Origin of the sequence: Aeromonas sp. MR19, from assembly GCF_963899305.1 — a bacterium.
GTDB classification, from domain to species: Bacteria; Pseudomonadota; Gammaproteobacteria; order Enterobacterales; family Aeromonadaceae; genus Aeromonas; species Aeromonas bestiarum.
In genome coordinates this window covers 571,139-627,718 of sequence record NZ_CAWQWZ010000011.1, presented here as the reverse complement: position 1 = coordinate 627,718, position 56,580 = coordinate 571,139, and the positions used below count along the sequence as shown (strand labels likewise).

The window sequence follows — 56,580 nt, the reverse complement described above, 5'->3', positions numbered from 1 at the left end:
GGTGGAGTCCTGGGTACGGGCCGCCAGCAGGCGTACCTCGTCGGCCACCACCGCAAAGCCACGGCCGGTTTCACCGGCGCGGGCGGCCTCGATGGCGGCATTCAGCGCCAGCAGATTGGTCTGCTCCGAGATGCTCTGAATGACCTCGATCACCTTGCCGATCTGCTCGGACTGGGACTTGAGCCGTGCCACCACGGCGGCGGCGCTCTCCAGACTGCCCGCCATGCGGCTGTTGGCCTGAATGCTCTCGGCAAACAGCGCCAAGCCCTGCTCGACCCTGTCGTTGGCATCCCGCGCCAGTTCGTCGGCCAGGGCCGCGTTGTGGTTGACGTTGTCGGCCGTGCTGGCCAGCTCGGTCACGGCGGAGGCCACCTGTTCGGTTTCGCTGCGCTGCTGCTGGGCATTGGCCTCGGACTGGGTCATGACGGCGGCCAGCTCGGTGGCGGCGGAGGCCACGTTGCCGCTGATGCCGGTCAGGGTATGCAGTGTGCTGCCCAGCTGGGTCAGGGTCTGGTTGATATCCCTGGCCAGCTGGCTCAGCTCGTTGTCGCCCTCGGCGGCGGCCCGAACGTTGAAACGGCCCTGGGCGACGGCGCGCATCACCTCCTGCAGCTGGCCTATGGGGCGCACTATCCGGCCGGACAACCACCAGCCGCCGAGCAGGGCCGCGATCAGGGTAGCGCTCATCAACAGCAGGGTACGCAGCAGGGTGGCGTGGTAGTGCGCCTCCTCCTCGGCGATTTCGGCCTGGATCAGCTGGTTGACGTGGGCCGACATGGTATCTATCTGCTTGATCAGCTGTTCACCCAGCTCGCGAAAGCGCAGCCGGGACTGCTCGTAGGCGGCGGGATCGCCAGCCCCCTGATATTTCTGGGCCAGCAGCGGCAGCATGTTGTTGCGGGTGTGGCCGAGATAGGCTTGCAGGGCGGCGGCCACCTGGCTGTTGTCCTGCTCGGCGCCGGCGATCGCCAGTCGGGCCAGTATGGCCCCTATCTCCTGCTCGGCCGCCGTCAGAACGCTCGGCAACTGGGCGAAGCGCTGCTGATCGTAGAGGCCATAGATGGCGTTGGTACGCATCCGGTAGGTGGCGTGGATCAGGGTGGCTATGTCGTCCTTGTGGCGGGTCACGCTGGCTGTGGTCTGGTTCATGTCCGCAATGGCGCCGTCTATCTCCTGCTTGCTGATCCCGGCCATGAGGATCATCAACAGGCTGGCGAGCAGAAGCGGTATGAGAACTTGAAAACGGATAGACAGGTTATTCAATGACATGAAAGGTCCTAACCCAAAAGAGGAGTGAGGCGGCATCTTACACAGACGCGACAAAGGTTGTCACAGGGTTTTTATGGCTGAAATCGTGCTGAACGAAAAGGTTTTTCTTGTGTGAAAAGAGTGTGATAGGCAAGATCACAAGCTTGTTACCATGGAGGTGTCGCGTGTCCGACTGGATTGATCCCGCTATTCTGGCGCTGTTTATTCCCACGTTTTTCTTTGTCTCCGTCACCCCCGGCATGTGCATGACCCTGGCGATGACCCTCGGCATGAGCCTGGGGGTGCGCCGCACCCTGCACATGATGTGGGGGGAGCTCATCGGGGTGGGGCTGGTCTCAGTGCTGTCGGTGATCGGGGTGGCGGCCATCATGCTCAACTATCCGGCGCTCTTCTCCGCCTTCAAATACGTGGGCGGCGCCTACCTCATCTGGCTCGGCATCCAGATGTGGCAGGCCAAAGGCAAGATGGCCATACCGGCGGATCTCTCGGCCGGGCAGGAGACGCGCCCCCTGGGGCTGGCCATGCAGGGTTTCGTTACCGCCATCGCCAACCCCAAGGGCTGGGCCTTCATGGTCTCCCTGCTGCCCCCCTTCATCAACGCGGCCAAGCCGATGGCCCCCCAGATCAGCGCCCTGGTGGCGCTGATCCTGGTCATAGAGTTCTCCTGCCTGCTGCTCTACGCCAGCGGTGGCCGTACCCTGCGCCACTTCCTTGCCAAGAGCGGCAACGTCACCCTGATGAACCGGATCGCCGGCTCCCTGATGTTTGGTGTCGGTGTCTGGCTGGCACTGGGTTGATATGAGGCCCCTCTTGTAGAGACTGCGGCGCAGACATCACCCGAGACGGAAATGAAGCAGCCCCGGCAGTGTCGGGGCTGTGTCATTTGGTGGGCAAGGGCCCTGTCAGGTGGGGAGCGGGTACATTTGCTTACATTTTTTTTGTTTTCAATCGGCGACTATTTCATCAGTCTCGAATGGCATTAGATGCATGTGCTTTACATGTGATGATGATTCGGGCAATCCAAGTTTTATATTTTTGGTCAAGGATGGTAATGGATGATGAAGTTAATAGGCGCCGCGTTACTCACTTTTTCGGGGGTGGCAGCGGCCGACAATGGAAAAAACCTGGATTTTTACAATATAGAGGAACAGCAACTCGTTGACATGTTTGCTCAGCATCAGGGCGGCCCCCCAGGCCAGTCAATAAAGGATTTCTCCCGCCTGTTTCTGGAGAATCCCTATGTTGCCAATCGACTGGTGGGGTCGAGTGATACACAAGAGAAGCTGGTGGTGGATTTTGGTGAGCTGGATTGCTTCACCTATCTGGATTACGTTGAGTCACTGCGGCACTCAACGAGTGTGCATAATTTCATTGAGAACGTCATGTACACTCGTTACGTAAATGGTGAAGTCAACTATCTGACTAGAAAGCACTTTTTCTCTGATTGGGTACATGGTGGCAATAAGGTCAGCGACGTGACCCATCTGGTGGGAAATTATGTCGTGACGGCCCCAAAAATACTGAATCAGAAAGAGGATGGTGGCCACTATATTCCCGGGCTGGGAGTGAAGAACCGCGACATCAGCTATATTCCGGGTGATCGCGTGGATGAAGATACCTTGAGTCTGCTGGAGGATGGCGATTATATCGGCATCTATACCAATATTGCCGGTCTGGATGTGACCCATACCGGCATTTTCATTCGCGGTGAGAATGGCCCCGTCCTGCGCAATGCCTCGTCTGTCTCGACGAATATGAAGGTGGTGGATTCGCCCTTCCTTGAATATGTGAAGAGCAAGCCGGGCATCCTGGTTTACCGGGCCACGGATGACAATGGCCAGTCGTGATAGGGCCGGGCATGAGGGCGGCGTTTTAACCTGTTGGAAATGACGGGTGTAAACATACGGGCTTGGTGAGCCGGCTCTCTTCCTGCTGTGACAACAACATAAAACCCCCGGCCAGTGCCGGGGGTTTTTATGTTGTGGGGGCGGGCGATTGAAGCGAGCCACAGTATTCTGCTGCACCCTGCACCCTGCACCCTGCACCCTGCACCCTGCACCCTGCACCCTGTTCCCCCCTGCCGCCCTTGTCCGCTGCTCGGACTTGTGGTGCCCGTCTCGCCGTGGTGCCGGGCCCGGGGAGTTATGTGGCTTTGAAGCGCCTGACCCAGGGGTTGGCGCTGATGCCGTGCAGTATGACGCTGAGGATGATGGTGCAGAGCACAGTGGCTATGATGGGCTTTTGTCCCAACAGGGCGGGCTCGTGCTGCAGCACCATGACGGCGAACACTATGCTGGCCAGCCCCCTTGGTCCGAACCAGCCGATAAAGAGCTTGAGCTCGGGCTTGAGGCCCGTGCCCAGCAGGCTCAGCCAGACCGGCAGCATGCGCAGCAGGGTGAGGCTGGCGGCAGCATAGAGCCAGTATTGCCAGTGCAGCAGCTCCGGCAGCATGGGCATCAGGGTGGCGCCGAACACCATCCAGATCACCACTGAGAGCAGATCTCCATACCCCTCGCAGCTGTCCATGTAGGCGTGCTTGTGCTCCCCCAGCCGGCGGCCGATCAAGAGGCCGCCCACGAAGGCGGCGATGAAGCCGCTGCCCCCCAGGGTCTGGGCCAGCGCGAAACAGAGCAGAGCCAGCCCCGGCATGGTGAGCTGACGCCAGAGTGGCAACTGCCAGCCATTGAGGTAGGAGGTCTTGATCAGACGAATGGTGAGGCCGGCGAGCACCAGGGCCACCAGCAGGCCTATGCCTATCTCTTCCAGCAGCAAGGTGACCGCCAGCATGCCGGTGCCGGCGTGTTGTTCTGTGGGGGCTATGAGGGCGAGCAGCAGCAAGAGCACGGGCACGCAGATGCCGTCGTTGAGGCCGCTCTCCTGGTTGAGCCCTTCCCGTATGGGGGCGGGCACCGCCGGGTTGCTGACCACCGCCTTGCCGAGCGCCGCATCTGTGGGGGCGAGTATGGTGGAGAGGATGGCCATCTCCAGCAGCGGCAAGTCGGGGTAGAGCCAGAGGCCGAACAGGGTGCCGCCGATCAGGGTCAGCGGCAGGCCGATGAGCAGCAGCCGCATGGGCAGGGCGCGGTGGGCCGCCAGCACCTGCCAGTTGGTGTTGGCCGCATCGCTGAACAGCACTATGACCAGGGTCAGCTCCGCCAGCAGCTTGATGCCGTCGCTGTTGATGGAGAGGGAGAGCAGACCCAGTCCGCCGGATCCCAGCAGCCAGCCCATCAGCAGAAACAGCAGCGGGCCGTTGACCAGCTTTGATTCGAATCGGCCCGCGATCAGGCTGTAGATCAGCAGGAAGGCGGCGAGCACCGCCAGGTTCTGGTAAATCAGGGATGCGTCCATGCAACCTCCTCAAGGCCCCGGGGGGCGCGTCAATCAGTCAGGCAATCTGGATCGAACACATATTCACCGGCCAGCCAGCGCATGATTTCGTGCACGCAGGCCTGATCCTGGAACGGCAGGTAACGGGTCTTGAGGTGGATGATCTGCTCCGGGGTGAGCTGGGCCAGCCCTATGTCCTGAAACAGCGGCAGGTCGGCCTGGATCATGGCGGAGATCTGCGGGCCGCAGGTGGCGTTGAGGGAGGCGTGCAGCGCCTTGTCCGGATCGTACTGCTTGCCGAGCTTGTAGCTCATGGGCAGGGTGGCCAGCGGCAACACGGAGAGCGCCGCCTGCTTCATGGGGTTGACCGCGTGGCCTGCCACCAGCTCCGCCAGCTCGGCGGGGCGGTTCTCGAAGGCGCGCAGGTGCAGGAAGCTGCTGGCCTTGCTGCCATCGTTGACCGGGTAGTTGTCCCACAGGAAGGGCTTGCGGTGCAGCCAGTCGGCCACTTGCCTGAGGTGCGGGGCCGGGTACTCGCCGGAGCAGACTTTGGGGCCGGTCCAGAAGATGTCGATGCGCCGATCCAGCCCCTGGCCCAGATCGGTCAGATAGTGGGGCGGCATGGCGCCGAACACCTTCTCCAGCACGGGATCCGTCGAGTAGTAGCTGGGACAGAACAGCAAGCGGCTGGCGCGGGAGTGGGCCGCTATGTCATGGGCCATGGTGAGCTGCCAGTGGGCGAGATCCGGGGTATCCCCCTTCATGTCGTCAAACAGCACCGCCAGTATATCGGGCTGGAGCGCCTCGTCGATGAGCCGCACCTTCTCCAGCAGAGCCGGACGCTTGCGGGCATAGTCGTGATGGGCGCCCATGGGGCTCAGGCCTATGCCGAAGGCGAGGCCGTTTTCACGGCACTGACGGGCCAGCTGGCGCAGGGCCTCGAGCTGGGCCGCAGGCCAGGGCTGGGTCCAGTGCTTGCGCAGATAGCCGTCTTCTTTCGGGGCATAGATGTAGAAGCCATAACCGTGGCGGGGCAGCCACTGGGCGTAGCGGGCGCGGGCTTCCCAGCTCCAGCCCTTGCCGAAGAATCCCTCTATCAATCCCAGCTGGGGCGAAGGGGGTTGCAGGCCAGACAACAGGGTTTGGTAAGGCATAGATAACTCCCTTCTCGCTGAGGACGGGTCGGACGAGCTGCGTCAGACCGGGTCTTCTTCCTGAAAGCGCACCCCTATCTTGCGGGGTTCACCCTCTTCCATTTCGGCCACGGTCCAGATCAGGCCCTGCCATTCAAAATGGTCGCCGACCACCAGATTATCGCCCAACTGGTTGGCAATAAAATGGCCAAGTGTCTGATCCGCCATCTCGCTCACATCCAGCCCGTAGAGCGGGGCCAGATCCACCAGATTGGCGGCGGCTTCCAGCAGGAAGTCGCCGAAGAAGCGGGGGCCCAGATCCTGTTCAGGAGCCTGGCTGAACAGCTGGCCGAGGGCGGGCAGATCCCGTTCGTGGCCGATGACGCAGAGGATGTCATCGGACTGCAGGCAGGTACTGCCCGAGGGGTGCAGCAGCTCCTGATCCCGGAACAGGGCGCAGATGCGGGTCCCCCTGGGCATGCGCAGATCCCGCAGGGGCGAGCCTATGCACCACTTCTCGGCGCTGAGGCGATAGACGAAGGTCTCCCACTGGCTGTCGAGATCTATCTCTAGCCCGGAACGGTTGATGGGCGACGGCGGTGCCGGCACTTCCACCCGCGCCAGCTTTGAGGCCAGCGGCAGCGAGCTGCCCTGCAATATGAGGGAGACCAGCACCACGAAGAAGGCCACATTGAAGTAGAGCTGGGCGTTGGGCAGCCCCGCCATCATGGGGAAGACCGCCAGTATGATGGGTACTGCGCCGCGCAGGCCGACCCAGGAGATGAACCAGCGCTCGCGGGGGGCGAAGTTCTTGAACGGCAGCAGGCCAATCCAGACCGAGACGGGGCGGGCGAACAGTATCATCCACATGGCCAGCGCCAGCGCCGGCAGGGCGATGGGCAGCAGGTTGCTCGGGGTGGCCAGCAGTCCCAGCACCAGGAACATGCCGATCTGGCTGAGCCAGGTCAGGCCATCCAGCACCGACAAGGTGGTGCTGCGGCTGCGCAGGGAGAGGTTGCCCAGCAGGAGGCCGGTGAGATAGATGGCGAGAATGCCGCTGCCCCCTACGGCTGTCGTGAGGGCGAAGATCAGCAGGCCGCCGCTGACGGTGAGCAGCGGATAGAGGCCGGGGGCCAGCCTGGCGCTGTTGATGAGGCGCCACAGCAGCCAGCCGCCGCCAAGACCTATGCCGGCGCCCAGGCCAAACTGCTTGCCGAGCTGCAACAGCAGGAAGCCCCAGTCCAGCCCTTGCTGCTGGGTGGCGAGGATCTCAATCAGGGTCACGGTGAGAAACACCGCCATGGGGTCGTTGCTGCCCGACTCTATCTCCAGGGTGGCGCTGACCCGCTCGTTCAGGCTGCGCCCGCCGAGCAGGGAGAAGACGGCCGCGGCGTCGGTGGAGCCGACGATGGCGCCGATCAGCATGCCCTGCATCAGGCTGAGATCGAACAGCCAGGCGGCGATGAGGCCGGTCAGGCCCGTGGTGATGGCCACCCCCACGGTCGCCAGCGAGAGCGCCGGCCAGAGCGCCACCCGAAACGAGGAGACCCGGGTGCGCATGCCGCCATCGAGCAATATGATGGCAAGCGCCAGGTTGCCCACCAGATAGGCGACCGAGTAGTCAGCGAAGTGAATGCCGCCCGGGCCATCTTCCCCGGCCAGCATGCCGACTGCGAGGAAGATCACCAGAATGGGGATGCCGAGACGAGAGGAGAGCGCGCTCAACAGGACACTGGCTCCCACCAACAAGGCCGCGATTAAAAAGAAACTGTTGATGGTGACGGCATCCAATGGCGAACTCCTTCTGTCAAAATGCAAATCAGGCACATTATATGCAGTTTGTTGGGCGCCGTGTGGCTTAATTGTGCATTAATTTGCAGTTTTTTACATTTTCGGTGCGCGGGTGGCGAGAGCATTTACGCCGAAAACAGCGGGGGGCAAGTGAAGAAAAGGGCCGCTTAATGTGAATCGGTTCACACAATCGACACGGCCTGAGGGCGGCCTGCCGGCCATGTACCCCACAAGCAGCAGGGGCGCCACAATGGCGCCCCTGGCGGGCTGGGAGGGCGGTCAGTCGTCCTCGTCGTCTTTGACTTCCCGGATCTTGTCCTTGTAGTTGGGCAGCTGTTTCTCAAGCTGTTTCATGTCCTTGATGGCATTGAGAAACAGGCCGAGCAGGAACAACAGCGGCAGGCCTATCCATAACCACAGACTCATGAGCTTTTCCTTTCATCGAGACAAAGGGTGACATCATAACTGACCAGGAGTTCGTCGAGCCGGGTCAGCATGGTCAATTTTCCTGCAATATGCCCCGTCTTCATGAGTGATTCCTCGCGTCGGGACAGGGGGTGACGTCATAACTGACCAGGAGCTCGTCGAGCCGGATCAACATGGTCAATTTTCCTTCAATATGTCCCGTCTTCATGAGTGATTCCTCGTGTCGGGACAGAGGGTGACGTCATAACTGACCAGGAGCTCGTCGAGCCGGATCAGCATGGTCAATTTTCCTGCAATATGCCCCGTCTTCATGAGTGATTCCTCGCGTCGGGACAGAGGGTGACATAACGGGCCAAGATCTCGTCAAGCTGGGCCAGTATGGTCGACTTGCCTTCAATATCCGCCTGTTGCAGGCAAAGCGCCAGCGCATCCGGATCCAGCCGCTGTTCGCGGGACTCCAGCGCGAAGCTGATATGCCAGGGTTCGTAGGCGACGCCGCTCTCGGCCCCCGCCGGTTTGGCATAAGGCAGGAAGAAGCCGAAGTCGTTCATGTGATCCTCAAGCCAGTTGCCCAGATCGGCAAACCAGCCGCCCTCCTCATACTCCCAGGGTTCCAGCGCCAGCTTGGTGCCTGCAGGCAGGCAGTCGGGATCATAGATGTCCAGATCCGTGCCCCAGTGATGACGACTGGTGCCGGGCAGGGCGCTCCAGCGCAGGATGGCGTGCAGCCGTTCTGTGTCGCTCAGTTGCAGGGCATCCAGCGGCTGGTTGTTGGCATCCAGCAGGGGCCGCTCGCCACGCCACTTGCCATTCCAGATGGCGAGCTGACGGTCGAACCCGCGCCAGCTGGAGGCCGCCTGCAGATTGTGCCCCTCATGGGCGGCGGCCACCTGCATGTCGTTGAAGGCCGCGGCTGTGGCCGCGGTCAGACGATGGGGCCCGCGCCCCACCAGGATGAGGTGGTGCTCGTCTCGCCCCAGCAATTGATCCTGTGTCATGCCCATCCCGAATCCTGTGTGTTGTTGAGCGAAATACCCGCAAGCCTGCGCTGGATAGGCGTCATGCCAGCAACCGATCCAGTATGCCCTGGTACATGTCCGCCAGCAGATCCAGATCGTCCGCCTTCACGCACTCGTTCACCTTGTGGATGGTGGCGTTGACCGGGCCCAGCTCGATCACCTCGGCGCCGGTGGGGGCGATAAAGCGCCCGTCGGAGGTGCCGCCGGTGGTGAGCAGGGCCGGTTGCTGGCCATTGACCTGTTCGATGGCCGCGACGGCGGCATCGAGCAGATCGCCGGTGTCGGTCAGGAAGGGCTGGCCGGAGAGGGTCCAGTCGAGCTGGTAATCCAGCCCATGTCTGTCCAGCAGCGCCTCGACCCGCTCGCGAATATCCATGTCGGTCAGCTGGGTGCTGAAACGGAAGTTGAACTGAACCTGCAGCTCGCCGGGAATGACGTTGGAGGCGCCAGTGCCCCCCTGAATGTTGGCAATCTGGAAGCTGGTGGGCGGGAAGTAGGCGTTGCCCTGATCCCATACCGTCGCCGCCAGCTCGGTCAGCGCCGGCGCCGCCTTGTGGATGGGGTTGTCCGCCAGATGGGGATAGGCGACGTGGCCTTGTACCCCGCGCACCAGCAGATCGCCGGTGATGGAGCCGCGTCGGCCGTTCTTCACCACGTCTCCCACCACGGCGGTGGAGGAGGGCTCGCCGACGATGCACCAGCGGATCTTCTCGTGGCGCGCCTCCAGGGTATCTATCACCCGGGTGGTGCCGTTGATGAAGGGTCCCTCTTCATCCGAGGTGATGAGAAAGGCGATGGACCCCTTGTGATCCGGATTGGCCGCGACGAAACGCTCGGTGGCCACCACCATGGATGCCAGCGACCCCTTCATGTCGGCGGCGCCGCGACCGTAGAGCACGCCATCCTGTATGGTCGGCTCGAACGGCGGCGTGTGCCACTTCTCCAGCGGCCCGGCGGGCACCACGTCGGTGTGGCCGGCGAAGCAGAACAGGGGGCCTTCGCTGCCACGGCGGGCCCAGAGGTTGGTGGTGTCTTCAAACACCATGGGTTCGATGACGAAACCCAGGCGTGCGAGGCGCTCCGCCATCAGGGTCTGGCACCCTTCATCGAGCGGGGTGACTGAGGGGCGGCGGATCAGATCCTTGGCCAGTGCGATGACATCCGACATCGGCGTTCCTTAACAGAAAAGTTTAACGAGAGAAGAGGGATTGGTAGTGATCGGCTTTAAAACCCAGGGTCAGCTCACCGTCCCGCTCGAGCAAGGGGCGCTTGATCATGGCCGGGTGTTCCAGCAGCAGGGCGCGGGCCTTCGCGGTGTCGAGCCCCTGTTTGGCCTCATCCGGCAGGGCGCGGAAGGTGGTGCCACGGCTGTTGAGCAAGGCTTCCCAGCCAAGCTTTGCCAGCCAGCTGTCCAGCGCGGCGGGATCCAGCCCATCGGCGCGATGGTCGTGAAAACGGTAGTCGATGCCGGCCTCATCCAGCCACTTGCGGGCTTTCTTGATGGTGTCGCAGTTTTTGATGCCATAGAGGGTGGTGGCCATGGGGAGTCCTTGTCTGCGGGCGCGGGCCCTTGGAGCTGAAACGTGAAATCGGCAACTTGAGATCTGAACGCGACATCAAGCAAAGGCCCGATTCTGGCATTGTGACTATCCCATGGCAACGGCGGAGCCGCACCTTGGGTGATTTTCCAAAGGCGAACGGGCAACAGGAAGGGGCGGGGGAGAAAAGAGCCCGGCGCCTGGGGCGCCGGCGGGATCAAAGCTCGCGCTGGGATTGGCACCAGAGGTGCAGCTCGGACTCGAACCAGTTGAGCATGGCGTGGTTGTCATCGCGGCGATGGCGGATCAGGCTGACTTCAAAGGTCGGCAGGGCGAAGCGGGTTTCGTACTCCACCAGATCCAGCAGCGGCATCAGCGGTCGCAACACCCTGGCGGGGGAGGTCAGCAGCAGGGGGGCGTAGGGCAGGATGAAGGGCGCAGCCAGAAAGCTTTGCACTATCAAGGGGGTATGCCGGGTCATGCCGTGGGCGGCCAGCAAGTCATCGACTATGCCCCCTTCGCTGCCACGGGGGGCGACCAGCAGGTGCTGGGCCTTGGCGAAGGATTCGATGCAGAGCACCTGGCCCTGGAACGGGTGGCTGCGGTGGGCGGTGCAGATCAGCTTGTCTTCAAACAGCGGGATGCGACGAAAACGGCCGGGCACCTCGTCCTGCTTGCTGATCACCATGCTGATCACCCCCTCGTCGAGCTGACGCTCGTAGTCCGCATTGAGGGGCACCATGTGGATGCGCAGGTTGGGCGCCTGCTGCTGCAGGCGCGCCAGCAGGCTCGGCATCATCACGTACTCCACATAGGTGTGGGCACCGATGCGCAGCACGCCCTCGAACTTGCCCGGATCGAGCTGCTCCGGCTGGCTGAAGGTCTGCTCTATGTCGTGCAGTATCTCCCGCAGCGGCAGCAGCAGCGCCTGTGCCCTGGCGGTGGGTTCCATGCCCTGGGGCGTGCGGATCAGCAAGGGATCGTCATAGAGCAGCCGCAGGCGAGCCAGGGCTCGACTGACGGCCGGCTGGCTCATGGCGAGCCGCTCGGCGGCCTTGGTGGTGTTGCGTTCCTCCAGCAGCGCCTTGAGCACCACCAGCAGGTTGAGGTCTACGCCTCGTAAATTCATTCTGTGCATAATGGAATACTAATAAATCATTTCCTTAAGCAGGGCCTTCACTTTAGTCTCATTCCCCGTCGATGGTCAGCATGAAGCTTGGATAAATCAGCGATTTATACAAACCCATGTTGTCCTGTTACCTCTTTCGCGTGGTGCCGGGGGTGGCAAGATTCGACAGCCTGAACTCTTTACTCTGGTCATCCAGAGCGTTGCTTGCTTAGTACCCGCCTTCGAGGCGGGTTTTTTTTGCCTGCGGTTCAGGTGAGCGGGCCCGAAGAAGTACAAAACGCGCCACCGGGCGCGTTGTTGTGATGAGGCTGTGACTCAGGGCGCTACCGGCCACTGGTAGTCAAACACCCTGGCACGTTCCCAGGGGGCGTCCGGCAGGCTGGAGGAGAGGCCGGTATATTTGCCCACGTCGTCCACCACTATGGTGGAGAGGATCGGCAGCTGGTGCTCGGTGCAGTACATGCGGATGCGTTGCAGCAGGGTGCGCAGCTCATCCTGGCTATTTTCCAGCCCGGCCTGCCTGGCCAGTTTGGAGTAACGAATGGTGGTGCGTTCCTTTGCAGACTCGACGAGGATGTCCCATAGCTGGTAGTCGCTGGTGGTCATACCCGCGGTTGCTTGGTTTGTCATAACTCTCTCCGGCGCGAAATGGTCGCTGTATCGATGCGCATCTTGGCCAGTTCACTGGCCCCTGACGTTGATCCAAAGCAAAAAAGCCTGAGGTTATCCGCCAGAACGGATGGCAAAGGGATTCTAAAGGTTTGCCTTTAGTTTAAACGACCGTTTTTTGTTAAGTAGGTAGCACTTTATTCCATCAAAGGGAGGCGAAGCCACCTTTATTGACAGGGATCAAGGGGAAAGCGAGGCCAGACCACTAGATTCCGCTCCTCGATAATTTTATCAGGAGCGAATATTGGAACTCTTATTTGTCTTGCTCGTACTGATCGCCGTGGTCTACGGCATCATCAAGGATTACAACCCGCAGGCGGTGCTGGCGCTGGCGGGCATGGCCATTTTTGCGGTGGCCTACTGGTTGGGGCTGCACCCCATTCTCCCCGCGGACAAGAGCACCGGTTTCGCCCTGTTCGACCTGTTCGAGGTGTTCAAGGGGATCTTCTCCTACCGCGCGGCCGGGCTCGGCCTCACCATAATGGCGGTGGCGGGCTTTGCCACCTACATGTCCCATATCGGTGCCTCCCAGGCGCTGGTGCGGGTGGCGGTCAAACCGGTGGCGGGCATCCAGTCCAGCTACCTGATGCTTTCAATCTGCTATCTGGTGGCGGTCTTTGTCTCCCTGTTCGTCACTTCCGCCACCGGCCTTGGCCTGCTGTTGATGGTCACCATGTATCCTGTGATGCGCAACCTCGGCATCAGCCCGGCCTCCGCCTGTGGCGTCATCGCCACCTCCCAGGCGTTTGAAATTGGCCCGACCCAGACCAACGCCATCTTCTCCGCCGGTCAATCTGGCATGGATCCGACCAGCTACTTCGTTGACTACCAGATCTGGCTGGTGGCCCCCATGCTGCTGGTGACCATGGTGCTGCACTTCTTCTGGCAGCGTCACTGCGATCGCCAGGATGGATGGGATCCGGCCCTGCATCGCGGCGAGCACGCCGAGCTGGACGAGCAGGGCACTGAGGCCGTGCAGGCGCCGATCTGGTATGCCCTGCTGCCCATCATTCCCTTCGTGCTGATGATGACCTTCTCCAAGTTGCTGGTGACCACCATCAGCGTCAGCGTGGAGGTGGCCATGCTGCTGTCGGTCTTTATCGGCATGCTGTGCGAACTGCTGCGCAGCCGCTCGCTGCGCACCGCCATGGCCGGACTGTCGAGCTTCCTCGATGGCATGGGCAAGGTGTTCGGCCCGGTGGTGGCGCTCATCGTCTGCGCCGAGCTGTTCGCCGAATCCCTCAAGGCCATAGGTGCCATCGACACCCTGCTGCACTCGGCCAGCAATGCCGGCATCGGCAGCGCGCTGATGACGCTGGTGATGGTGGCGCTGATCATGGTGGCGGCTGTCATCATGGGTTCGGGTAACGCGGCTTTCCTCAGCTTCTCGACCCTGGCGCCGGCGGTGGCGGCCAAGTTCGGGGTGCCTGCGGTGACCATGCTGCTGCCGATGCAGCTCGCCTCCAGCATCGGCCGCACCATATCCCCCATAGCGGCCGTGCTGATCGCCTGCGCGGGGATCGCCAGGGTGTCGCCCTTCGTGGTGGTCAAGCGCACCAGCGTGCCCATGGCGGGCGCCCTGGTGACGGCGCTGGCGCTCAACTATCTGCTGTTTATGTGATGGTCTGCTGTGTATGTAATGACGGGGCGGGCAGCGCGGCTGCCCGCCCTCATCCTGTTGCTGACAGGCCTTGGCCGCGAGTGGCAAGGCTTGCATGGAGAAGATGATGACAGATGTAAAGAGCCCGTTTTCCCTCGATAGCTATCTGGCCGATCTGGCCCCGCTCATCAATCTCGATTGCGGCACCCGCACCCCGGCCGGGGTGGCTCGGGTGGCCGACATCATGACCGAAAAGTATCAGGCGATCGGCTGGCAGGTGACCCGCCACCAGTTCGCTCCTGAGTGCGGCCCCTGCCTCGAGGCAACCAATGCGCCGGGCGCCGATCACTACGACGTGATGCTGTGCGGCCACATGGATACCGTCTTCCCCGAGGGGACGGCGGCCAAGCGTCCGCTCTCCATCGAAGGCAATCAGGCCTTTGGCCCCGGCGTGTCGGACATGAAGAGCGGCCTGCTCTCTATCTGGTATGCCCTGAAAGAGATGGATCCGGCGCAACTGGCCAAACTCAAGGTGCTGGTCTGCTGCAACTGCGATGAGGAGGTGGGCTCCCCCTGGTCCAAAGATTGGCTGGTGGAGAAGGCCAAGCAGAGCGGTTGCGTGCTGGTGGCCGAGGCGGCTCGCCCCAACGGGGATCTCATCAGCGCCCGCAAGGGCAATGCCAAGTACCGCATCCTCTTCCACGGCAAGGCCTCCCACGCCGGTTCGGCCCTGAGCGAGGGGATCTCGGCCATCACAGAGCTGGCGCACTGGGTGCTGGCCATCAACGATCAGGTCAATCTTGAGACGGGCACCACAATGAACGTCGGGGTGGTGCAGGGCGGCACTGGCGTCAACGTGGTGCCGGACTTTGCCGAGGCGATCGTGGACTTGCGCTTCTGGCGCAATGAAGAGGCGGCGGCTGTGCATGAGCGGCTCGGCTTCATGGCCAACAATCCCTTCCTCGCCGGCTGCCGGGTCGAGGTGGATCGCCAGGCCTTCAAGCCGGCGATGCGCCCGAGTGGCGATACCGAAGCGCTGATGGCGCTGGTGGAAGCGGCAGGCCTGGAAGAGGGGATCCCCTTCAACTGGCTGGAGGCAGGTGGCGGCTCGGATGCCAACTTCACCGCCGCCGCGGGCGTGCCGTCGCTGGACGGCTTCGGCCCCATGGGTGGCGGCTTCCACTCGGAGAGCGAATTCCTGCTGCTCGACAGCATAGAGCCGCGCATCCGCCTGTTGCAGCGGGTGCTGACCAGGCTGGCACGCTGACATATCGAATAAAAGCAGTGCAAACGGGAGGCTCAGGCCTCCCGTTTTTTATGGAAATTGGATGGTCTGGCGCAGCCCTAACTGATTAGATGGCTCGCGCCCTCTTCTGCCAGATAGGCCAGATGATCCTGCCGTGTTACCCGCCAGCCATCGAGGCGCAACGGAGCGGCAAAGCCGGGGCCGTCGGTCACCATGGTGTGGTACTCCCCCTGCTCGCCGCAGGCATCGAACCCCTGGCGCTCGGCCAGTTGCTGCAGATCGGCGAGGGTGGCTGCATTGAGCGAGCGCCCGGCCCACTCGGGAGCCAGCACCCGGGTATCGACGCAGGAGAGGTGAGCGACTATGCCGCGCGCCAGCATATCCGCCAGCAAGGTTTGGCGAGATTGCTGCCAGAGCGGGGTGTGGACGGCGAGCCCGAGCGGCTGGCTGCGCTCGCGGATCCAGTTTGGTGCGCCGCCCACGCTGTCGATATCGCCGGTCACTACCCCATCGAGCGCCCACTCCTGCTGCAAGCGGCTCAGCGCGGTTTCGTAGCTCTGCTCGAACGGCGCTTCTATGGTGACCAGCAGATGGGACAGCCCGAGGGCCGCCGCCTGACGGCGCACCAGCGGCAAGGGGTGAGCCAGAAATCGGGGCTCTAGCGGTGCAAAGGTGGCCAGTGCCACCACCTGATGGCCCGCATCGCGGGCATGGCAGAGGGCCAGCATGGCATCTTTGCCACCGCTCCAGAGCAGGATGACGCGAGACATGGGGAAGATTCCTATGGTGAACGAGGGAGCATGCTACCCAGTGGCGGGGGCGCAGGTAAAGCCGCAGCAGGAAATCGTGGCAGGAATTGACCGGGGAGAAAAGAGCAGGCCCCCATGCGGGGGCCTGCCTGGCAAGAGCGTGATAAACGCCGCCGTGATTAGAGCAGAATGGTGGTCAGCACATACCCCAGGGCGCAGGAGCTGCTGACCCCGATCAGCCCCGGAATGATGAAGCTGTGGTTGATGATGAACTTGCCGATGCGGGTGGTGCCGGAGCGGTCGAAACCGATACAGGCCAGATCGCTCGGGTAGGTCGGCAGCACGAAGTAGCCGTAGCTGGCCGGCAGGAAGGCGATCAGCAGCTTGGGCTCCACCCCCAGTGCCAGCCCCATGGGGGCGATGGCGGTCAGGGCGGCGGCCTGGCTGTTCACCAGCTTGGAGATGAGGAAGAGCACCAGGGCGTAGGTCCAGGGCTGGGCCTGTACCACGTGGGCCAGGGTTTCTTTCAGCAGCGGCATGTGGGCCTGGAAGAAGGTCTCGCTCATCCAGGCAACCCCGAACACGGAGAAGATGGCGACCATGCCGGCCTTGAACACGGGGCCGTTGGAGATGTCACCCGGCTTGACCTTGCAGCGCATCAGAATGATGGCGCCGGCGATCAGCATCATCATCTGGATCACCAGGTTCATGGAGAGCGGGCCCGTCTTGTCCTTGATGGTGAACACGGGACGCAGCCCTTCGTTGGCACCGAGCAAGACCACGGCGGCGATGGCGGCGAAGAAGATCCAGGTCGACCAGTAGGCCTCTTTCGGGAACTTGGTGTTGAGCAGGGTTTCACCACCGCCATAGACGAAGGTGCGCTGTTCCGGATCCTTGATCTTGGCCTGGAACTCCTCGTCCTGGTCCAGATCCTTGCCGCGGCGCAGGCTCCACAGGGCCGCCATGATCACGCCGGTCAGGGAGGAGGGGATGGCGATCATCAGGATGTCGAGCAGGCCGTAAGCCTGACCTATGCCATGACCGGCTGCCAGGATGGAGACCATGGAGACCACGGCCACCGAGACCGGGGAGGCACAGATCGCCATCTGGGAGGCAACGGATGCCACCGCCATCGGCCGCTCGGGACGTATGTTCTTCTGCAGCGCTATGTCGGCGATGATGGGGAACATGGTGTAGACCACGTGGCCGGTACCGCACAGGAAGGTGAGGGTCCAGGTAGTGAGCGGCGCCAGTATGGTGATGTATTGCGGGTGACGACGCAGCAGGCGCTCGGCAATCTGCATCATCAGGTTGAGGCCACCGGCCGTTTGCAGGGTGGCGGCGCAGCCGATCACGGCGAGTATGGTCAGCATCACCTGTACCGGCGGTTCACCCGGGGTCAGGCCGAACACGAAGGTCAGCAGGAATAGACCTATGCCGCTGATGAGACCCAGTCCCATGCCCCCAAACCGGGTACCCAGCAGCAAGCAGCCGAGCACCACAAAAAATTCCATCAAGATCATTCCATTACCTCGCGTGATTTAATCCATGTCAGTGTTGTGTTGGGTTCATGGACCAGGATTGTCTGTTTTTTATTTAGCCCTAAAGGGTTAGTGGGTATTGTGCCCTCCTAAAAGGGGTAAAAATTTGAGGTACTTCAATAACTCATCGCTTTTTGATTTAACTGCATAAAAACCACGTATTAATATCATTGTTATTTGTTGTGCCAATAAACGGCACCGTACGGGGCTCTATGTGCTGCAGGGGGTGAGGGGAGTGGCAAGTGGGCTGTGGGGGAGTGGAGTGGGTGATTAATTGTGGTGGTCTGCAGGGTGGAATGGCGTTGCCTGGATAACAAAAAGCCGACCCTGGGGTCGGCTTTGTCGGCAAGTGGTAGTAATCAGAACTCGGCGGTACGCGGGGTGCGCGGGAAGGGGATGACGTCGCGGACGTTGCCCATACCGGTCACGTAGACCACCAGACGCTCGAAACCGAGGCCGAAACCGGCGTGCGGGACTGTGCCGAAGCGGCGCAGATCGCGATACCACCAGTAATCTTCCTTGTTCAGACCCATCTCGGCCATGCGCTGATCGAGTACCTCGAGGCGCTCTTCACGCTGGGCACCGCCGATGATCTCGCCGATCCCGGGAGCCAGTACGTCCATGGCGGCAACGGTTTTGCCGTCATCGTTGAGACGCATGTAGAAGGCCTTGATGTCTTTCGGGTAGTTCTTCACCACCACAGGAGACTTGAAGTGCTCCTCGGCCAGATAGCGCTCGTGCTCGGAGGACAAGTCGATGCCCCAGGAGACAGGGAACTCGAAGGTCTTGCCACAGTTTTTCAGCACTTCGATGGCATCTGTGTAGTCGATCTGGGCGAAGTCGGAGGAGACGAAGCGTTCCAGACGACCGATGGCATCCTTGTCGACGTGCTGGGCAAAGAACTCCAGATCGTCGCGGCGCTCACTCAGCACGGCGTTGAAGACGTATTTGAGCATGGCTTCGGCCAGGGCGGCGTTATCGTCCAGGTTGGCGAAGGCAATTTCCGGCTCAACCATCCAGAACTCGGCCAGATGGCGGCTGGTGTTGGAGTTTTCGGCGCGGAAGGTGGGCCCGAAGGTGTAGACCTTGGAGAGGGCACAGGCGTAGGTTTCGACGTTGAGCTGACCGGACACGGTCAGGAAGGTCTCCTTGCCGAAGAAGTCCTTGTCGTAATCGACCTTGCCGGCATCGGTGCGCGGCAGGTTTTCCAGATCCAGGGTGGAGACGCGGAACATCTCGCCGGCACCTTCGGTGTCAGAGGCGGTGATGAGCGGAGCCGCAATCCACAGATAACCCTCTTCATGGAAGAAGCGGTGGATGGCCTGGGCCAGGCAGTTGCGCACCCGGGTCACTGCGCCGACTATGTTGGTGCGCGGACGCAGGTGGGCCTGTTCACGCAGGTACTCTATGCTGTGGCGCTTGGCGGCCATGGGGTAGGTGTCCGGATCTTCGACCCAGCCTACGACCTTGACGTCGGTGGCTTGCAGTTCGAAAGCCTGACCGTTGCCCTGGGAGGCGGCAACCACACCGGTGACTTCCACGGAGCAAGCTGTGGTCAGACGCAGCACTTCATTCTCATAATTGGCCAGGGTATTGGGGACGACGGCCTGCACCGGATGGAAACAGGAGCCATCGGATACGGCCAAAAATGAGATCCCCGCCTTGGAATCACGGCGAGTCCGGATCCACCCTTTGACTGTCTGGGTGGTGCCAACCGCATATTTACCGGTCAGCACATCTACTACGGATGCGTGCGTCATCGAAATATTGTCTCCAGCTTGTTCTTGCAGCGCTATGGGTCTTGCCCGGGCATTGATAGGCCCATCATGGCAGACTAAGCCGTCAATCTTACCCGTGCGGGTTTGATAAACAAGCAAAAATGTCGGACTCTGGAGGGGTTTTGTGGCCGGATCACCTCATGACCGGGCCACTTGGGTGAGGGATGGGCATGAAAGAGCGGCGACATGGACCTGACAGGTTGACCCGGGTGCTGCAGGGCTTGGTGATCCTCTGCTGGGGCGGCTTCATCGCCTTGCTCTCCCTCTATCACTTCGCGCGGCCACAGACTGCCTACGGTTTTCTGATCTATGGCGGGGTCAAGGTGCGCCAGAGCTGGGATCCCGTGCTGACTCCCTGGCTGGTGCACGGGCTCTGGGGTTGCTCTGTGCTGACCCTGGTGGTCTTGCTGTTCGAGCGGCAACGTTGCCGTCGTCGGGAGGATGTCGGCCTGGTGCATCTGGCCATCTTGTTGCTGATCCTCATCGCCAGCCTGCTGTTCTACTACAGGGGCTAATCTTGCTTTTTCTCGTCCCTCTCCGGGCGAGGTGCGGGGCGCTTGCCCAGCTGGCGCTCCACGCTGTCGAGCATCTGGTTGTAGGCCAGCGCGACCCGACCTATCTCGTCCCCTTCATCCCCTTCCAGTCGATGACCGAAGTCGTGCAGATCGGTGGCCTCTTCCATGGAGCGGGTCAGCTGGTTGAGGGGGCGCACTATCCAGGTGCGGATGACCCAGAGAGTCAGCAGCAGGCCCAGCCCGAAGATGACGGTGAGGCTCAGCGCCGAGGTGAGTATGTTCTGCTCGACCCGGGTGAACAGGGTATCGAGGGAGTAGTCAAAGCGCACCGCCCCCAACACGGTATTCTCCGCCACCTGATGGCAGCTGGTGCAGTCGGTGCCGCGAAAATCCTTCTTGGCCAGCAGCGGCCGGGTCACCACCAGCTTGCTGTGCATACCGTCGTGCACCACCTCCAGGCTGCCTTTGCCCGCCAGTGCCAGCTCATCGAACCTGTCTTTGGGCTGCTCGCTCTCGTGGCCGACCCCGTACTGCTTGCTCACCGATTCGCCGCGCACTATGCGGGCATCTTCCACGTGGGCGTGATCGAGAAACTTGCTGCGCAGGGTGTCGCGGGCATCCATCTTGCCGGTCAGCATCAGCATGTTGAGGCCATCGAAATAGGCCTCGGTCTGCTCGCGACTCTGCTCCTTGATCAGGGTCAGGATGAGGTCGCGCTCGCGCACCGCCTGATAGGCTGCGGAGAAGACCAGCACCATGGAGAAGATGAACAGCAGGAAGAAGTTGATTTTGGCAGCAATGGAGAGGCGCATGGGAAAGGTACGTCTGTTGGGTAAAACCCGCGCAGTCTACTCGCCCCGGCGGTCCGGGTCTGGTGCCTCGCTCACATTCTGATGAAAAAGAGTCAAAAGGCCCTGCATTCTCATGCAGGGCCTGTTCATTCAGGCTCAGAATTCGCCGCTGGCGATGGCTTCATTGATGGCGCCGGTCAATACCCTCAGCTCCTCGGGGGTGATGACGAAGGGCGGCATCAGGTAGACAAGCTTGCCAAACGGCCGGATCCAGGCCCCCAGTTCGACGAACTTGCGCTGGATGCGCGCCACGTCCACCCGCTCCTTCATCTCCACCACACCGATGGCGCCGAGCACCCGCACATCGGCCACTGCCGGGTTGAGGGTCAGTTCCACCAGCTCGGTACGCAGCTGGTGCTCTATGGCCTGCACCCGTTCCTGCCACGGGGAGGCGAGCAGCAGATCGATGGAGGCGTTGGCCACCGCGCAGGCCAATGGGTTGCCCATAAAGGTGGGACCGTGCATAAAGACGCCGGCCTTGCCGTCGCAGATGGTGCGGGCAACCTGCTCGGTAGTCAGGGTCGCCGAGAGCGTCAGATAGCCGCCGGTGAGCGCCTTGCCCAGACACATGATGTCGGGACTGATCCCCGCCCAGTCACAGGCAAACAGCTGGCCGGTGCGACCAAAGCCGGTGGCGATCTCGTCGGCGATGAGCAGCAGGCCGAACTCGTCGCACAGGGCGCGTACCCACTGCAGGTAGCGGGGATGGTAGAAGCGCATGCCGCCGGCCCCCTGCACTATGGGCTCGAGCACGATGGCGGCAATCTCTTCGTGATGATCGGCTACCAGCGTCGCCAGCTCCACCACGCTCTGCTCGTCCCACTCGGCGTGGAAGCGGCAGCTCGGTGCCGGGGCGAAATGGTGTTCCGGCAGGAAGCCTTTATAGAGCTCGTGCATGCCGCCATCCGGGTCGCAGACGCTCATGGCGCCGAAGGTGTCGCCGTGATAACCGCCGCGCAGGGTGAGGAACTTGGCTCTGGGGGTGCCCCTGGCGTGCCAGTACTGCTGGGCCATCTTGAGCGCCACCTCCACCGCCACCGAGCCGGAATCGGCAAGGAAGACTCTGTCCAGGCCGGCCGGGGTGATCTCCACCAGCTTGCGACACAGCTCGACGGCCGGGGCATGGGTCAGGCCGCCGAACATCACGTGGGACATCTTGCCGAGCTGGGCGGTGGCGGCCGCGTCCAGTTCCGGCACCTGATAGCCGTGGACGCAGGCCCACCAGGAGCTCATGCCATCCACCAGTTCGCGGCCATCGCTGAGGGTGATTTTTACCCCTTTGGCGCTGGCCACTTCATAGCAGGGCAGGGGATGGGTAAGGGAGGTATAGGGGTGCCAGACGTGGTGCAGGTCGAATTCTTGATTGGTCATTATGTGTTCTGTTGTCAATTGGTTTGATCTGGTCGGTGTTGACAGTCTACGCGCGCTCTCTACACTAGCCAACAATTTCAGCCACTTGGCTCTGCCCATTGAGAAGGTGCAGGCACAGCGGCGGTTTCTGTGGTCGCTCATCCGGGATGGCCGGCGCAGGATCCCACTTATAACAATCGGAAGCCATGTATGAATGCTCTCACCCTGGGCGGCCACGCCCTTCGCCACGACTGGACCCTGTCCGAGGTTCAGGCCCTGTTTGCCCTGCCATTCAACGATCTGCTGTTCCAGGCCCAGACGGTACACCGCGCCCATTTCGATCCCAACGAGGTGCAGGTGAGCACCCTGCTCTCCATCAAGACAGGCGCCTGCCCGGAGGATTGCAAGTATTGCCCCCAGAGCGCCCGCTATCACACCGGGCTCGAGACAGAGCGGCTGATGGAGGTGGAGAAGGTACTGGAACGGGCCCGCGAGGCCAGGGCCAACGGTTCGTCCCGCTTCTGCATGGGGGCCGCCTGGCGCAACCCCAAGGAGCGGGACATGCCCTATATCCTGCGGATGATCGAGGAGGTGCGCGGGCTGGGCATGGAGACCTGCATGACCCTAGGGATGCTCACCGCCGATCAGGCGGCGCGGCTGGGGGCAGCAGGCCTTGACTACTACAACCACAACCTCGACACCTCGCCGGAGTTCTACGGCGAGATCATCTCCACCCGCACCTATCAGGACAGACTGGATACCCTGGAGCATGTGCGCGGCGCCGGCATGAAGGTCTGCTCCGGCGGCATCGTCGGCATGGGCGAGCAGGCCAAGGATAGGGCGGGCCTCTTGATGGCGCTGGCCAACCTGCCGCGCCACCCGGAGAGTGTGCCCATCAACATGCTGGTCAAGGTGAAGGGGACGCCGCTGGAGAACGAAGAGAACCTCGACTCGTTCGAATTTATCCGCACCATAGCCGTGGCGCGCATCATGATGCCCGCCTCCCACGTGCGCCTCTCCGCCGGGCGGGAGAAGATGAACGAGCAGATGCAGGCCATGTGCTTTATGGCGGGGGCAAATTCGATTTTTTATGGTTGCAAGCTGCTGACCACCCCCAATCCGGACGAGAACAGCGACATGCAGCTGTTCAAGCGGCTCGGCATTCGCCCCGCCCAGCGTGCCCAGAAGCCGGATCAGGTACAAGAAGAGGAGCTGCTGGCCGAGGTGAGCCGCCAGAGCGAGCCGGATGAGATGTTTTACGATGCCACCCGTCCCCGTGCAGGCGTAGCGCGTCCATGAAGAGCCCTGTGGTAACGGGTCCCTTTGGGTTGGGTGAGGCGCTGGCCGGGCGCGAGCAGGCCACCTTGCTGCGCCGCCGCACCGCCACAGATGGCCGCACGGGAGCCAGGCTGGTGGTCGATGGGCGCGACTACCTCAACTTCTCCGCCAACGACTATCTGGGGCTGGCGGATCACCCCGCCATCAAGTCCGCCTTCAAGGAGGGGATTGACCGCTATGGAACGGGCTCCGGCGCCTCGCCGCTGGTGACCGGTTACAGCCGCGCCCACCAACAGTTGGAAGAGACGCTTGCCGACTGGTTGGGGGTGGAGGCTGTGCTGCTGTTCAACTGCGGTTTCTCCGCCAATCAGGCTGTGCTCAAAGCCCTGCTCGGCAAGGATCATCTGCTGTGGCAGGACAAACTCAACCACGCCTCCCTGCAGGAGATGGGCAGCCAGCTGCCCTGCAAGATGAAGCGTTTCGGCCACAACGATATGGCCGCTCTCGGGCGTCAACTCGAACCAAATCGGGGCTTGATCGTCTCGGAAGGGGTGTTCAGCATGGACGGGGATCAGTCCCCTTGGGCTGAACTTGCGGCATTGGCCGCCCGGAGCGGCAACTGGCTGATGATCGACGATGCCCACGGCCTCGGCGTACTGGGGCCACAAGGGCGCGGCACCCTGGCGGCGCAGGGCGTTGACCCGGCTTGCGTCCACATCCAGATGGGCACCTTTGGCAAGGCGCTCGGGGTGGCCGGGGCCTTCGTCGGCGGCAGCCGCGAGCTGGTGGACTATCTGGTCAACTTCGCCCGTCACTACGTCTACAGCACCCATATGCCCGCCGCCCAGGCTTGCGCCGTGAGCAAAAGCATCGAACTGGTGCGCGGCGCCGACGACGCCCGAGTCCGCTTGCAGCAGCTGATAGCCCGCTTTCGGCAGGGTGCCGCCGCCCTTGGCTGGCAGCTTGGGGCGAGCGACACCCCCATACAGCCGCTGCTGGTGGGAGAGAGCGCGGCTGCCTTGCAACTGGCCGAACGACTGCGCGCAGTCGGGCTCTGGGTCACCGCCATTCGCCCGCCCACTGTGCCGGCGGGCACGGCGCGGCTGCGCATCACCCTGAGCGCGGCCCACAGTGAACAGGATGTGGATCGCCTGCTCTATGCCCTCGGCCCTTGCACCCCGTCGGCCAGCGGGGATCAGGATGCCGCAGACCCGAGAGGTGCTCGCCATGCATGAGCGTTTCCAGTCGGTCGACAAGGCCCAGCTCGCCCGCCGCTTCGGGGCGGCCGCCCGCCACTACGACGCCCACGCCCGCTTCCAGCAGGAGGTGGGGCTGGCGCTGCTCGAGCGGATGCCGGACAGGCAGGTTGGTCTTGCGCTGACGGTGAGCGGGCTGGATCTGGGCTGCGGCACAGGTTTCTTCCTGCCGCACCTGGCGGGCCGTTGTCACCGGCTGCACGGGCTGGATCTCGCCCCCGGCATGCTGGCGCAGGCTGCCCTGCGCGGCAGCGGCGCTCAACTGGTGTGCGGCGATGCGGAGCAGTTGCCCTTTGCCGATCAGAGTCTGGACTGGGTCTTCTCCAGCCTGGCCTTGCAGTGGTGTGAGCGGCCGGCGCAGGCCTTTGCCGAACTGCATCGGGTGCTCAAACCCGGCGGCCGGCTGTTGTTCTCGACCCTGCTCTCGGATTCGCTCTGGCAATTGCGTGAGGCCTGGCGCACGGTTGATGACAGTCCCCATGTCAATCGCTTCCTCAGCCTGCCACAATTGCAGGATGCCATGGCCGCAGGGGGCTTCACCGCCCCTCGCCTCGAGAGCCTGACCTGGTCGCTCGCCTATCCCGAACTGAGTGGTCTGCTGCGCGATCTCAAGGGGATAGGGGCCAGCCAGATCAATGACGAGCGTCAGCCCGGCCTCAGCAGCCGGCAGCGCTTGCAGCGCCTGAGCCTGGCCTATGAAGCCCATCGCCAGCCGGACGGCAGGCTGACCGCCAGTTACCAGGTCTGTCTGGGGCAAGCGAGCCGCCGATAAACCGGTCCGAGTTTGAGCTGGCGGTGGATCTGCCGCTCGACCTGACAGAGTTGATACGCAGGTGCTCTGTCCCCATATGCGGATAGGCACCTGATTTGCGTTGAGGAGTCATCATGGTTAAATCCTTCTTTATCACGGGCACGGACACAGATGTGGGCAAGACACTGGTCGCCCGCACCCTGTTGCTGGAATTTGCCGCCCACGGCATCCAGTGCGCCGGTTACAAGCCTGTCTCAGCCGGTTGTGCCCGCACCCCGGATGGGCTGCGCAACCTGGACGCCGTGCTGTTGCAGGAGGCAGCGAGCCTGCCTCTGCCCTACGATCTGGTCAATCCGTTCGCCTTTGAACCGCCCATCGCGCCCCATATCGCCGCCAGCGAGGCCCGTGAGGCCATCACGCTGACGGGCTTGTCCGATGGCTTGCGCCAGATAGAGCAGGCGGGGGCCGAGCTGGTGGTGGTGGAGGGAGCCGGGGGCTGGTTTTTGCCGCTGGATCGCAAGCACCTGTTGTCGGACTGGGTCAAGCAGGAGAACATGCCGGTGATCATGGTGGTGGGGGCCAAGCTGGGTTGCCTCAACCATGCGCTGCTCACCTTCGCCGCCATTCGCAATGACAACCTGCCGGTGGCGGGCTGGGTCATCAATCGGCTGCACGGCTCCATGAGTCACTACCAGGAGAACCTGGACACCTTGCGGGGCTTGCTGCCCGCCCCGTTTTTGGGTGAAATACCCTTTGTAAACAATCCGCTCGAGGCCGATCTGCGCGGGCGTCTCGACATTTCGCCCCTGCTCTGAGGCCGACATTCAGCGAACATTCATCGAATCTATCTATTATGTGGGCAGGTGTGGTCCCGACCGGCAGTGACGCTGTGTGGGGCCACGCATCCATATCTCACAAGGAGTCAATATGAAGCGAATTATGCTATTCCTGGTGACCAACCTGGCCGTCATGCTGGTGCTGGGGGTGGTACTCAATATCCTGTTCTCGGTTCTGGGGATCAACAAGTCCAGCATTTCCGGTCTGTTGGTGTTCTGTGCCGTGTTCGGTTTTGGGGGTTCCTTTATCTCCTTGCTGATGTCCAAGTGGATGGCCAAGCGCAGCTATGGCGTCCAGGTCATCGAGCAACCCCGCAACGAGACCGAGCACTGGCTGGTCAGTACCGTGGCCCGTCAGGCCCGTGAAGCGGGCATCAAGATGCCGGAAGTGGGGATCTACGACTCCCCCGAGATGAATGCGTTCGCCACAGGTGCCCGCCGCGACGATTCGCTGGTCGCCGTCTCCTCCGGCCTGCTCTACAGCATGAGCCGGGATGAGGCGGAAGCCGTGCTGGCCCACGAGGTGAGCCACGTGGCCAACGGCGACATGGTGACCCTGACCCTGATCCAGGGGGTGGTGAACACCTTCGTGATGTTCTTCGCCCGTATCGTGGCCGGCGTCATCAGCAACTTCTTCAGCTCCAACAACAGCGAAGAGAGCAGCAGCTCCGGTGGCTTTGCCTACATGATCACCGTGTTCGTGCTGGAGATGCTGTTCGGCGTGCTGGCCTCCATGATCGTCATGTGGTTCAGCCGTCAGCGTGAGTTTCGCGCCGACGCCGGCGCCGCCAAGCTGGCCGGCCGCGACAAGATGATTGCCGCGCTGCAGCGCCTCTCCCGCGGTGCCGAGCCGCAGATGGAAGGTGCCATGATGGCCTTTGGCATCAACGGCAAGCGCTCCGTGAGCGAGCTGTTCATGAGCCACCCGCCCATCGAGCAGCGCATCGCCGCCCTGCGCGGTTGAGTGTGATGCCAGGGTGACACACCCGCATAAAAAACGGCTGCCTTTGGGCAGCCGTTTTGCTTTGTGCCATCGGATCACAGCTTGAAGTGGCCCATCTCCTGGCGCAGCAGCCGTGACAGCTGCTTGAGCTTGGCCGCCTCCTGGGAGACGTGACGGGCCGCGTCCCCCGACTGCTCTGAGAGGGAGGTGATGTTGCCGACGGTGGAGACCACCTCGTTGGCGGCGGTGGACTGCTCGCGCAGGGTGTGGCTTATCTCCCCCATCAGGCCGGTCAGGTTGGAGGCATGGCTCTTGATGCTGGCGATGGCCTCGCCCGTCTGGTTGGCCAGGCTCACCCCGCGGGAGACGTTGTTGACCGTGTTCTCCATGCTGCGGATGGAGGCATCCGCCCCGCTCTGGATCTTGCTGATCATGCCGGTGATCTGCTGGGTCGAGGCGGCCGAACGGCTGGCGAGATTGCGCACCTCGTCGGCCACCACGGCGAAGCCTCGCCCCTGCTCACCGGCCCGCGCCGCCTCTATGGCCGCGTTGAGGGCCAGCAGGTTGGTCTGATCGGCGATGCCGCGGATCACCTCTATGATGTCCGAGATCTGCTGGGTGTGGCTGTTGAGCTCGGAGAGGCTGCTGGCCGCGTTGGATACGGTGTCCGAGATGCTCTGTATGCTGTCCAGGGTCTGCTTGATGACGCCGGATCCCTCTTCCAGGGTATTGGCGGAAACCTTGCTCAACTCATCGGCATGGGTGGCGTTGTCGGAGAGGTGGCTGATGCTCACCACCAGCTCCTCGATGGCCGCCGCCATGGTCTGGGTGCTGGTTTGCTGGGAGGTGGCAAACTGGGCGGTCTGCTCCGCTATCTGGGCTATGCTGTCGGCCGATCCCGACAGCTCCTCGGTGGAGTGGGAGACCTGGGCAATGATCCCCTTGAGGGTGGACTGCATGGTGGCCAGCAGGCCGATCAGGCTCTCCTTGGCGCCGCTCGGCACATGGATCTGGCGCGAGAAATCCCCCTGCGCCAGGCTGCCGAGATCGCTCCTGAGCTGGCTGACCGAGGTGCCGACCAGATCGAGCAGGGCCTTGTAGGTGCGCCACAGGAAGAACATCAACACCAGACCCAGGGCGATGAAGAGGTAACGCAGCATGGAGGACTGGCTGGTGGCATCGTCCACCGCCTGCTGGGTGCGGTTCTCCATCATGACGTAGAAGTCATCTATGGGGGACATGATGCGTCCCTTGTTCTGGTGATAGGCCTTGTCATGCATCATGGCGATGGCTTTTTGCTGGTTGGCTGCCTGATCACCGTCCGTCTGCTGCACCAGCTTGAAGGCCGCCACCTCTGTGTTGACCAGGGCATCCGAGTTGTTCTTGGCCTCGTTGAGTTTGGCCAGCTCCCCGTCGGTGAAGCCGGCGTCCTTCATCAGATCGATGAGGCCGCGGCGAAGATTGCCGTCGGGCCTCGGGTTCTGGCCGTTGGCGGCGACGAAGTCCCAATAGATGCGGTTGTAGCCCTGTGGCCGGTTCTGTTCGCCGTTGCGAATGGCCAGGATCCGCATGTACTGCTGTTCGTAGGCGGGATCCTTGGTGATCACATAGGTGCGACCGAGCCGGGTCAGATCGTCGGAGGATTGCCGCAGCTCATCGGCCAGCAGATAGGATTGGTAGCGTTGCTGATAACTCTGTTCGAGTCGCGTCCCTGACCAGCTGTAGGCAAAAAACACCAGCGACAGCAGGATCAGGGTGACAACGGAGAGCAGGAGGTTGAACTGAAAGGTGGGTCTGTTCTGTTCCATGGTTTGAGCGTCCTTATTCTCACCAGAGCAACCCCCTTTGTCACACGGCGAAGGCCGGTACTTCTGTGGGGTTTTATTGTTGTTGCTGTGAGTATAGGAGCCGGGCTCGGCAAGTTTGGCGGGCAGCGCCGAGAAAAGGGGGAGGGGCTTGAGGGGGAGGGCCGGGATGCATGGACGACGCCATGCTCCCGGCCCCTTGGATTATCGCGGCCCGATCACCAGATCGGTCAGTGGCACGGCGCAGCAGGTGAGGATCTTGCCCTCGGCGCGCTCGGCGGCCGTGATGGCCGGGGCATCCGGGTGATCCACCTCGCCCGAGACCAGGGTCTGCTTGCAACTGCCGCAGATGCCGGCGCGGCAGCTCCAGGGCAGCTCCACGCCCTGCTTGTGGGCCTGATCCAGCACGGTTCCCTGATTGTTGCCGGCAAAGGCCTGTTCACCTATGCGCAGCCGTATCGCCTTGTGGGGGCGCGCCACCGAGAGGATGGCGCCGCCGAAGCTCTCCTGCCGGATCTGGCTGGCGGGCACGCCAAGGGCAGTCAGTCTGGCCGCCGCATCGGCCATAAAGCCGTGAGGACCGCACAGGAACACCTCCCGCTGGTGCAGCCCCTTGATCTGGGCCAGATGGGTATCGCAGAGGCGCCCTTTCAGCCCCTGCCAGTGGCCATCGGGCTGGCTCAGGATCAGGGTGAGCGCCATCCCCTGCTGCGCCATGGCGTACAGCTCGGCGGCGGCCGGGATGTCGGCCTCGCTGCGACACAGGTGCATGAAGTGAACGTCGCCAAGCTCCCCGCGCAGGCCTAAGGTGCGGGCGATGGCGAGCATGGGGGTGACACCTGAGCCGGCCGAGAGCAGCAACAACGAGCGCTCTGTGCCGAGATGAAACTCGCCAGCCGGTGCGGATGCCAGCAGGGTATCGCCCACCTTCAACTGCTGGTGCAGCCAGGGAGAGATGCGCCCCTCACCGAGGCGCTTGACGCTGATGCTGTAGCGATCCGGCAGATCCGGGCTTGAGCTCAGGGTATAGCGCCGCTGCAGCCGCTCGCCCTTGAGGCCGAGGCTGATGGGCAGGTGCTGGCCCGGCAGGTAGTCAGGCAGCGGCTCGCCATCGGCCGCTTCGAACCAGAAGGTTTCCAGATCCCGTGCCAGCGGCTCGCGGGCCACGCACACCAGCGCCCGCTTCCTGGGCGCCGCGTTGGGGTAGACCCGGGGACGGGTCGTCTCCAGCACTTCTATCTCGCTGCCCGCCTCAATCCAGCCCTCGTTGAGGGCCACCAGATTCTGGCCGAAATAGACATCCCCATCCTCGCCCCGGCGATAGCGGGTGAGGGTGGCGAGCGGTTCCTTGAGGGCATTGAAGCGATCCGTGCCCGCTTCCACCGTGGTCATGATGCAGCGGCTGCAGGGCTTGTCGACCCGAAACTCCACCTCGCCGATGCGGATGCGCACCCAGCTGTCCTCCTCGAACGGACGGGTGCCGCTTGCCACCAGGTTGGTGCGAAACTGGCTCATCTGGTGCAGGGCATCGGAGCGCAGGTTGAGATCATCGAGCGAACTCTGGCTGATCAGCAGCAGTGGATAACCGTCGGCAAAGCTGACCCGGGTGCCTGTCTTCTCCCGAAAGCGGTCTGATGTTTCGCCAAGCCAGAGCAGTTGCACCGGCTCCCTCGTCACCTGGCTCAGCCAGTGATCGGCCCGGGGCTGGGTCTGCAGGGCGGTGAAGCTGTCGCCCCAGACCCCTGTGGTCTTGGGCGTGCGGGAAAAATCCTGCTCTCGCAGTGTGAGTGGCTCAAGACCCGGATAGCGCAACTGCAGGCCGCCTTCCATGGGGGTGGCCACTACCTGTTGCAACTGGGGATGGGTGCGGGCCGTGATGAAGCTGCCGTCCGGCTTGACCACCATGTAGCGGCGATCCCCCAGCAGGCCCTCTTCGGTCACCCGGGCACGGGCCAGTGGCATGCCTGCCGTCGATTTGATGGGGTAGAGATGAATGCTGTCGAGTGTTGGCATGTCCGAGTCCTTGTGCAGTGGCCTGTGCAGATGAAGAGGAGGCAAGATAACGGTTCCCGCCCCGTGCAGCAATCCTTGCATGGTCGCCGCCCTGTGCCGTCCTTACCTGGCAATCCGGCGCCGACGGTACTGTGTCCGCCCTCGGTCGGATAAGCCGGTCAACGCCATCCCGTGTGCAATTGGGCAAGATGTTACAGGGGTCACGTTCCGCGCTCCAGACCCCATAAAGTGCAACATTTTTTGATCCTGATCCGCCATTCAGTACAAAAATCAGTCCACTATCGAGACAGCTTCCAGTTTCTAACGCTTTCGCTTCTTCCCTCTCCGGCCACCGTCCGCTCAGGCTAAACGGTATCAAGTGCCATCGGAGGGGGCCTGTCACACAAAAAGAAGAAAGCAATGTATGAGCAAACAACTGGATATGACCCCACAGCCGGATCTCTCCCAGAAAACGGGAACAGGCCCGGTCCGTACTCGGCTACCCGTTTGGCGGCCGGCCCTGCCACCTTGCAACCACGCCTGCCCGGCCGGCGAGAACATCCAGGCCTGGCTTGCCCTGGCCGAAGCGGGCCGCTTTGAAGCGGCCTGGCAGACACTGATCGAAGAGAATCCCCTGCCTGCCGTCCATGGCCGTGTCTGCTATCACCCCTGCGAGAGCGCCTGCAACCGCGCCCAGGTGGATGACGCCGTCTCCATTCACGCCATCGAACGCTTCCTCGGCGACGAGGCGCTGGCCAAAGGCTGGCAGCCTGCGCCACCGGCGCCCGCCAGTGGCAAGAAGGTGCTGATCGTCGGCGCCGGCCCGTCCGGTTTGTCCTGTGCCTGGCACCTCAACCGGCTCGGCCATCAGGTGGAGATCCGCGAAGCGGGGCCGCTGGCCGGCGGCATGCTGCGCTTTGGCATTCCTGCTTACCGCTTGCCCCGCGACGTGCTGGACAGGGAGGTGGCCCGCATCCTGGCCGCAGGCGTCACCCTCACCCTCAATCACAAGGTGGAGGACGTGCTCAAGGCGCGTGACGAGGGGGGCTTTGATGCCGTCTTCATGGCCATAGGCGCCCATCTGGCCAAGCGGGTCGATATTCCGGCCCGGGAGGCGGGCAAGATCCTCGATGCGGTGAGCTTCCTCGAGCAGGCGAGCCTGGCCGAGGAGCAAGGTCTGCCGCCCCCCAAACTGGGACGACGGGTGGCTATCTACGGCGGCGGCAACACCGCCATGGACGCGGCCCGCACCGCCCGTCGCCTCGGGGTGGAGGAGGCGATGATCATCTACCGGCGCGATCGGGATCATATGCCCGCCCACGCCTTCGAGGCCCTTGAGGCCGAGGAGGAGGGGATCAAGATCAACTGGCTGCGCAGCATTCGCCAGCTCGACAACACCAGTATCGAGGTGGAGGTGATGGCGCTGGATGAGCAGGGCAAACCTGTGCCCACCGGCAAGTTTGAAACACTCGAAGCAGACTCCCTCATTCTGGCGCTGGGTCAGGAGGTGGACTTGAGCGTGCTGGAGAGCATTCCCGGCGTGCGGGTCAGCCAGGAGGGGGTGGTGCAGGTGGCGGACAATCTCATGACAGATGTGCCGGGCCTCTTTGCCGGCGGCGACATGGTGCCCTCGGAGCGCACAGTCACCATAGCCACCGGCCATGGCAAGAAGGCGGCGCGCCACATGGATGCCTGGCTGCGCGGTCGCCACTACCACAAACCGCTTTCCTATCCATTAGTGGGGCCTGAGCAGCTGCAGCTCTGGTTCCAGACCCATGCGCCCGCCAGCAGTCAGCCGGTCAAACCGGCGTGGGCGCGGGACGACTTTGGCGAGATCATAGGTGGGCTGGACGAGACGGCGGCCCGCTACGAGGCGGCGCGCTGCTACTCCTGCGGCAACTGCTTCGAGTGCGACGGCTGCTACGGCAGCTGCCCCGAGCAGGCCATCGAGAAGCTGGGGCCGGGCCACGGCTATCGGGTGGATGCGGATCGTTGCACCGGCTGCGGTGCCTGTCACGATCAATGCCCCTGCCACGCCATCGAGTTGCGCCAACCGGAGGAGTCCCAATGAAACATGAACTGATCATGGTCGATGGCAACGAAGCCGCGGCCCGGGTGGCGTATCAGCTGAGCGAAGTGTGCGCCATCTATCCCATCACCCCCTCCTCGACCATGGCCGAGCTGGCTGACGCCTGGGCGGACGAGGGGCAGACCAACCTCTGGGGCAACATCCCCACAGTCGTGGAGATGCAGAGCGAAGGAGGGGCGGCCGGGACTGTGCACGGCGCCCTGCAGGCGGGGGCGCTCGCCACCACCTTCACTGCCAGTCAGGGGCTGATGCTGATGCTGCCCAACATGTACAAGATCGCCGGGGAATTGACCGCGGCTGTGTTCCATGTGGCGGCCCGATCGCTCGCGGCCCAGGGGCTCTCGATCTTTGGCGACCATCAGGACGTGATGGCGGCGCGCAGTACCGGCTTTGCCATGCTCGCCTCCGGCTCTGTGCAGGAGGCGCAGGACTTGGCCTTGGTTGCCCACAGCGTCACCCTGCAGTGCCGGGTGCCCTTCATCCACTTCTTCGACGGTTTTCGCACCTCCCACGAGGTGAACAAGATCACGGCCCTGCATAGGGACGAGATCCGCGCCCTCATCGACAACGACTGGGTGCGGGCCCACCGCGCCCGGGCGCTCAACCCGGATCACCCCGTGATGCGCGGCACGGCCCAGAACCCCGACACCTATTTCCAGTCCCGCGAGAGCGTCAACCCCTTCTACGAGGCGGTGCCGGCGCGGGTGCAGCAGTGCATGGACAAGCTGGGATCCCTCACCGGTCGCCACTACCGGCTGGTGGAGTACCACGGCGCCAGCGACGCGACCGACGTCATCTTGCTGATGGGGTCGGGAGCGGCCACCGCCCGCACCACGGTCGACTGGCTCAACCGGCAGGATCGCAAGACAGGGGTGCTGGTGGTGCGCCTCTATCGCCCCTTCCCGGTGCAGGCGCTGCTCGATGCCCTGCCCGCCAGCGTGCGCCGGCTGGCTGTGCTGGATCGCACCAAGGAGCCGGGGGCCGGCGGCGAGCCGCTGCTGCTGGACGTGCAGAGCGCCCTCATCGACGGCTTGCAGCGGGGCCTTCTCAAGCGGCTGCCCTGGCTCAGTGGCGGTCGCTATGGCCTCTCCTCCAAGGAGTTCACCCCCGCCATGTGCGCCGCCGTGTTCGAGGAGCTGGCATCCGATGCGCCGCGCCCGCGCTTTACCGTGGGGATCGTCGATGATGTGTCTGGCCTGAGTCTGGCCTGGCATCCCATCGGCGATCTGGAGCCTCCTAGCCGGGTGCGGGCGCTCTTCTTCGGCCTGGGCGCCGACGGCACTGTCGGCGCCAACAAGAACAGCATCAAGATCATCGGCGAGCTGGAGGGCTTCCACGCCCAGGGCTACTTCGTCTACGACTCCAAGAAGTCGGGCTCGCGCACCGTCTCCCACCTGCGCTTTGGCCCCGAGCCCATAGACGCGCCCTGGCTCATCGAGCAGGCGAGCTTCATCGGCTGCCACCAGTGGAGCTTTGTCGAGTCGGTGGACTTGCTGGAGCACGCCGCCGAGGGGGCCATACTGCTGCTCAACGCCCCCTGTGAGGCAAGCCAAGTCTGGGCCCGCCTGCCCGAGCGGCTGCGGGCCCGCATCCGCGCCCTCAACATCCAGCTCTACTGCATCGACGGGGATCGGGTGGCCGAGCAAAACGGCATGGGCAATCGCATCAACACCATAATGCAGACCTGCTTCTTCGCGCTGGCCGGAGTCTTGCCGCGGGACGAGGCCATTGCGCTGATCAAGGAGAGCATAGAGAAGAGCTATGCCCGCAAGGGGCCAGAGGTGGTGGCGCGCAACTTCGCGGCGGTGGACGATACCCTGGCTCACCTCTGCAAGGTAGCGATCCCGGCCGGTGATGAGCCGATCAGCGACTATCCGCTGCCACTGGCCCCCGGCGGCAGCGAGTTTGTCCAGCGGGTGACCGGCGAGATGCTGGCGGGGCGCGGCGATCTCATCCCCGTCTCCATGTTGCCGGTGGATGGCACTTACCCCACAGCCACCAGCCGCTTCGAGAAGCGGGATATCGCCCGCGAGATCCCGATTTGGCATTCGGATATCTGCATCCAGTGCGGCAACTGCGTCTTCGTCTGCCCCCATGCTGCGCTGCGGGCCAAGTTTTATCACCAGGACTGGCTGGCCACCGCCCCCGAGGCGGCCCAGTCGGTGCCCGTCACCGCCAGGGGCTTCCCCGACAGCCGCTACACCTTGCAGCTCTATCCGGAGGATTGCACCGGCTGCGGCCAGTGCGTGCAGGCCTGTCCGGTGCGGGTCGGGGCCGATGCAAGCCATCAAGGCGAGCGTGTTGAAGGAGAGAGCCATGAAGGCGCGCGTGCCATCACCATGATGGACAAGGCGCCGCACCTGGCGGGCCAGAAACAGGCGCTGCGCTGGTTCGAGAGCCTGCCCTGGCCTGCCCGCGAGCGGGTGGACTTCTCCACGGTGCGCGGAGCCCAGTTCCTCGAACCCCTGTTCGAGTTTTCCGGCGCCTGCGCCGGTTGTGGCGAGACCCCTTACCTCAAGTTGCTGACCCAGCTGTTTGGCGATCGCATGCTGGTGGCCAACGCCACCGGTTGCTCCTCCATTTATGGCGGCAACCTGCCGACCACCCCCTGGGCCAAGAACGCGGAAGGGAAGGGGCCGGCTTGGTCCAACTCCCTGTTTGAGGACAACGCCGAGTTCGGCTTTGGCTTCCGTCTCACCGCCGATCAGCATCACGGTCAGGCGGTGGCCGCCCTCAAGGCGATGAAGGGGGAGCTGGGGGATGAGCTGGTCGATACCCTGATCAGCGCCCCGCAGCGGCTGGAGTCACAGATCCGCGCCCAGCGTGGCAGGGTGGCGCAGGTGCGCGAACGACTGGAGGAGGTGAACTCGGGACAAGCCCGCGAGCTGCTGTCCCTCATCGATCAACTGGTGCGTCGCTCGGTCTGGATCGTCGGCGGCGATGGTTGGGCCTATGACATAGGCTCGGCCGGGCTCGATCACGTGCTCGCCTCCGGGCGGGATGTGAACGTGCTGGTGATGGACACCGAGGTCTACTCCAACACCGGCGGCCAGATGTCGAAATCGACGCCGCTGGGGGCCGTCGCCAAGTTCGCGGCGGGAGGCAAGACGCTGGCCAAGAAGGATGTGGCATTGCAGGCCATCTCCTATGGCAATGTCTATGTCGCCCGCATCGCCTTTGGCGCCAATCCGCAGCAGACGTTGCAGGCCCTGCGGGAGGCGGAGGCCTATCCGGGCCCGTCCCTCATCATCGCCTACAGCCACTGCATCGCCCACGGCATCGACATGGAGCTGGGGCTGACCCAGCAGAAACGGGCGGTGGACTCGGGTCACTGGCCGCTGCTGCGCTACAACCCGGTATTGCGCAGCGCGGGGCAGAACCCCTTCAGCCTCGACAGCCTGCGCCCTTCGATTCCGCTCGCCGAGTACAGGGCAGAGGAGAACCGCTACCGGGTGCTGGCCCAGAGTCATCCTGAAGAAGCCGAGCGGCTGATGCAGGTGGCGCAAAAAGTGGCTTGGCAGAAGTGGGCCACCTACGAGGAGATGGCGACCCGGGAGGCCAGCGCCTTCCATCCTCCCGTTTGAGCCGGATCCTGAATGACGAAGCGGGCCTGTCGGCCCGCTTTTTTTATGGCTGGAGAGAGGCGTGGTTCAGGGGCTGGTGGCACGCAGCACCTTGAGGTGCAGGCTGCGCTCCTGATGGGCTTCTATCTCCTGCTCGGTGAAGCGCATGGGCTGCCACTGCTGGCGGGCAAACTGCTCGGTCTGATCGGTGAAGTGCGGGCTCTCGGGATCGTGGGACTGGCCATAGCTCAGGAAGCGCTCCGCTTTGGGTCCGGCGGCATCGAACTGCAGGGCCAGCACGAAGCTGGAGCCGTAGTTGGCGCGATAACGCAGCTCGGGCTGGCCGTCACCGTCGTCATCCAGGCTGCGCAGCGTGGTGTCCGCCACACTCTTGCCGGTCACTATGTTGGCGAGATCCGAGCTGCTGCGCGAAGGCAGATTGGTCTGCACCATGTTGAACAGCCCCTCGAACGAGTTGCCTCCCGGCAGCGCTATGGGGGTCAGCCCGGCTGCCTTTTGCACGAACTGCAGCGTGCCGAGTTCAGCATCCGGCGCGATACCGGCGGCCTGCAACCGCTGCTGAGCCCGGGCCAGCGCCAGCAGGGCGGGATCCTGATCCGGCGCGCCGCCCCAGGGAGCCAGTCCGCTCGGCGTGGTGGCACCCCGGGCCGGATCGAAGGGGATGGCAAACAGGGCATCCTTGATGTCTCTGTGGCCGCTGGTGCGAAACGCCGTCAGCCATTCGCGCATCAGGTGGGCGCCCCGGCTCTCCAGCTGATACTCGCCATCCCAGTTGGCGAGCGCATTGCAACTCGGGGTCAGGTCCAGCGGGCCGCTGGTCAGCTGGAGAAGCGGATGTGCCTGGCAGCGGGCCAGCAGGGGATCCCTGAGTTCGCGGGCAAACAGGGAGCCGTTGTGGGTCAGCACCCGTTGCAGTGCCGGCAGGGTGAAGCGGCGATCGGCCCCGGTCAGTCCCATGGTCTCTGGGGTGCTGATGAGCTGGGCGTTGTAGCGGGTGCGCGGGCTGCGCACCGTCTGCTCCGGTCCGTAGAGGATGGAGTAACCCTCCAGCGGCGCCGCCAGGTTGGTCAGCCAGTGGCTGCTGTTGGCGTTGTAGACGTAGTCGCTGCGGGTCTGGCGGGGGGCCTGGCTCAGGGGGATAAGGCCAGGGGCCCGGGTCTGGCCGCTGTCGACCCACTCGAAGTCGGGATCATTGCCCGGCAGCAGCACGCTGCCCTCGCCATCCAGCCAGACGGGGGCCAGCTGCGGGGTCTGGGAGGCCATTCGCCACCAGGCTTCGGCCTTGGCGCCGAGGCGGGGCACCTGAGTGGCATCCACATAGCTGGCCTGGCCCGCCTTGTCGATCATCAGGATATTGACCCAGGGCACCCCCTGATGCTCGGCCAGCGCGTCGAAGAAGGCCGGAGTACTCTGGGCCCTGGCCATGGCCAGCCACTGTTCCAGCATCTTGTAGTTGCCGGCGTTGGCATCGCGGAAGCTGATGGCGCTGCTGCTGGTCCAGCCCAGGGTGGGCGAGAGGGAGGCGAGATTGACCACGGGGCCGAAGTGGCTGGCATAGACGGTCTGGGCATAGGGTTGCAGGCTGCCATCGGCCTGACGCACTTGCAGCGTGACGGTTTTCTGGCTCATCTCCCGCCACTGGTCGCCGTAGCGGTAGCGCAGCGGGTTGGCGGGATCCAGGGTGAGCTGATAGAGGGTGAAGCGCTTGGACTGGGAGACGGTATGGGTCCAGCCCAGCTGTTCGTTGAAGCCGATCAGGATGGCGGGAAAACCCATCATGGTGGCGCCGGTCACGTTGAGTTTGCCCGGGATCTGCAGGTGCTGTTCGTAGAACCTGAGTTCGCCATCCCAGGGGAAGTGGGGGTTGCCGAGCAGCAAACTGTTGGCGTTGCTGCTGCGATCCGCCCCCAGTGCCCAGCCGTTGCTGCCGATCCCCTCGGCGGTGAGCAGCCACTCGGCTTCCGGGTCAGGCAGGGCGCGCGCCTGCGTCCCGCTGCCGGGAGGCTGGGCGCTCGCCATGGCGCCGATGAAGCTGCGGCCGCTGGCGAGCTGGGCGAGATCCAGGTGATAGGCCAGCAGCTGGGTCGGGGTGATGGGCTCGACCCACTCGGCCCCACGGCAGGGGGAGGGATAGTCCGCCGGGCCGGCTCGTCCCGCGAGTGAGTGGTTGAAGCCTGCCACATAGCCCTCGATGAGATCGCGGGCATCTGGCGCCAGCTTGCCATACAGAGCGGCGGCCTGGGCGGGCAGATCCAGCGAGCGATAGCCCACGTCGGAGAGCAGGTTGCGCTGCTGCTCTCCCGCCCCCAGCCAGCGGGATTTTTCCCCCCGCAGCTTCATGATCTGTTCGCTCAGGGTGCAGAGGTTCTCCTCGGCATGGGCGTAACCCGCCCCGAAGCCGAGGCTGGCGTAGTCATTCGCCTTGATGTGGGGCACCCCCTGCTCCGTGTAGGTGAGGGTGACGTCATAGTGGCGAGCGGGATCCGGCTCGCTGCTGTTCTCCTGGCAGCCGGCCAGAACGAGGCAGCCGAGCAGGGTAAGGGGAAAGGGAGATCGCATTTGAGTTCCTTCTGTTGTCCGTGCTTGTTATGGTTCTGTTGCTTTTTGCCCGCAGGAGAGGGTATTTAAGAGCAGGGCGAGCTGGCTGTCGCTCCGCTGGATGGAACCGGTCATAGTTCCAAAAACAGAATAAAAACAAGGATAAACAGGTCCGTCTCGATGGAGCCGTACCTGGGGGAGCAAGCATATGCAGTGGGAAGAAGTGGCGGCCTTGCTCAGTCTGAGCCTGGCGGGCATGTTGTTGCTGGCGGCGCTCGGCTGGCAGTGGCGGGGACGCTGGGACTCAGCCTCCGGTTATCTGCTGGCCCTGCTCGCCCTGAGCAGCGTGCAGGCGCTGGAGTATCTCTACCATCAGCAGCAGTTGTTCGAACGCTGGCCTCATCTGCTCAAACTGGCGGATCCCCTGGTGGTGATGCTGCCGTTCTGCCTCTATGGCTATATCCGGGCCCTGCAGGGGGAGCCTGTACTCGGCCGCTGGCGTGACCGCATGGTGCACAGTCTGCCGCTGTTGCTGGTGGCCGTGCTGGCGCTGCCTTACTGGTTGCTGCCTGGCGCCGAGAAGGTGCGCTGGATCCTGCTCGGCAAGCAGGGGGATGGGTTGTGGCCCGGCATCACCCTCTACGGCAATCGTTATCTGGCCATCATGGCCCTGCTGGGGCTGATCTACTGGTGGCGGCAGCAGCGGCTTGGGGTCGTCAGCCGCAAGCCGGCGCTGCGGGCCTGGGTGAGCCAGTTGCAGGGACTGCAACTGTTGGTGGCCTTGTTGCTGCTGGGGCGGATCGCCCTGAGCTGGCTCGGCTGGCCGCTCTCCACCGTCTATCTGCAGGCCCCCGTCACCGCCTATCTGCTGTTGCAGGTACTGGCCCATGCCCGCCTGCCGCAACAGGCGGCCTCGGCAGAGATCACGCAACCCGGCGGGAGTGAGGGTCAGGCCTGCATCATGAGCCCGGCACTGGACGCGAGCCAGCAGCCGCTGTTTGACGAGCTGGAGCGGCGGCTGAAGGAGGGGGCCTATCGGGATCCCGGGCTCTCCCTCGGCAAGCTGGCTGGCGAGTGCGGCCTGAGTACCCATCAGGCCTCCACCGCCATCAACGCCTGCTCGGGGGGCAACTTCTACGACTGGCTAAACCGTTATCGGGTGGAGGAGGCCAAACGGCTGCTGCAGGCGGGAGACGAGACGGTGGCCAGCATCTGCTACCGGGCCGGTTTCAACAGCAAGTCCACCTTCAACACCGCCTTTCGCCGCCATACGGGGCAGACCCCGAGCGAATTTCGCCGTCAGGGCCTGCCAGCGTTTCGGACGGCTTCCCCGTGACGAGACGATAAAAAGCCCGGCTTGAGCCGGGCTGGAGGGATAAGTTGCTTATCCGGGTATTCGTCGAGGCGTCTAGTGTGGATGTTGTTTGAGGATGTCGTATATCTCCTCTTTCAGTTTAAGTTTCTGTTTTTTCAGATCCTTCACCTCGGAGCTGTAGTCGCTGGCGTGATGCTTTTCCAACTTTCTAATCTCCGCATCCAGGTCGTTGTGCAAGTCAAACTTCTTCTGGAAATGGACATCACTGCTCTTCAGTTTCGAGATGAGATCTCTGTACTCTGGGAACATGTAATGAAGCCTCCTTGGTTTCGTTTGATTGTGCCTTCAAAACCAAAGTACCCCTTCCCCCCACAGATAAATGTGATCCCGATCGAATTCGGGACCAATGATTTGCTGCATCTGGGGGATGATTTTTAACTGCTTGAATCACAAGCTGATAAGCCATTTGTAAGTAAGAAACTGAGCTTCAAACTGGAATCGCGATCACAGTTGTGACGGTTTGATGACGGTGGCGGGCTGGCAAGCGGGCAGCAAAAAGGGGCCAGGGGCCCCTTCTTGAGAACAGGTGTGGCGTTTACTCTTTTTTCTTTTTCTTCTCGGGCAGCGGCTTGCCGTCTCTGGCAATCACCTTGCCCACTTCGAAGCCTATCTGCGCCGCCAGCTCTTCCAGATCCGGCGCCTTGGCCTCGTTGCCGATGGCGTACTGGTAGTTGGCTATGGTGATCTTCTCGGCCACCGGGGTCCCCGGGAGTATGGGTTCACGCCAGCCCTGGCCGACATGCGCCACCAGCGTGCCGTTCATGATGAGCTCGCCGACTATCTCCTGGGTGGGGATGCCCTTGCCGTAGGTGAGACCCTGCGGGTGCTTCTTGCCGACCAGCGGCTCCGTGCTGGCAGGCATCAACTTGGTGCGGATCAGCCACTTGGGATCCTGGGTCTTGCCGAGTGCTTTGCCGGTCTGGTATTCGTTGATCTTGATGGTCTTGATCATCTGGGCTGTAAAATCTTTGGTCAGCGCCTTCTGGGCCTCGCTTGTCTCGTCGATGGCGATGGGTGCCACATACCAGGTTTTGGCGGCTTGCGCCTTGGGAGCCGCGGGCGCGGTTTGCGCCATGGCCAGCGGGCTGAGCAGGATGGCAGCCAACAAGAGTCCGATTTTCTTCATTGTGATTCCGCTTATGTTTCAACAAGAATTTTGTTTTGCCAGCGACGACTGCGCCAGCGCCAGAACATGGCCAGACCGCGCACCCACTCATCGCAGGCGAGCGCCAACCAGATGCCGACCAGTCCATAGCCCTGCATGATACCAAGGAAATAGGCGAGCGGAACGGCAATCCCCCACATGGAGACGAGCGCCATGTAGAGCGGGAAACGGGCATCCCCGGTGGCACGCAGGGCGTTGATCACCACCAGGTTGAAGGTGCGGCCGGGTTCGAGGATGAGGCTGATGAGAAACAGCTGGGCCACCTGGGTGATGATGTCGGGATCGTCGGTGAACAAACTGATGATGGCGCGGCCATTGAGGGCGGCGGCGATGGCGATCAGGGTCGTGACGATGAGGCCGAGCTTGAGGCTCTTCATCAGCTGGTTGTAGGCCTGCTCGAAGCGGCGGGCCCCCGCCAGATGGCCGATGATGATCTCGTTGCCAAGACCGATGGAGAGGCCGAACAGCAGGATGAACAGGCAGATCTGGAAGAAATAGGACTGGGTCGCCAGCGCCTTGTCGCCGAGCAGGCCGACGAAGGCGGTGACCACCATGAACTGCAGCATCCAGGAGAGGTTCTCCCCCGCCGCCGGCAGGCCTATGTGCAGCACCTTGTCCAGCATGACCTTGCTGGGGCGGACTATCTCGGGCAAACGCAACTTGATACCTGTCTTGCGCGCCACCAGCCACACCAGCAACACAACGCCGACGATGCGACCCGCCACCGTGCTGATGGCGACCCCGGCCACTCCCAGCTGGGGCAGGCCGAACCAGCCGTAGAGCAGCAGCAGGTTGCCGACGAAGGTGATGAGGTTGACGGTCAGGGTCACGTACATGGCCTGACGGGTATGGCCGTGGGCACGCAGGGTGGCGGCCAGGCAGAGTGCCGCCGCCTCCGGCAGCAGGCACAGGCCGATGATCTGCAGATAAAGGGTGGCATCGCCCATCAGGTGGGCGGGCAGGTTCATCAGGGAGAGCATGGTGCTGGCGCCGGCGAGCACGCCGACCGCGGCCACCAGCCCCACCAGCAGGTTGAAGCCGATGGCGGTGTGGATGACGATGCGCGCCTTCTCCCGATCGCCGGCCCCCAGATACTGGGTGATCACCACGCTGGTGCCTATGCTGACGAAGCTGAACAAGGTGATGGCCAGATCGAACACCTGGTTGCCGACCGCCAGTGCCGCCACGCCCTGATAGGAGACGTGGCCCACCATGAAGGTGTTGAGGGCCCCGGTCAGAAAGTGCAGGGCGAGATCGATAAACAGCGGCCAGGTCAGGGAGAAGAGAGTGCCTGGGCCCGCCTGGGATTGAGTTTGCATGGGGTGTCCAAATACTGGGGATGGCCCTCGTCAGCGCCATCTGGACGGGCATTTAACACCAAGAGTCCGCAGGGTGCAATCCTGCCCTGAGCTGAGAGTGCGCCAGACCCTCCCGGGGAGAGTCCGGCTCCCGATCAGGCCGGGGTGGCGCCTGCCTCCTGCTCAGAGGGGAGCGTGAGCCGCGCCGAGTCCGGCAGCGCATCATCCTGGGGCCAGTGGGAGAGGATGGCGTCCGTGGTGCTCTCCACCACTGTGTCATCTTTGAACACGGGCTCCCGGTAGCAGCGGGTCATGCGCAGCGCCTGATACATGTCGGGGCAGAGGATGACCCCCTCGTCGCCCACCCGGATCCCCGCCTGCTTGAGCCACTGGCTCATCTGGCCGTGGCGACCAGCCATCACCATGTGGATGCCGCGCCGTTTCAGATCCTTGTGCAGCTCCCCCACCATGCTCATCACGCTGATGTCCTGATGGGTGAAACAGGCCACCGCATCCACCACCAGGCATTTGGGGTTGTGGGGATCCTGCACCAGCAGCGCCAGCACCCGCCGCTTGAAGTAGGGGGCGTTGAAGTAGGTGAGCGGCGAGTTGAAGCGATAGACCAGGATGCCGGGAATGGCCTTGGCCTGCTCGTTGTCCCCCAGGGTACGCACCACCCCCTCGTCATCCATGCCGAGCAACTGGTCGGTGGGGCGCATCACATTGCGCAGGAACTGGAACAGCCCCAGCAGCACGGCGAGGGTGATCCCCGGGATCACCCCCATGGCCAGCACGCTGACGAAGGTGATGAGCGCCAGCCAGAAGGCGGCCCGATCCGAGTGGCGCAGGGCCCACAGGCCGCGAAAATCGGTCAGCGACAGCGACGCCATCACCAGTACCACGCCGAGGGCGGCCGTGGGTATGTATTGCAGCGGCGCCGTCAGGTAGAAGGTGACCAGGGCGATGGCGGCGGCCGCTATGATGGAGACCAGCTGGCTCTTGCCGCCGTTGGCATCGTTGACCGCGGTGCGCGAATCCGCCCCGCTGATGGCAAAGCCCTGAGAGGCAGCCGCCGCCAGGTTGGCCATCCCCAGCGCCCGAAACTCCTTGTCCGCATCGATTTCATAGCCGTTCTTGGCGGCGAAGCTGCGGGCGGTGAGCATCATGGAGACGAAGCTCACCATGGCGAGGTTGAGCGCCGGCAGCACCAGCTCGCGCATCAGACCTGGGGGAAATTCCGGCAACTGGAAGACGGGCATACCCGAGCCGATGGCCCCCAGGGTGGCGATGCCGAACTGGCCGAGATCCAGTCCCCACACCAGGGCCGCCGTCACTACCATGGCCACCATGGAGGAGGGCCAGGCCGGCTTGTAGCGCTTGGCCAGCAGCAGGGTGAGCAAGGCGGTCAGGCTCATGGCCAGGGTCGGCAGATGGGTCTGGGTAATGTAGTTGGCACCGCCCGCGATCCGCTCTATGAGGTAGCGCTCGCTGAAGGTGAAGCCGAAGATCTTGGAGAGCTGACCCACCATTATGGTGATGGCCACGCCGTTGAGCAGCCCCATCAATATGGGACGGGAGAGAAAGTCCGCCAGCACCCCCAGCTTGAAGCGGCTGGCGATGAGGCACCAGAAGCCGGTCATGGCGGTCATTGTCATCACCAGCTGCCAATGGCGGGTGGCATCACCGGCGGCGAGCGGGGTGACCACGGCGGCTATCACCGCGCAGGTGGCGGCGTCCGGGCCGACGATCAGCTGGCGGGAGGTGCCAAACAGGGCGTAGACCAGCATGGGCAGTATGCAGGAGTAGAGGCCGACCAGGGGCCCCACGCCGGCGAGTTCGGCATAGGCGATGGCCACGGGCAGCGCCACGGCCGCCACCGACAGTCCAGCGCGCACATCCGGCATCAGCCAGGCCCGCTGGTATTGCAGCAGGGCGGCGAGGCCCGGTAGCCAGCGTTCGAGTGAGAAGAAGTCGCGCATTATTTAACCCATTGAGTTACAAACAGCTTTTCCCTAGTGTGCCCAAGGTTGCCGAAACATTGCAATCAGGTTATGGCCAGTTCACCACCAGGTCAGGCCACAGCCGTTGCCACTCCTTGGCCTTGACCCGTTCGGTAAAAACCCGGCTCTCCTGGCGGCAGCGCGGGTTGGGATCCACCTGCAGGGACCAGTTGGGGGCAAAGCCATGGGGGGCCAGCCACTCGAACTCGCCGTCTGGCAGCAACCTGACCCCGATGCAGGTAGGCACCTCCACCCAGTGGCTGAGGGCCTCCAGACTGCTGACAAAGGGGGGAACCCGTTGGCGCTGGTGCATGCGGGCCTGATTGCGCACTTCCCAGCGTTGGCCCGGCACCCTGGCGGCCAGCCAGGCCTCGTGATCGGCCTCCTTCAATCCAGCCGGATCAGCACTGTCCAGATAGATGAGATCGATATCGTTGAGCGGGGTAGGGACTGATTTACAGTGCAGATGATCCCAGATGAGATTGCGGATAAAGCCGGCCCCCAGCGCCCAGTCGGGCAGCGCCAGCTCGCGCGCTGCCTGCAGGCAGGCCATGCGCTGGCCATCGGCCCGCAGCAGGATTTCGGTTTGCGCTTGCAGGCGCGCCTCTTGCGTACTCTGACGCGTCTGTGCGTCAACCTGCATTGCGGCGCAGCCAGACGTCTATGTAGCTGCAGCTGGGCACTATGGTGAGCCCCTCCGCCTGGGTCCAGCTGTAGAAGGTGCGCGCCAGCTGATCGGCGATGCCCTGTACCCTGAGCTCCGGCGGGACGAAGGTGCTGTAGGCGTCTATGGTCTTGGCATCGAGCCGCCGGTAACGCAGCCTGGACTCCTTGCCGTCCACCACGCAGATGAATTGTTGCTGGTTGGCCTGATGAATGATCTCGCTCATGCTTGCTCCTCGGTACGGGGAATGGGGTTATCTGACCACGTTGGCAGCCCTTTGCCAACTGCACGGGCTCGCTTACACTGCGAGCCCGACCGGGTGCATACCCGCTAGCCAAGGTATAGAACAGTTAACAGAGGATGGATCCCATTATGGCCTTCGCCACGCTGGAAGATCTGATTGGCAATACCCCCCTGCTGGCGCTGCGCCGCATCAATCCCTGGCCAGAGGTCACCCTGCTGGTGAAGCTGGAGGGCAACAATCCCGCCGGTTCGGTCAAGGACAGGCCGGCGCTGAACCTCATCAAGATCGCCGAAGCGAGCGGTCGCTTGCTGCCGGGAGCCCGGCTCATCGAGGCCACCTCCGGCAACACCGGCATAGCACTGGCCATGGTGGCGGCGGCGCGGGGCTATCGGATGCGGCTCATCATGCCGCGCACCATGAGCCAGGAGCGGCGCGATGCCATGCAGGCCTATGGCGCCGAGCTGGTGCTGGTGGAAAACGGCATGGAAGAGGCGCGGGATCTGGCGCTGGCCATGGAGGCACGCGGGGAGGGACTGGTGCTCGATCAGTTCAACAACCCGGCCAACCCGGATGCCCACTATCAATCGACCGGCCCCGAGATCTGGCGCCAGAGCGAGGGGGCGGTCACTCACTTCGTCTCGGCCATGGGCACCACGGGCACCATAATGGGGGTCTCCCGCTACCTCAAGGAGCAGAACCCGGCGGTGCAGGTGATAGGTCTGCAACCGGCAGAGGGGAGCCAGATCCCTGGCATTCGCCGCTGGCCTGTGGCCTACCTGCCCACCATTTTCGAGCCACAAAGGGTCGATCGGGTGCTGGACGTGACCCAGCAGGAGGCGCTGCTCATGATGCGCCGGCTGGCGCGGGAGGAGGGGATCTGCTGCGGGGTCAGCTCAGGTGGTGCCGTGGCCGGTGCCCTGCGGGTGGCGGCAGAGATCAAGCAGGGGGTGGTGGTGGTCATCATCTGTGATCGGGGGGATCGCTACCTCTCCACCGGGGTCTTTACGCCGGATCCGGCAGAGACGAACTGAGTGAAGTGGTCGGTAACATGATACGTATCAATAACTTGCTGACAAACTGCTTGATGTACCCTTTGTAACAATCAACAGCTTTCACAAGGTTGAATCCCTTTGTCTCCTGTTTGACACTCGGCGCCCTCTCGTCACCGATGCAAACAGGAGCGTCACATGATCTTGCCTTACTCCCTGAGTGTTTCTCTCATTGGCCTGGCCCTGGCGGGCTGCACCGTCGAACCCTATGCCTACCAGTGCGGCGACAAGCACTGCGCCGTCATCGATCACAAGGGGGAGAAACATGAGCGGCCACTGGACGAGATAAAACCCGTCTGGGAGCGCAACCAGGAACGGGAAGAGGCCATTCGCCGCAACAAGGAGTCCATCTGGCGCGAGAAGACGCCGGAGGGAAGGGACAACTATGGGGCCGGTGCCACCATCAGCTGGTAGCAAGCGGCCCCGCCATGCGGGGCCTGGCCAAGCTGGCTATTCCCAGGCCAGCTCCAGCAGGCCGAGCAGCTGGGTCCGGTCGGCATCCTTGCGGTTGTAGAGCAGGGCGCCGTCGTTGATGGCGAGATCCCGGATCTCGGGCAGCAGGGCCTTGTCGGTGACGCCGGCTTCGCGCAGGGTGCGCGGCAGCTTCACCGCCTGCCACAGGGTATCGCGCAAGGAGCACAGAGCCTGGATGCTGGCCTGTGCCCGCTCTGCGAGCGGGGTTGCCGCGAAGCGCTCGGCGCCGACCAGGGGCAGCAGCAGGCGAGCCAGCTCCTCATCTATGCCCGGCCGGTTGTAGTCGAGCACGGTCGGCAGGAAGAGGTTCATGCACAGACCGTGGGGCAGGTGACAGCGGGCCCCCAGGCTGTGGCCGAGGGCGTGCACCAGCCCCACCATGGAGTTGGAAAACGCCATGCCCGCCAGGGTGGAGCCCTCCGCCAGTTGCAACCGCAGCCGCTTGTCCTGCGGGTTGTTCAGCACCTGGGGCAGGGCACTGGCGATCTTCTCCACCGCCATCAGCGCCAGGGCGTCGCTGACCGGGTTCTTGGCGTTGCCGATGAAGGCCTCGATGGCGTGGGTCATGGCATCCATGGCGGTGGCCGCCGTGATGTTGAGGGGCAAGCCCTGGGTGAGGCGCGGATCCAGCACCGCCAGCTGCGGCAGCAGGAAGGGGGAGGTGAAGGGCACCTTGCGCCCGCTCGCCTCATCCTTGATCACCGCCACCAGCGTCACCTCGGATCCCGTGCCCGCCGTGGTGGGCACCACCGCCAGCGGCTGCAGGGGTCTGGTCAGGCAGCCTGCGCCGGCGTAATCCAGCAGCCGCGTCCCTCCCATGGAGGCGAGGATGTTGACCGCCTTGGCGGTGTCGATGACGGAGCCGCCGCCAAGCGCCACCAGGCTATCGCATTTGAGCTCCCGATAGCGGGCCGCGATCCGCTCCACCACGGCGGTGGAGGAGTCGGCCGGGATCTCGTCCCAGATGTCGGCGACCGGCAGCTCCCCCTCGGCCAGCACATTGGCCAGCAGGGTGGCGAGTCCGGTGCCGCTGACCCCCTTGTCGGTGAGCAGCAGCGGGCGGCGCGCGCCCAATCCGGCCAGCTCGCCCGCGAGCTGCTCCAGTGCCTGTTCGCCCGCCATCAGCTTGACCGGGCAGAAAAAATCGTAATAGCGACTCATGGTGCTCATCCTCTTGTTCAGCCGGTCAACAGACCCAGGTAGATGTGGCAGGCTCGCGCCAGCTTGCGGCGCGGGTCAGGATAGTGGCGCAGCAGTGGCCGCGCGATGAAGGCGGGCAGGATCAGGGCCTGCAGCTGTTCCAGCGCCCGTACCAGGTGCATGGCGACGGTGAGATCCCCCTCCACCAGCAAGCGGTTTTCGCTGAATGCCTGATTGACCCCGAGCCGAAAGCTGAGGGCGCGAAAGGCGATGCCCGGATGCTTGAAACGCACTCGCAACGGGTGCAGATCGCCGCTGGCATGGGGCGGTGCGCCGCACTGCCAGCGGCCTGCCGCCTTGTGGATGATCAGCGCCTGGCTGAGGCCCGCCACCTCCAGCCGTATGGTGAGGCCGTCGGGCAGGGGGGCGAGTTCTTGTCGCACCGCCTCATCGACCCGGGCGGCGCGGCACAGGGTGCGCCCTATGACCCAGAGCAGGGTGGCTATCCAGAGACGGCGGCCAAGGGCCGCCAGGGATTCAAGCGTCCGGTTTTGCATGAGGGTTCACTCCCGAGATGGCGGACCAGAACAGGGCGAAGGCACTGGCTTGCCAGTGCGCGTCCCGTCCCAGTTCAGGTTGGTCGACAAACAGGGAGGCGCAGGCCAGAAACTGGCTCTGGCACACCTCCAGCATCAGGGCCGGCGGGGCTTGCATCAGGGCACCGCTGGCCTGGCCCAGGCTCAGCAGGCGCGGCAGAAAGCGCAGGGTATCGCTCAGGATCTGGCTGCGCAGGGGGCGCGCCAGCAGGGGGGAGTGGAAGAACCCCAGCACGAACTTGAGCTCGTTGGGATGGGCCAGCATCCACTGCATCGCCTGCTGCCAGTAATGGCTGGCCTGCTCGCGCAGGGGCAGGGCGGCATCCGCCTCCGTGATGGCGGCGCCGAGCCGCAGTTTGACATCCTGATAGAGGCACTGGATCAGCACCTCCTTGCTGGGGAAGTGGTGAAACAGGGTGCCGTTGGCCACCCCAGCCGCCTTGGCGATGCGGGCGGTGGCGGCGCCTTGCAGCCCATCCTCGGCGCACAGGGCGAGGGCGGCATCCAGGATCTGGCGGCGCTTGTCTGTCATGGGTTTGTGCATGCAGGTCTCCGGCGCCCGTCAGCGCAAAAACAGCGCCATCATCAGCCGCTGGTGCCAGCGCCGATAAGGGGGGTGAACCAGGGAGCCTGTGCTGAACCTGCCACGGCTCAACACGGTTTTCGCCTTGGAGAAGGTGAGAAAGCCTTCGTGGCCGTGGTAGTGGCCCATGCCGGAGGCGCCGATGCCGCCAAACGGCACGTCATCGGCCGCCACCTGGAACAGGCTCTCGTTGATGGCCATGCCGCCTGAGTGGGTCTCCCGGGTCACCCTGGCCTGCAGCGCCGGATCCAGGCTCATCAGATAGAAGGCGAGGGGGCGCGGGCGGGCGGCTATGTAGGCGAGCGCCTCATCCAGGCTGTCGTAGGGCACCAGCGGCAACAGGGGGCCGAAGATCTCCTGCTGCATCAGCTGGCAGTGGTTGGGCACGTCGGTCAGCAGGTGGGGCACCAGCCGGTGGGCGACGTCGTCCCGGGCCGGGCTGCCGCAGGGGTGCACCTGGGCACCGGCCTGCTCGGCCTCGGCCAGCCAGCCGGTGAGCCGCTCATACTGGCGCCCGTTGATGATGGAGCCGTAATCCGGGCTCCCCAGCCCCTGGGGATAGAGGCGGGCGAAGTGGTTGCGGTAGGCCTCGATGAAGGCCTGCTCCTGGCCTCGTGGCAGCAGCACATAGTCGGGGGCCACGCAGATCTGGCCGGCGTTGAGGCTCTTGCCGAAGATCATCCGCTCCACCGCGAGCGCTATGGGCATGTCGGGGGCGATGAGGCAGGGACTCTTGCCACCGAGCTCCAGGGTGAGCGGGGTGAGCTGGGGGGCGGCGGCGGCCATCACCAGCTTGCCCACCGCGGTCGAGCCGGTGAACAGCAGATGATCGAACGGCAGGGCGCTGAAGGCGGCCGCCACCTGGGCATCCCCCTCGACCACTGTGACCTCATCCTCATCGAACACCTGATCCAGCAAGGTGCGCAGCACGGCGTTGGTGTGAGGGGTGAATTCGGAGAGTTTGAGCATGGCCCGGTTGCCGGCGGCGATGGCGCTGATGAGGGGCCCCAGGCTCAGCATCACGGGGAAGTTCCACGGCACTATGATGCCGACCACCCCGAGCGGTTGATAGAACACCTCGACCCTGGCCGGGGCCAGCAGCAGCCCTGTGTGGCGGCGGTGCGGGCGCATCCAGCGCTTGATCCGGCGCTGGGTGTAGTTGATCTGCATGACGCTGGGGAGTATGTCGGCGATCAGGCTGTCGTAATCGCTGCGCTGGCCATAATCCCGGGCCAGGGCGTCACACAACGGCTGCTTGTGGGCCAGCAGGGCACGCTTGAGCTGGCTCAGGTGGGCTCTGCGTTCGCTCAGACCCGGCATGGGATTGGCCTGACAGGCCTGCCTGAGCCGGGCCAGCTTGCCCGGTAGCGACAGCTTGTCTGTGGTGGTCTCCTGCAACTGAACCGCTTCCATGGCATACCTCGCGCGTTAATTGACCGACTGATTGGTCGGTCTAAATCTAGCGGCTTGTTAATCGGCTGTAAAGTTTTGCCATCTGGCTTAGCATAGGGTCGCGGATGACTCACCTGTGAACTGTGCGACCCACCACAGTTTCGAGATTTGGTGGTTGGTGACTTATCCAATTAGGGGTAGTTTTTGGCCATCAACCTACAAGGAGTGAGCGACATGACCAGGGAACTGAACAGCTTGTTGGCCCGGCTTGATGATGTGGTCGAGCGGATGCCGGATTGCTTCAACACCTATGAATTTGCCCAGAAGCTGGCGCTGCAACACCAGCGCGAGTTCTTTGCCGCGGGTCACTCCCTGGCCGAGCAGGAGGGACGCTTGCTGCGGGTGCTGCATCAGAAGATTGCCGAGGCGCTGGCCAGCAGCGATTCGGTGATCGAGGGGGCCTTGTTGCCATGCGTCACCCCCTGGGGCGAGAAGGCCACCTCGCCGCGCTGGCATCGCAAGCACTGAGTCGGCAAACAGATAATGAGAAAGGCCCGTCACGGGCCTTTCTCATTTCTCATGGTGAGTCGGGCTCACTGCGTCAGACGACGGGCCTGCCAGTAGCGGCTGTTCCAGTAGACATTGTCGAGGCGCGAGCGGATCACCCCCTTGCTGGTGGAGGCGTGGATGAACTCCCCGGCCCCCGTGTAGACACCGACATGGTATTGCTGCCAGCCGGTCTTGAAGAAGACCAGATCGCCGTGCTGCAAGCGGTAGCGATCGACCGGCGTGCCCAGGCTGGCCTGGGATTCAGTGGTTCTGGGCAGGTTGAAGCCGAGCACCTGCTGGTAGGCAAGCTGGGTGAAGGCGGAGCAGTCGAGCCCGGCCCGGCTGGCACCGCCCATGCGATAGGGCACGCCGCGCCATTGCTGGTAGAAGCCGTCGAAGGCACTGCTCTGACGGGGCGGCGGCGGTTCGGGCGTGCTGGAACAGGCGGCCAGCAACAGGGCCAGCAGGGGCAGCAGTAACTTGCAATGCATGGGGGATCCTTCGACTCGACGACTCGCTCATCATAAACGGGGTTTGGGGCTCGAACATAGCCTTGTTGGCAATAAACCGCGCCTGAGCGCCCGGAAAGGGCATGAGCCGAGTGACGTCATATTATCGGTTGTATTCATTTGAATAATATTTGGCGGCTATCTTGAATGAGCATTTCAATATTAACGTAATTATTCTATTCAAGTTTGAATGATTTTATCATTAACGTTATTGACGCCGTTGCGTGATCTGTGTCACGTTATTATTTCAGGCTAATTCGTTATGATGAAACCCTATTACAGCAGGCCGCTAGACAGGCCACCCCCGTCACCAATATGGTGGCAGCAAATTAGATATATATGGGTATGTTCCCGCAACTGGTTCACATAATAATATTCGGTCAATGACTGGCGTTGGCTGACAATATCACCAGACAGAGGAGGGCCACCCATGATATCGAGCCCATAGCAGTGAGTGTTTCCTCGCGGCAGAATGCCCAAGGCATAAGGCTCCCGCTTCATCGTTCAGGCCGATGAACAGGGACGCGAGGCTAAAGACAGGTGTCACCCGCATCCAAAATGGGCAGCGCTATCAGAGCGCGACAACAGTGTAATAGCATCGGCGAGCGCCGAATCTTCCACCTTAGACTGCACCGCAGTCCTTGTTTTGTCATATGAAATACCCGCCATGAATACGCTGTTAATTCACAGCGAGAAAAATGGCTGGCATTGCGCGGCAAGCAAGCAGAATAACACCGAAATATAACCATCAATAATAGGGTTATGCTGTTCCGCCTCATGGTGGAAATAGTCTGGTGTGATTCGACAAGGAGCTAACAATGAAAAACAAAAAACCACGCAAATTCATCACTCAGGCTCCCACTCTCAGTCTGCTCGCGCTGGCCTTGCTGGCAGGCAGCGTGCATGCCGAAGACATAGGCGAGCGTACCGATCAGGGCACCGCCATGCTGGCCAGCCTGCAATCGGAGCAGGGACTTGTCTACCTCAACGCCGGCGTCTGGCTGGATGAGCAGCAGGCCGCCAGGGGGCTGACCCCTGATCAACTGCGCGAGCGCGTGCTGGGGCAGGGGGAGCGCGTCTTCATCGACTTCAGCGCCATCACTGACAAGGGCGAGCGGCAACAGGCCAGAAAGGCCATGGAGCAGCTGGCCGGCATCTCGTTCGATTCCGACTGGGTGCTGGTCTCCGCTTACAAGGGTGCGCTGCTGTTTACCCCGCTGGGGGGCGTCGATGATCCAGCCTTCTATCGGGTGATGGAGCGGGTTGAGAGCCTTGAAGGGCAGGGCAAACGCCACAAACGCTCCCTGACCCAGCCGGCCACCGCCGAAGCCGGCTTGCCGCACGTGGCCTTCTACCTCAACGTCAATCGCAAGATCAGCGATGCCGAGTGCACCTTCCCGCGCTCGCGTACCTGGGATCGGGGGGATCGGCTGTTCTGTGACTCGCCGAATATTTCGCTGGTCTATCGGGTGAACCTGGAGCGCTCCCTGCAATTTGGCAACACGGGTTCCGCCACGCCGGATGCCAAGATAGTGCGGATCTCGCTGGATGAGGAGTCGGCCGGTGCCGGTATCCAGCTCAACGAAGATCTCACCTGGAGCGAGAACTTTGCCGGTTACACCCTGCTCGACGGCTGGGCGCGGGACTATGCCACCGATGCCATCGCCCAGGACTACCGCTTCACCATCGAAGCCTCCAACGCCAAGGCGGCCGTGCTCAAGAGCCTGCCCACCAACCTCAACAGCAAGTATGAGCATCGCGAGATCTCCGGCTTCGAGGTGGGGGTCACCGGCGGGGTCGAGGTGAACAAGGACGGGCCCAAGGCCAAGCTGGAGGCCTCGGCCAAATTCAGCCAGCAGCGCCAGCTCGCCTACAACACCCAGGACTATCGGGTCGAGCGCTCGGCGCCCAGTGCCCAGAAGGTGAGTTTCAGCTGGGTGCGGGATCAATACGCGACGGCGGAGTCTCTGCTCTCGTCCAAGACGGCCACCGTCTGGGGCATGGGATACGATGTGGATCACAATCGCATCCAGCCGCTGAGCTACAAGGGCTTCGTGCCGAATCTGGACGTCATCTACAAGGCGGCGCCCAACGAGCAGGGCAGCACTGAGTTCAAGATTGACTCCTCGGTCAACATCCGCCCCATCTATACCGGCATCTACAAGCACTATTACGTGGTGGGCGCCCATGTCTCCTTCCAGGGCTTCGAGGATGTCGACAAGCGCAGACGGGCGACCGCCTCCACCAGCTTCAAGGTGGACTGGAACCACCCGGTGTTTACCGGCGGTCGCCCGGTCAACCTGCAACTGGGCGGCTTTGACAACCGCTGCCTGAGCGCCGATGCCCAGCAAGGCGTGAGCGCCGTGACCTGTGACGAGACCTCGGCCGCCCAGTCCTTCATCTATGACCAGTACGGCCGCTATGTCAGTGCACTGGATACCCGCCACTGCCTGGATGGCAACAACCTGGGCCAGTTGCAGAGCTGCAGCCTGAGCCTGGGACAACGCTGGGAGTGGAAACCGGAGAGCGATGCACTTAGCAACCTGAGCGCCCATCAGCTGCTGGGTCACGACAAGCAGACGGGCGCGCTGGCGCTCTATGACGAGAATGGCCAGCCTGGTGACGTCAGCCTGCGTACCCTGACCTCCTACACCCAGATCTTCGGGCCACCGACCGGCAACTGACGGTTCGGCAGCTGATCTAGTGTCAGAGTCTTGATCAATGAAAACGCCGGCAAGTTGCCGGCGTTTTCATGGAGGTCAGTCTAAGTTCAGGCCTTGGGTTCGATCAGCGGGGTGAGCAGCTCGGCCAGCTTGTAGAAGGTCTGTACCCGAGTGGTGCTGGGACGCCACACCAGGCCTATCTCGCGGTACGGCTTCTCCCCCGGCAGCGGAATGGCCACCAGATCCGTGTTGTCGAGGATGCCGGCATCTATGGCCATCTGCGGCAGGAAGGTGGTGCCAAGCCCGGCGCCGACCATCTGCACCAGGGTGTGCAGGCTGGTGGCAGCGAACGGGTTGATCTTGCTCTTGTCCCGCAACCGGCAGGCGCTGACCGCATGCTCGGTGAGGCAGTGCTCCCGCTCCAGCAGGAAGATGCTCTGATTGGGCAGCTCCTTGTAGTCGAACGGGGTGTGCAGACCGGCCGCCATGCTGGCGGGCATCACCATGTGGAAGGGGTCCTGGCCGACCATCTTGCAGTGGAAGCCACCGATCTCCACCGGCAGCGCCAGGATCAGCAAGTCGAGCTGACCCTGCTCCAGCTGCTTGAGCAGGTTGGTGGTAGTGTCTTCACGCAGCAACAATTCCAGCTCAGGATAGGCCTTGCCACATACCTGCAGCAGCTTGCTGAGCAGGAAGGGGGCTATGGTGGGGATGCAGCCGAGCCGCACAGTGCCATGCATGACGCCGCCCTGATGCTGGCCGAGTTCCATCAGATCCCGTGCATCCGAGAGCAAATTGCGAGCCCGCTCGACGATTTCCATGCCGACCGGGGTCATAATGAAGCTCTTGTGGTCCCGCTCCACCAGTTGCAGGTTCATCATGTCTTCCAGCGTCTGGATCCCGGTACTCAGGGTGGACTGGCTGACATGACAGGCCTTGGCGGCGCGGTTGAAGTTCTTGTGCTCGTCGAGAGCGACCAGATATTGCAGCTGTTTCAGGCTGGGCCAACGTTGCATAGGAAAACCCGATTAATGCTATCTATTTAATTTGATTTAACTAATCTACCACCGGGTCTATAGTTTGTCGCTTGAATTAGACGGACTTGGCTCTAGGTAGCCCAATCCTGACAGGATTGTTCACTTCACATAAAGAGGAATTGAATATGGTATTGGTAGGCCGTCCCGCACCCGATTTCACCGCTGCTGCCGTTCTGGGCAATGGCCAGATCGTTGACAACTTCAACCTGGCATCCCACATCAAAGGCAAGGCAGCCGTCCTGTTCTTCTATCCGCTCGATTTCACCTTCGTCTGCCCGTCCGAGCTGATTGCCTTCGATCACCGCCTGGAAGAGTTCAACAAGCGTGGCGTGGAAGTGATCGGTGTCTCCATCGACTCCGAGTTCTCCCACAACGCCTGGCGCAACACCAAGATCGAAGACGGCGGCATCGGCCCGGTCAAGTACCCGCTGGTTGCCGACATCAAGCACGAGATCTGCAAAGCCTATGACGTCGAGCACCCGGAAGCCGGTGTGGCCTTCCGTGGCTCCTTCCTGATCGACAGCCACGGCGTGGTTCGTCACCAGGTCGTGAACGATCTGCCGCTGGGTCGCAACATCGACGAGATGCTGCGCATGGTCGACGCCCTGCAATTCCACGAAGAGCACGGCGAAGTGTGCCCGGCTCAGTGGGAGAAAGGCAAAAAAGGCATGACCGCCTCCCCGGATGGCGTTGCCAAGTATCTGTCCGAGAACGCCGCTTCCCTGTAATCGGGTCTGCGTACCGGATACTGAAAAACCGATGCCAAGGCATCGGTTTTTTTATGTCTTTTTTTTGCGCCGGATCTCGTTACCCGGCCAAATGCCAGCCATAAAAAA

General features: G+C 62.9%; 48 protein-coding genes (1 of these 48 running past the window's edge). 18 read left to right on the top strand and 30 right to left on the bottom strand.

The window, feature by feature from the left end:
* A protein-coding gene (locus tag AACQ95_RS08605; protein ID WP_241278331.1) for a methyl-accepting chemotaxis protein crosses the window boundary here: on the bottom strand, window positions 1-1,269 show its 5' portion. It extends 354 nt beyond the left edge of the window; the window shows 1,269 of its 1,623 coding nt (coding positions 1-1,269); it begins with the start codon at window positions 1,267-1,269; its stop codon lies off the left edge, out of view.
* A 164-nt stretch (window positions 1,270-1,433) separates the two neighbouring features.
* Between AACQ95_RS08605 and AACQ95_RS08600 the strand changes: the two genes are divergently transcribed.
* Both AACQ95_RS08600 and AACQ95_RS08595 read left to right on the top strand, forming a co-directional pair.
* Window positions 1,434-2,066, top strand: coding sequence for a LysE family translocator (locus tag AACQ95_RS08600; protein ID WP_241278330.1), 633 nt, complete (start codon window positions 1,434-1,436; stop codon window positions 2,064-2,066).
* Between the two features lie 258 nt (window positions 2,067-2,324).
* Complete coding sequence (locus AACQ95_RS08595; protein ID WP_241278329.1) at window positions 2,325-3,116, top strand: DUF1460 domain-containing protein; 792 nt, start codon at window positions 2,325-2,327, stop codon at window positions 3,114-3,116.
* 295 nt (window positions 3,117-3,411) lie between these two features.
* Here AACQ95_RS08595 and AACQ95_RS08590 read toward each other — a convergent pair whose 3' ends face one another.
* The 9 genes from AACQ95_RS08590 to AACQ95_RS08550 all read right to left on the bottom strand — a co-directional run bounded on the left by AACQ95_RS08590 (window position 3,412) and on the right by AACQ95_RS08550 (window position 12,265).
* Window positions 3,412-4,620 carry a cation:proton antiporter gene (locus tag AACQ95_RS08590; protein WP_241278328.1) on the bottom strand — a complete coding sequence of 403 codons (1,209 nt, stop codon included), beginning with the start codon at window positions 4,618-4,620 and terminating at the stop codon, window positions 3,412-3,414.
* Between the two features lie 29 nt (window positions 4,621-4,649).
* The gene (locus tag AACQ95_RS08585) at window positions 4,650-5,753 is read right to left on the bottom strand and encodes a beta-N-acetylglucosaminidase domain-containing protein (protein ID WP_241278327.1); all 1,104 of its coding nucleotides are present in this window, start codon (window positions 5,751-5,753) and stop codon (window positions 4,650-4,652) included.
* 42 nt (window positions 5,754-5,795) lie between these two features.
* Window positions 5,796-7,523, bottom strand: a complete 1,728-nt coding sequence (locus tag AACQ95_RS08580; protein ID WP_103471962.1) for a potassium/proton antiporter — start codon at window positions 7,521-7,523, stop codon at window positions 5,796-5,798.
* Window positions 7,524-7,802: 279 nt separating this feature from the next.
* Window positions 7,803-7,949 carry a hypothetical protein gene (locus AACQ95_RS08575; protein WP_098984538.1) on the bottom strand — a complete coding sequence of 49 codons (147 nt, stop codon included), beginning with the start codon at window positions 7,947-7,949 and terminating at the stop codon, window positions 7,803-7,805.
* A gap of 308 nt (window positions 7,950-8,257) precedes the next feature.
* Entirely contained in the window at window positions 8,258-8,947 is a 690-nt protein-coding gene (locus tag AACQ95_RS08570; RefSeq protein WP_241278326.1) for a M15 family metallopeptidase, read from the bottom strand.
* Between the two features lie 61 nt (window positions 8,948-9,008).
* Complete coding sequence (dapE, locus tag AACQ95_RS08565) at window positions 9,009-10,136, bottom strand: succinyl-diaminopimelate desuccinylase (RefSeq protein WP_241278325.1); 1,128 nt, start codon at window positions 10,134-10,136, stop codon at window positions 9,009-9,011.
* Between the two features lie 22 nt (window positions 10,137-10,158).
* On the bottom strand, window positions 10,159-10,509 hold the full coding sequence (locus AACQ95_RS08560) for an ArsC family reductase (RefSeq protein WP_043140968.1): 351 nt from the start codon (window positions 10,507-10,509) through the stop codon (window positions 10,159-10,161).
* 214 nt (window positions 10,510-10,723) lie between these two features.
* Window positions 10,724-11,635 carry a LysR family transcriptional regulator gene (locus AACQ95_RS08555; protein WP_043140966.1) on the bottom strand — a complete coding sequence of 304 codons (912 nt, stop codon included), beginning with the start codon at window positions 11,633-11,635 and terminating at the stop codon, window positions 10,724-10,726.
* A gap of 315 nt (window positions 11,636-11,950) precedes the next feature.
* The gene (locus AACQ95_RS08550) at window positions 11,951-12,265 is read right to left on the bottom strand and encodes a hypothetical protein (protein WP_043140964.1); all 315 of its coding nucleotides are present in this window, start codon (window positions 12,263-12,265) and stop codon (window positions 11,951-11,953) included.
* A 283-nt stretch (window positions 12,266-12,548) separates the two neighbouring features.
* Between AACQ95_RS08550 and dcuC the strand changes: the two genes are divergently transcribed.
* A complete protein-coding gene (gene dcuC, locus AACQ95_RS08545; protein WP_241278324.1) occupies window positions 12,549-13,925 on the top strand; it encodes a C4-dicarboxylate transporter DcuC in 1,377 nt (458 codons plus the stop codon).
* A 106-nt stretch (window positions 13,926-14,031) separates the two neighbouring features.
* Entirely contained in the window at window positions 14,032-15,171 is a 1,140-nt protein-coding gene (locus AACQ95_RS08540) for a M20 family metallopeptidase (protein WP_241278323.1), read from the top strand.
* 77 nt (window positions 15,172-15,248) lie between these two features.
* Here AACQ95_RS08540 and AACQ95_RS08535 read toward each other — a convergent pair whose 3' ends face one another.
* The 3 genes from AACQ95_RS08535 to asnS all read right to left on the bottom strand — a co-directional run bounded on the left by AACQ95_RS08535 (window position 15,249) and on the right by asnS (window position 19,200).
* A complete protein-coding gene (locus tag AACQ95_RS08535; RefSeq protein WP_241278322.1) occupies window positions 15,249-15,920 on the bottom strand; it encodes an adenine nucleotide alpha hydrolase in 672 nt (223 codons plus the stop codon).
* A 158-nt stretch (window positions 15,921-16,078) separates the two neighbouring features.
* On the bottom strand, window positions 16,079-17,422 hold the full coding sequence (locus tag AACQ95_RS08530) for an anaerobic C4-dicarboxylate transporter (protein ID WP_098984534.1): 1,344 nt from the start codon (window positions 17,420-17,422) through the stop codon (window positions 16,079-16,081).
* A 377-nt stretch (window positions 17,423-17,799) separates the two neighbouring features.
* Entirely contained in the window at window positions 17,800-19,200 is a 1,401-nt protein-coding gene (asnS, locus tag AACQ95_RS08525) for an asparagine--tRNA ligase (protein WP_043557632.1), read from the bottom strand.
* Between the two features lie 188 nt (window positions 19,201-19,388).
* Here asnS and AACQ95_RS08520 point away from each other — a divergent pair, with 188 nt between their 5' ends.
* The gene (locus AACQ95_RS08520; protein ID WP_241278321.1) at window positions 19,389-19,733 is read left to right on the top strand and encodes a hypothetical protein; all 345 of its coding nucleotides are present in this window, start codon (window positions 19,389-19,391) and stop codon (window positions 19,731-19,733) included.
* On the opposite strand, the gene AACQ95_RS08515 is transcribed toward AACQ95_RS08520, so the two are convergent.
* Together AACQ95_RS08515 and bioA are read right to left on the bottom strand one after the other, a co-directional pair.
* Window positions 19,730-20,545, bottom strand: a complete 816-nt coding sequence (locus tag AACQ95_RS08515; protein WP_241278320.1) for a HAMP domain-containing protein — start codon at window positions 20,543-20,545, stop codon at window positions 19,730-19,732. The two genes, AACQ95_RS08520 and AACQ95_RS08515, sit on opposite strands and share 4 nt — an antisense overlap.
* Before the next feature lie 135 nt (window positions 20,546-20,680).
* Window positions 20,681-21,955 carry an adenosylmethionine--8-amino-7-oxononanoate transaminase gene (gene bioA / locus AACQ95_RS08510; protein ID WP_241278319.1) on the bottom strand — a complete coding sequence of 425 codons (1,275 nt, stop codon included), beginning with the start codon at window positions 21,953-21,955 and terminating at the stop codon, window positions 20,681-20,683.
* Window positions 21,956-22,144: 189 nt separating this feature from the next.
* On the opposite strand from bioA, the gene bioB reads away from it, so the two are divergent.
* From bioB to htpX, 5 genes are all read left to right on the top strand, one after another.
* Window positions 22,145-23,233: a biotin synthase BioB gene (bioB, locus tag AACQ95_RS08505; RefSeq protein WP_241278318.1), complete on the top strand. Its 1,089-nt coding sequence runs from the start codon at window positions 22,145-22,147 to the stop codon at window positions 23,231-23,233.
* Window positions 23,230-24,447: an 8-amino-7-oxononanoate synthase gene (gene bioF, locus AACQ95_RS08500; RefSeq protein WP_241278317.1), complete on the top strand. Its 1,218-nt coding sequence runs from the start codon at window positions 23,230-23,232 to the stop codon at window positions 24,445-24,447. The genes bioB and bioF overlap by 4 nt, the downstream gene beginning before the upstream one ends.
* Window positions 24,440-25,240 carry a malonyl-ACP O-methyltransferase BioC gene (gene bioC, locus AACQ95_RS08495; RefSeq protein WP_241278661.1) on the top strand — a complete coding sequence of 267 codons (801 nt, stop codon included), beginning with the start codon at window positions 24,440-24,442 and terminating at the stop codon, window positions 25,238-25,240. Before bioF ends, bioC begins: the two co-directional genes overlap by 8 nt.
* A gap of 113 nt (window positions 25,241-25,353) precedes the next feature.
* Window positions 25,354-26,034 (top strand): dethiobiotin synthase, encoded by a 681-nt coding sequence (bioD, locus tag AACQ95_RS08490; protein WP_241278316.1) that lies wholly within the window; start codon window positions 25,354-25,356, stop codon window positions 26,032-26,034.
* Between the two features lie 112 nt (window positions 26,035-26,146).
* Window positions 26,147-27,019, top strand: coding sequence for a protease HtpX (gene htpX, locus AACQ95_RS08485; protein ID WP_042651327.1), 873 nt, complete (start codon window positions 26,147-26,149; stop codon window positions 27,017-27,019).
* Window positions 27,020-27,093: 74 nt separating this feature from the next.
* On the opposite strand, the gene AACQ95_RS08480 is transcribed toward htpX, so the two are convergent.
* Both AACQ95_RS08480 and AACQ95_RS08475 read right to left on the bottom strand, forming a co-directional pair.
* On the bottom strand, window positions 27,094-28,806 hold the full coding sequence (locus tag AACQ95_RS08480) for a methyl-accepting chemotaxis protein (protein ID WP_043557636.1): 1,713 nt from the start codon (window positions 28,804-28,806) through the stop codon (window positions 27,094-27,096).
* Between the two features lie 201 nt (window positions 28,807-29,007).
* Complete coding sequence (locus tag AACQ95_RS08475) at window positions 29,008-30,816, bottom strand: MOSC N-terminal beta barrel domain-containing protein (RefSeq protein WP_241278315.1); 1,809 nt, start codon at window positions 30,814-30,816, stop codon at window positions 29,008-29,010.
* 403 nt (window positions 30,817-31,219) lie between these two features.
* Here AACQ95_RS08475 and AACQ95_RS08470 point away from each other — a divergent pair, with 403 nt between their 5' ends.
* Both AACQ95_RS08470 and nifJ read left to right on the top strand, forming a co-directional pair.
* Window positions 31,220-32,866, top strand: a complete 1,647-nt coding sequence (locus AACQ95_RS08470) for an NAD(P)-binding protein (RefSeq protein ID WP_241278314.1) — start codon at window positions 31,220-31,222, stop codon at window positions 32,864-32,866.
* Entirely contained in the window at window positions 32,863-36,468 is a 3,606-nt protein-coding gene (gene nifJ, locus AACQ95_RS08465) for a pyruvate:ferredoxin (flavodoxin) oxidoreductase (RefSeq protein ID WP_241278313.1), read from the top strand. The genes AACQ95_RS08470 and nifJ overlap by 4 nt, the downstream gene beginning before the upstream one ends.
* Window positions 36,469-36,534: 66 nt before the next feature.
* Here the strand turns inward: nifJ and AACQ95_RS08460 are convergent, their stop codons facing one another.
* Window positions 36,535-39,027, bottom strand: coding sequence for a penicillin acylase family protein (locus AACQ95_RS08460; protein ID WP_241278312.1), 2,493 nt, complete (start codon window positions 39,025-39,027; stop codon window positions 36,535-36,537).
* A gap of 187 nt (window positions 39,028-39,214) precedes the next feature.
* Between AACQ95_RS08460 and AACQ95_RS08455 the strand changes: the two genes are divergently transcribed.
* A complete protein-coding gene (locus tag AACQ95_RS08455) occupies window positions 39,215-40,342 on the top strand; it encodes a helix-turn-helix domain-containing protein (RefSeq protein ID WP_098984522.1) in 1,128 nt (375 codons plus the stop codon).
* 72 nt (window positions 40,343-40,414) lie between these two features.
* Here AACQ95_RS08455 and AACQ95_RS08450 read toward each other — a convergent pair whose 3' ends face one another.
* The 6 genes from AACQ95_RS08450 to AACQ95_RS08425 form a co-directional block, all read right to left on the bottom strand.
* Window positions 40,415-40,630, bottom strand: coding sequence for a YdcH family protein (locus AACQ95_RS08450; RefSeq protein ID WP_005313020.1), 216 nt, complete (start codon window positions 40,628-40,630; stop codon window positions 40,415-40,417).
* 286 nt (window positions 40,631-40,916) lie between these two features.
* Entirely contained in the window at window positions 40,917-41,507 is a 591-nt protein-coding gene (locus AACQ95_RS08445) for a hypothetical protein (protein ID WP_043557254.1), read from the bottom strand.
* A gap of 11 nt (window positions 41,508-41,518) precedes the next feature.
* A complete protein-coding gene (locus AACQ95_RS08440; RefSeq protein WP_241278311.1) occupies window positions 41,519-42,865 on the bottom strand; it encodes an MATE family efflux transporter in 1,347 nt (448 codons plus the stop codon).
* 134 nt (window positions 42,866-42,999) lie between these two features.
* Window positions 43,000-44,823, bottom strand: coding sequence for a SulP family inorganic anion transporter (locus AACQ95_RS08435; RefSeq protein WP_043141018.1), 1,824 nt, complete (start codon window positions 44,821-44,823; stop codon window positions 43,000-43,002).
* A 70-nt stretch (window positions 44,824-44,893) separates the two neighbouring features.
* A complete protein-coding gene (locus AACQ95_RS08430; RefSeq protein ID WP_241278310.1) occupies window positions 44,894-45,487 on the bottom strand; it encodes a nucleotidyltransferase family protein in 594 nt (197 codons plus the stop codon).
* On the bottom strand, window positions 45,477-45,734 hold the full coding sequence (locus tag AACQ95_RS08425; protein WP_011705401.1) for a GNAT family N-acetyltransferase: 258 nt from the start codon (window positions 45,732-45,734) through the stop codon (window positions 45,477-45,479). The genes AACQ95_RS08430 and AACQ95_RS08425 overlap by 11 nt, the downstream gene beginning before the upstream one ends.
* A gap of 134 nt (window positions 45,735-45,868) precedes the next feature.
* Here AACQ95_RS08425 and cysM point away from each other — a divergent pair, with 134 nt between their 5' ends.
* Together cysM and AACQ95_RS08415 are read left to right on the top strand one after the other, a co-directional pair.
* Window positions 45,869-46,783 carry a cysteine synthase CysM gene (cysM, locus tag AACQ95_RS08420; protein ID WP_241278309.1) on the top strand — a complete coding sequence of 305 codons (915 nt, stop codon included), beginning with the start codon at window positions 45,869-45,871 and terminating at the stop codon, window positions 46,781-46,783.
* Between the two features lie 156 nt (window positions 46,784-46,939).
* A complete protein-coding gene (locus AACQ95_RS08415; protein WP_241278308.1) occupies window positions 46,940-47,215 on the top strand; it encodes a hypothetical protein in 276 nt (91 codons plus the stop codon).
* Between the two features lie 36 nt (window positions 47,216-47,251).
* Here AACQ95_RS08415 and AACQ95_RS08410 read toward each other — a convergent pair whose 3' ends face one another.
* The 4 genes from AACQ95_RS08410 to AACQ95_RS08395 are packed head-to-tail and all read right to left on the bottom strand — an operon-like array spanning window position 47,252 to window position 51,007.
* A complete protein-coding gene (locus AACQ95_RS08410; protein ID WP_241278307.1) occupies window positions 47,252-48,436 on the bottom strand; it encodes an iron-containing alcohol dehydrogenase in 1,185 nt (394 codons plus the stop codon).
* Window positions 48,437-48,453: 17 nt separating this feature from the next.
* Window positions 48,454-48,972 carry an SCP2 sterol-binding domain-containing protein gene (locus AACQ95_RS08405; protein ID WP_241278306.1) on the bottom strand — a complete coding sequence of 173 codons (519 nt, stop codon included), beginning with the start codon at window positions 48,970-48,972 and terminating at the stop codon, window positions 48,454-48,456.
* Window positions 48,953-49,555, bottom strand: a complete 603-nt coding sequence (locus AACQ95_RS08400; protein ID WP_043141031.1) for a TetR/AcrR family transcriptional regulator — start codon at window positions 49,553-49,555, stop codon at window positions 48,953-48,955. Before AACQ95_RS08400 ends, AACQ95_RS08405 begins: the two co-directional genes overlap by 20 nt.
* 18 nt (window positions 49,556-49,573) lie before the next feature.
* Complete coding sequence (locus tag AACQ95_RS08395; protein ID WP_043141034.1) at window positions 49,574-51,007, bottom strand: coniferyl aldehyde dehydrogenase; 1,434 nt, start codon at window positions 51,005-51,007, stop codon at window positions 49,574-49,576.
* Between the two features lie 213 nt (window positions 51,008-51,220).
* Here AACQ95_RS08395 and AACQ95_RS08390 point away from each other — a divergent pair, with 213 nt between their 5' ends.
* Window positions 51,221-51,514, top strand: coding sequence for a hypothetical protein (locus tag AACQ95_RS08390; RefSeq protein ID WP_241278305.1), 294 nt, complete (start codon window positions 51,221-51,223; stop codon window positions 51,512-51,514).
* 65 nt (window positions 51,515-51,579) lie between these two features.
* On the opposite strand, the gene AACQ95_RS08385 is transcribed toward AACQ95_RS08390, so the two are convergent.
* Window positions 51,580-52,026, bottom strand: a complete 447-nt coding sequence (locus tag AACQ95_RS08385) for a C40 family peptidase (protein WP_042872518.1) — start codon at window positions 52,024-52,026, stop codon at window positions 51,580-51,582.
* Between the two features lie 836 nt (window positions 52,027-52,862).
* On the opposite strand from AACQ95_RS08385, the gene ahh1 reads away from it, so the two are divergent.
* On the top strand, window positions 52,863-54,728 hold the full coding sequence (ahh1, locus tag AACQ95_RS08380; RefSeq protein ID WP_241278304.1) for a hemolysin Ahh1: 1,866 nt from the start codon (window positions 52,863-52,865) through the stop codon (window positions 54,726-54,728).
* 86 nt (window positions 54,729-54,814) lie between these two features.
* On the opposite strand, the gene AACQ95_RS08375 is transcribed toward ahh1, so the two are convergent.
* Complete coding sequence (locus AACQ95_RS08375; RefSeq protein WP_043141650.1) at window positions 54,815-55,723, bottom strand: hydrogen peroxide-inducible genes activator; 909 nt, start codon at window positions 55,721-55,723, stop codon at window positions 54,815-54,817.
* A 146-nt stretch (window positions 55,724-55,869) separates the two neighbouring features.
* Between AACQ95_RS08375 and AACQ95_RS08370 the strand changes: the two genes are divergently transcribed.
* The gene (locus AACQ95_RS08370) at window positions 55,870-56,472 is read left to right on the top strand and encodes a peroxiredoxin C (RefSeq protein ID WP_241278303.1); all 603 of its coding nucleotides are present in this window, start codon (window positions 55,870-55,872) and stop codon (window positions 56,470-56,472) included.
* Window positions 56,473-56,580: the final 108 nt, after the last annotated feature.

What these genes read in the sequence shown, in the direction of transcription:
- asnS (WP_043557632.1), bottom strand. Translation starts at nt 19,200, where the DNA reads ATGACGCACGCATCCGTAGTAGATGTGCTGACCGGTAAATATGCGGTT.
- AACQ95_RS08435 (WP_043141018.1), bottom strand. Translation starts at nt 44,823, where the DNA reads ATGCGCGACTTCTTCTCACTCGAACGCTGGCTACCGGGCCTCGCCGCC.
- AACQ95_RS08460 (WP_241278312.1), bottom strand. Translation starts at nt 39,027, where the DNA reads ATGCGATCTCCCTTTCCCCTTACCCTGCTCGGCTGCCTCGTTCTGGCC.
- AACQ95_RS08405 (WP_241278306.1), bottom strand. Translation starts at nt 48,972, where the DNA reads ATGCAAAACCGGACGCTTGAATCCCTGGCGGCCCTTGGCCGCCGTCTC.
- AACQ95_RS08475 (WP_241278315.1), bottom strand. Translation starts at nt 30,816, where the DNA reads ATGCCAACACTCGACAGCATTCATCTCTACCCCATCAAATCGACGGCA.
- AACQ95_RS08425 (WP_011705401.1), bottom strand. Translation starts at nt 45,734, where the DNA reads ATGAGCGAGATCATTCATCAGGCCAACCAGCAACAATTCATCTGCGTG.
- AACQ95_RS08570 (WP_241278326.1), bottom strand. Translation starts at nt 8,947, where the DNA reads ATGACACAGGATCAATTGCTGGGGCGAGACGAGCACCACCTCATCCTG.
- bioC (WP_241278661.1), top strand. Translation starts at nt 24,440, where the DNA reads ATGCATGAGCGTTTCCAGTCGGTCGACAAGGCCCAGCTCGCCCGCCGC.
- AACQ95_RS08595 (WP_241278329.1), top strand. Translation starts at nt 2,325, where the DNA reads ATGATGAAGTTAATAGGCGCCGCGTTACTCACTTTTTCGGGGGTGGCA.
- AACQ95_RS08575 (WP_098984538.1), bottom strand. Translation starts at nt 7,949, where the DNA reads ATGAGTCTGTGGTTATGGATAGGCCTGCCGCTGTTGTTCCTGCTCGGC.
- AACQ95_RS08530 (WP_098984534.1), bottom strand. Translation starts at nt 17,422, where the DNA reads ATGATCTTGATGGAATTTTTTGTGGTGCTCGGCTGCTTGCTGCTGGGT.
- AACQ95_RS08520 (WP_241278321.1), top strand. Translation starts at nt 19,389, where the DNA reads ATGAAAGAGCGGCGACATGGACCTGACAGGTTGACCCGGGTGCTGCAG.
- AACQ95_RS08590 (WP_241278328.1), bottom strand. Translation starts at nt 4,620, where the DNA reads ATGGACGCATCCCTGATTTACCAGAACCTGGCGGTGCTCGCCGCCTTC.
- AACQ95_RS08390 (WP_241278305.1), top strand. Translation starts at nt 51,221, where the DNA reads ATGACCAGGGAACTGAACAGCTTGTTGGCCCGGCTTGATGATGTGGTC.
- AACQ95_RS08385 (WP_042872518.1), bottom strand. Translation starts at nt 52,026, where the DNA reads ATGCATTGCAAGTTACTGCTGCCCCTGCTGGCCCTGTTGCTGGCCGCC.
- bioD (WP_241278316.1), top strand. Translation starts at nt 25,354, where the DNA reads ATGGTTAAATCCTTCTTTATCACGGGCACGGACACAGATGTGGGCAAG.
- AACQ95_RS08515 (WP_241278320.1), bottom strand. Translation starts at nt 20,545, where the DNA reads ATGCGCCTCTCCATTGCTGCCAAAATCAACTTCTTCCTGCTGTTCATC.
- AACQ95_RS08560 (WP_043140968.1), bottom strand. Translation starts at nt 10,509, where the DNA reads ATGGCCACCACCCTCTATGGCATCAAAAACTGCGACACCATCAAGAAA.
- AACQ95_RS08370 (WP_241278303.1), top strand. Translation starts at nt 55,870, where the DNA reads ATGGTATTGGTAGGCCGTCCCGCACCCGATTTCACCGCTGCTGCCGTT.
- AACQ95_RS08470 (WP_241278314.1), top strand. Translation starts at nt 31,220, where the DNA reads ATGAGCAAACAACTGGATATGACCCCACAGCCGGATCTCTCCCAGAAA.
- AACQ95_RS08375 (WP_043141650.1), bottom strand. Translation starts at nt 55,723, where the DNA reads ATGCAACGTTGGCCCAGCCTGAAACAGCTGCAATATCTGGTCGCTCTC.
- AACQ95_RS08540 (WP_241278323.1), top strand. Translation starts at nt 14,032, where the DNA reads ATGACAGATGTAAAGAGCCCGTTTTCCCTCGATAGCTATCTGGCCGAT.
- cysM (WP_241278309.1), top strand. Translation starts at nt 45,869, where the DNA reads ATGGATCCCATTATGGCCTTCGCCACGCTGGAAGATCTGATTGGCAAT.
- nifJ (WP_241278313.1), top strand. Translation starts at nt 32,863, where the DNA reads ATGAAACATGAACTGATCATGGTCGATGGCAACGAAGCCGCGGCCCGG.
- AACQ95_RS08440 (WP_241278311.1), bottom strand. Translation starts at nt 42,865, where the DNA reads ATGCAAACTCAATCCCAGGCGGGCCCAGGCACTCTCTTCTCCCTGACC.
- AACQ95_RS08430 (WP_241278310.1), bottom strand. Translation starts at nt 45,487, where the DNA reads ATGCAGGTTGACGCACAGACGCGTCAGAGTACGCAAGAGGCGCGCCTG.
- dapE (WP_241278325.1), bottom strand. Translation starts at nt 10,136, where the DNA reads ATGTCGGATGTCATCGCACTGGCCAAGGATCTGATCCGCCGCCCCTCA.
- bioB (WP_241278318.1), top strand. Translation starts at nt 22,145, where the DNA reads ATGAATGCTCTCACCCTGGGCGGCCACGCCCTTCGCCACGACTGGACC.
- AACQ95_RS08555 (WP_043140966.1), bottom strand. Translation starts at nt 11,635, where the DNA reads ATGAATTTACGAGGCGTAGACCTCAACCTGCTGGTGGTGCTCAAGGCG.
- AACQ95_RS08410 (WP_241278307.1), bottom strand. Translation starts at nt 48,436, where the DNA reads ATGAGTCGCTATTACGATTTTTTCTGCCCGGTCAAGCTGATGGCGGGC.
- AACQ95_RS08415 (WP_241278308.1), top strand. Translation starts at nt 46,940, where the DNA reads ATGATCTTGCCTTACTCCCTGAGTGTTTCTCTCATTGGCCTGGCCCTG.
- AACQ95_RS08585 (WP_241278327.1), bottom strand. Translation starts at nt 5,753, where the DNA reads ATGCCTTACCAAACCCTGTTGTCTGGCCTGCAACCCCCTTCGCCCCAG.
- AACQ95_RS08445 (WP_043557254.1), bottom strand. Translation starts at nt 41,507, where the DNA reads ATGAAGAAAATCGGACTCTTGTTGGCTGCCATCCTGCTCAGCCCGCTG.
- AACQ95_RS08395 (WP_043141034.1), bottom strand. Translation starts at nt 51,007, where the DNA reads ATGGAAGCGGTTCAGTTGCAGGAGACCACCACAGACAAGCTGTCGCTA.
- AACQ95_RS08535 (WP_241278322.1), bottom strand. Translation starts at nt 15,920, where the DNA reads ATGTCTCGCGTCATCCTGCTCTGGAGCGGTGGCAAAGATGCCATGCTG.
- AACQ95_RS08550 (WP_043140964.1), bottom strand. Translation starts at nt 12,265, where the DNA reads ATGACAAACCAAGCAACCGCGGGTATGACCACCAGCGACTACCAGCTA.
- htpX (WP_042651327.1), top strand. Translation starts at nt 26,147, where the DNA reads ATGAAGCGAATTATGCTATTCCTGGTGACCAACCTGGCCGTCATGCTG.
- bioA (WP_241278319.1), bottom strand. Translation starts at nt 21,955, where the DNA reads ATGACCAATCAAGAATTCGACCTGCACCACGTCTGGCACCCCTATACC.
- AACQ95_RS08480 (WP_043557636.1), bottom strand. Translation starts at nt 28,806, where the DNA reads ATGGAACAGAACAGACCCACCTTTCAGTTCAACCTCCTGCTCTCCGTT.
- bioF (WP_241278317.1), top strand. Translation starts at nt 23,230, where the DNA reads ATGAAGAGCCCTGTGGTAACGGGTCCCTTTGGGTTGGGTGAGGCGCTG.
- ahh1 (WP_241278304.1), top strand. Translation starts at nt 52,863, where the DNA reads ATGAAAAACAAAAAACCACGCAAATTCATCACTCAGGCTCCCACTCTC.
- AACQ95_RS08450 (WP_005313020.1), bottom strand. Translation starts at nt 40,630, where the DNA reads ATGTTCCCAGAGTACAGAGATCTCATCTCGAAACTGAAGAGCAGTGAT.
- AACQ95_RS08400 (WP_043141031.1), bottom strand. Translation starts at nt 49,555, where the DNA reads ATGCACAAACCCATGACAGACAAGCGCCGCCAGATCCTGGATGCCGCC.
- AACQ95_RS08455 (WP_098984522.1), top strand. Translation starts at nt 39,215, where the DNA reads ATGCAGTGGGAAGAAGTGGCGGCCTTGCTCAGTCTGAGCCTGGCGGGC.